Annotated in this window: 43 protein-coding genes and 2 pseudogenes (1 of these 45 only partly in view); 18 read left to right on the plus strand and 27 right to left on the minus strand. The window is 63.5% G+C overall.

Going from position 1 to position 57,671, the window contains the following annotated elements; translation table 11 throughout:
- The 6 genes from FB461_RS10510 to FB461_RS10535 all read right to left on the minus strand — a co-directional run.
- Positions 1-2,522, minus strand: partial view of a glycoside hydrolase family 2 TIM barrel-domain containing protein gene (locus FB461_RS10510; protein ID WP_211349905.1) — the 5' portion only. It extends 2,188 nt beyond the left edge of the window; the window shows 2,522 of its 4,710 coding nt (coding positions 1-2,522); its start codon is at positions 2,520-2,522; its stop codon lies off the left edge, out of view.
- A 205-nt stretch (positions 2,523-2,727) separates the two neighbouring features.
- A complete protein-coding gene (locus FB461_RS10515) occupies positions 2,728-7,098 on the minus strand; it encodes a GDSL-type esterase/lipase family protein (RefSeq protein WP_142121879.1) in 4,371 nt (1,456 codons plus the stop codon).
- Positions 7,099-7,152: 54 nt separating this feature from the next.
- Complete coding sequence (locus tag FB461_RS10520) at positions 7,153-11,451, minus strand: GDSL-type esterase/lipase family protein (RefSeq protein ID WP_170222718.1); 4,299 nt, start codon at positions 11,449-11,451, stop codon at positions 7,153-7,155.
- 135 nt (positions 11,452-11,586) lie between these two features.
- Positions 11,587-15,219 carry a hypothetical protein gene (locus tag FB461_RS10525; RefSeq protein WP_142121882.1) on the minus strand — a complete coding sequence of 1,211 codons (3,633 nt, stop codon included), beginning with the start codon at positions 15,217-15,219 and terminating at the stop codon, positions 11,587-11,589.
- A gap of 81 nt (positions 15,220-15,300) precedes the next feature.
- Positions 15,301-17,160: an Ig-like domain repeat protein gene (locus FB461_RS10530; RefSeq protein ID WP_142121885.1), complete on the minus strand. Its 1,860-nt coding sequence runs from the start codon at positions 17,158-17,160 to the stop codon at positions 15,301-15,303.
- A gap of 98 nt (positions 17,161-17,258) precedes the next feature.
- Positions 17,259-17,459, minus strand: a complete 201-nt coding sequence (locus FB461_RS10535) for a twin-arginine translocase TatA/TatE family subunit (RefSeq protein WP_142121887.1) — start codon at positions 17,457-17,459, stop codon at positions 17,259-17,261.
- Positions 17,460-17,853: 394 nt separating this feature from the next.
- Here FB461_RS10535 and FB461_RS10540 point away from each other — a divergent pair, with 394 nt between their 5' ends.
- The 3 genes from FB461_RS10540 (at position 17,854) to FB461_RS10550 (ending at position 25,654) form a co-directional block, all read left to right on the plus strand.
- Entirely contained in the window at positions 17,854-21,657 is a 3,804-nt protein-coding gene (locus FB461_RS10540) for a glycoside hydrolase family 97 N-terminal domain-containing protein (RefSeq protein ID WP_142121889.1), read from the plus strand.
- Positions 21,658-21,945: 288 nt separating this feature from the next.
- Complete coding sequence (locus FB461_RS10545) at positions 21,946-24,570, plus strand: sodium-translocating pyrophosphatase (RefSeq protein ID WP_211349906.1); 2,625 nt, start codon at positions 21,946-21,948, stop codon at positions 24,568-24,570.
- Complete coding sequence (locus FB461_RS10550) at positions 24,563-25,654, plus strand: glycosyltransferase family 1 protein (protein ID WP_246046209.1); 1,092 nt, start codon at positions 24,563-24,565, stop codon at positions 25,652-25,654. Before FB461_RS10545 ends, FB461_RS10550 begins: the two co-directional genes overlap by 8 nt.
- A 320-nt stretch (positions 25,655-25,974) precedes the next feature.
- Here the strand turns inward: FB461_RS10550 and FB461_RS10555 are convergent, their stop codons facing one another.
- The 7 genes from FB461_RS10555 to FB461_RS10585 all read right to left on the minus strand — a co-directional run bounded on the left by FB461_RS10555 (position 25,975) and on the right by FB461_RS10585 (position 34,316).
- Complete coding sequence (locus tag FB461_RS10555; protein ID WP_142121891.1) at positions 25,975-27,069, minus strand: glycoside hydrolase family 130 protein; 1,095 nt, start codon at positions 27,067-27,069, stop codon at positions 25,975-25,977.
- A 53-nt stretch (positions 27,070-27,122) separates the two neighbouring features.
- Entirely contained in the window at positions 27,123-28,046 is a 924-nt protein-coding gene (locus FB461_RS10560; RefSeq protein WP_246046211.1) for a carbohydrate ABC transporter permease, read from the minus strand.
- Complete coding sequence (locus FB461_RS10565; protein WP_142121893.1) at positions 28,043-28,960, minus strand: carbohydrate ABC transporter permease; 918 nt, start codon at positions 28,958-28,960, stop codon at positions 28,043-28,045. The genes FB461_RS10560 and FB461_RS10565 overlap by 4 nt, the downstream gene beginning before the upstream one ends.
- Before the next feature lie 137 nt (positions 28,961-29,097).
- A complete protein-coding gene (locus FB461_RS10570) occupies positions 29,098-30,450 on the minus strand; it encodes an ABC transporter substrate-binding protein (protein WP_142121895.1) in 1,353 nt (450 codons plus the stop codon).
- 166 nt (positions 30,451-30,616) lie between these two features.
- Positions 30,617-31,684, minus strand: coding sequence for a LacI family DNA-binding transcriptional regulator (locus FB461_RS10575; RefSeq protein ID WP_246046213.1), 1,068 nt, complete (start codon positions 31,682-31,684; stop codon positions 30,617-30,619).
- A 49-nt stretch (positions 31,685-31,733) separates the two neighbouring features.
- Complete coding sequence (manA, locus tag FB461_RS10580; RefSeq protein ID WP_170222720.1) at positions 31,734-32,939, minus strand: mannose-6-phosphate isomerase, class I; 1,206 nt, start codon at positions 32,937-32,939, stop codon at positions 31,734-31,736.
- Positions 32,940-33,059: 120 nt separating this feature from the next.
- On the minus strand, positions 33,060-34,316 hold the full coding sequence (locus tag FB461_RS10585; protein WP_142121899.1) for an ROK family transcriptional regulator: 1,257 nt from the start codon (positions 34,314-34,316) through the stop codon (positions 33,060-33,062).
- A gap of 297 nt (positions 34,317-34,613) precedes the next feature.
- Here FB461_RS10585 and FB461_RS10590 point away from each other — a divergent pair, with 297 nt between their 5' ends.
- Positions 34,614-35,735 (plus strand): iron-containing redox enzyme family protein, encoded by a 1,122-nt coding sequence (locus FB461_RS10590; RefSeq protein ID WP_142121901.1) that lies wholly within the window; start codon positions 34,614-34,616, stop codon positions 35,733-35,735.
- 52 nt (positions 35,736-35,787) lie between these two features.
- Positions 35,788-35,988, plus strand: coding sequence for a CDGSH iron-sulfur domain-containing protein (locus FB461_RS10595; protein ID WP_142121902.1), 201 nt, complete (start codon positions 35,788-35,790; stop codon positions 35,986-35,988).
- A 152-nt stretch (positions 35,989-36,140) separates the two neighbouring features.
- Here FB461_RS10595 and FB461_RS12535 read toward each other — a convergent pair whose 3' ends face one another.
- On the minus strand, positions 36,141-36,407 hold the full coding sequence (locus FB461_RS12535) for a galactosyltransferase-related protein (protein ID WP_425466922.1): 267 nt from the start codon (positions 36,405-36,407) through the stop codon (positions 36,141-36,143).
- Positions 36,408-36,633: 226 nt separating this feature from the next.
- On the opposite strand from FB461_RS12535, the gene FB461_RS10605 reads away from it, so the two are divergent.
- Positions 36,634-36,990 (plus strand): DUF7882 family protein, encoded by a 357-nt coding sequence (locus FB461_RS10605; RefSeq protein ID WP_142121904.1) that lies wholly within the window; start codon positions 36,634-36,636, stop codon positions 36,988-36,990.
- Positions 36,987-37,316, plus strand: a complete 330-nt coding sequence (locus FB461_RS12570; RefSeq protein WP_484335625.1) for a DUF7882 family protein — start codon at positions 36,987-36,989, stop codon at positions 37,314-37,316. Before FB461_RS10605 ends, FB461_RS12570 begins: the two co-directional genes overlap by 4 nt.
- On the opposite strand, the gene FB461_RS10615 is transcribed toward FB461_RS12570, so the two are convergent.
- Positions 37,301-37,618: a hypothetical protein gene (locus FB461_RS10615; protein WP_142121908.1), complete on the minus strand. Its 318-nt coding sequence runs from the start codon at positions 37,616-37,618 to the stop codon at positions 37,301-37,303. The genes FB461_RS12570 and FB461_RS10615 overlap by 16 nt on opposite strands.
- Before the next feature lie 238 nt (positions 37,619-37,856).
- On the opposite strand from FB461_RS10615, the gene FB461_RS10620 reads away from it, so the two are divergent.
- From FB461_RS10620 to FB461_RS10640, 5 genes are all read left to right on the plus strand, one after another.
- Complete coding sequence (locus tag FB461_RS10620; protein WP_142121910.1) at positions 37,857-39,080, plus strand: carboxylate-amine ligase; 1,224 nt, start codon at positions 37,857-37,859, stop codon at positions 39,078-39,080.
- Positions 39,081-39,664: 584 nt separating this feature from the next.
- Entirely contained in the window at positions 39,665-40,273 is a 609-nt protein-coding gene (locus FB461_RS12060; protein WP_281282084.1) for a tyrosine-type recombinase/integrase, read from the plus strand.
- A gap of 354 nt (positions 40,274-40,627) precedes the next feature.
- Positions 40,628-40,999, plus strand: a complete 372-nt coding sequence (locus FB461_RS10630; protein ID WP_142121914.1) for an ArsR/SmtB family transcription factor — start codon at positions 40,628-40,630, stop codon at positions 40,997-40,999.
- Complete coding sequence (locus FB461_RS10635; protein WP_142121916.1) at positions 40,999-42,240, plus strand: MFS transporter; 1,242 nt, start codon at positions 40,999-41,001, stop codon at positions 42,238-42,240. The genes FB461_RS10630 and FB461_RS10635 overlap by 1 nt, the downstream gene beginning before the upstream one ends.
- Positions 42,241-42,254: 14 nt before the next feature.
- Positions 42,255-42,995: a hypothetical protein gene (locus FB461_RS10640; RefSeq protein WP_142121918.1), complete on the plus strand. Its 741-nt coding sequence runs from the start codon at positions 42,255-42,257 to the stop codon at positions 42,993-42,995.
- A gap of 580 nt (positions 42,996-43,575) precedes the next feature.
- Here the strand turns inward: FB461_RS10640 and FB461_RS10650 are convergent.
- Together FB461_RS10650 and FB461_RS12065 are read right to left on the minus strand one after the other, a co-directional pair.
- Positions 43,576-44,589: a hypothetical protein gene (locus FB461_RS10650; protein WP_142121920.1), complete on the minus strand. Its 1,014-nt coding sequence runs from the start codon at positions 44,587-44,589 to the stop codon at positions 43,576-43,578.
- On the minus strand, positions 44,582-44,728 hold the full coding sequence (locus FB461_RS12065) for a hypothetical protein (RefSeq protein ID WP_170222722.1): 147 nt from the start codon (positions 44,726-44,728) through the stop codon (positions 44,582-44,584). Before FB461_RS12065 ends, FB461_RS10650 begins: the two co-directional genes overlap by 8 nt.
- Before the next feature lie 433 nt (positions 44,729-45,161).
- Between FB461_RS12065 and FB461_RS12180 the strand changes: the two genes are divergently transcribed.
- The gene (locus FB461_RS12180) at positions 45,162-45,500 is read left to right on the plus strand and encodes a hypothetical protein (RefSeq protein ID WP_211349907.1); all 339 of its coding nucleotides are present in this window, start codon (positions 45,162-45,164) and stop codon (positions 45,498-45,500) included.
- Between the two features lie 19 nt (positions 45,501-45,519).
- Here FB461_RS12180 and FB461_RS10660 read toward each other — a convergent pair whose 3' ends face one another.
- The 8 genes and pseudogenes from FB461_RS10660 to FB461_RS10690 all read right to left on the minus strand — a co-directional run bounded on the left by FB461_RS10660 (position 45,520) and on the right by FB461_RS10690 (position 50,976).
- The gene (locus tag FB461_RS10660) at positions 45,520-45,750 is read right to left on the minus strand and encodes a hypothetical protein (RefSeq protein WP_142121922.1); all 231 of its coding nucleotides are present in this window, start codon (positions 45,748-45,750) and stop codon (positions 45,520-45,522) included.
- On the minus strand, positions 45,750-46,337 hold the full coding sequence (locus FB461_RS10665) for a recombinase family protein (protein ID WP_142121924.1): 588 nt from the start codon (positions 46,335-46,337) through the stop codon (positions 45,750-45,752). The genes FB461_RS10660 and FB461_RS10665 overlap by 1 nt, the downstream gene beginning before the upstream one ends.
- A gap of 123 nt (positions 46,338-46,460) precedes the next feature.
- Positions 46,461-47,270, minus strand: coding sequence for an AAA family ATPase (locus tag FB461_RS10670; protein ID WP_142121927.1), 810 nt, complete (start codon positions 47,268-47,270; stop codon positions 46,461-46,463).
- Entirely contained in the window at positions 47,267-48,337 is a 1,071-nt protein-coding gene (locus FB461_RS10675; protein WP_425466923.1) for a Mu transposase C-terminal domain-containing protein, read from the minus strand. The genes FB461_RS10670 and FB461_RS10675 overlap by 4 nt, the downstream gene beginning before the upstream one ends.
- A 168-nt stretch (positions 48,338-48,505) precedes the next feature.
- Positions 48,506-48,652, minus strand: a pseudogene (locus FB461_RS12540) (helix-turn-helix domain-containing protein); the annotation flags it as partial.
- Between the two features lie 7 nt (positions 48,653-48,659).
- Complete coding sequence (locus FB461_RS10680) at positions 48,660-49,256, minus strand: recombinase family protein (RefSeq protein ID WP_044657638.1); 597 nt, start codon at positions 49,254-49,256, stop codon at positions 48,660-48,662.
- 342 nt (positions 49,257-49,598) lie between these two features.
- A complete protein-coding gene (locus tag FB461_RS10685) occupies positions 49,599-50,138 on the minus strand; it encodes a DUF2231 domain-containing protein (protein ID WP_142121929.1) in 540 nt (179 codons plus the stop codon).
- Positions 50,139-50,241: 103 nt separating this feature from the next.
- Positions 50,242-50,976, minus strand: a complete 735-nt coding sequence (locus tag FB461_RS10690; protein ID WP_142121931.1) for a VIT1/CCC1 transporter family protein — start codon at positions 50,974-50,976, stop codon at positions 50,242-50,244.
- 139 nt (positions 50,977-51,115) lie between these two features.
- Between FB461_RS10690 and FB461_RS10695 the strand changes: the two genes are divergently transcribed.
- Genes FB461_RS10695 through FB461_RS10715 form a run of 5 tightly spaced genes read left to right on the plus strand, consistent with a single transcriptional unit; the run spans position 51,116 to position 55,758 of the window.
- Positions 51,116-52,540: a ferredoxin reductase family protein gene (locus FB461_RS10695; RefSeq protein WP_142121933.1), complete on the plus strand. Its 1,425-nt coding sequence runs from the start codon at positions 51,116-51,118 to the stop codon at positions 52,538-52,540.
- Positions 52,537-53,043 carry an FMN-binding protein gene (locus FB461_RS10700; protein ID WP_142121935.1) on the plus strand — a complete coding sequence of 169 codons (507 nt, stop codon included), beginning with the start codon at positions 52,537-52,539 and terminating at the stop codon, positions 53,041-53,043. Before FB461_RS10695 ends, FB461_RS10700 begins: the two co-directional genes overlap by 4 nt.
- Before the next feature lie 35 nt (positions 53,044-53,078).
- Positions 53,079-53,804 carry an FAD:protein FMN transferase gene (locus FB461_RS10705; protein WP_246046217.1) on the plus strand — a complete coding sequence of 242 codons (726 nt, stop codon included), beginning with the start codon at positions 53,079-53,081 and terminating at the stop codon, positions 53,802-53,804.
- 35 nt (positions 53,805-53,839) lie between these two features.
- Complete coding sequence (locus tag FB461_RS10710) at positions 53,840-54,508, plus strand: response regulator transcription factor (RefSeq protein ID WP_019289542.1); 669 nt, start codon at positions 53,840-53,842, stop codon at positions 54,506-54,508.
- Entirely contained in the window at positions 54,505-55,758 is a 1,254-nt protein-coding gene (locus FB461_RS10715) for a sensor histidine kinase (protein ID WP_142121937.1), read from the plus strand. Before FB461_RS10710 ends, FB461_RS10715 begins: the two co-directional genes overlap by 4 nt.
- Positions 55,759-56,202: 444 nt before the next feature.
- On the opposite strand, the pseudogene FB461_RS10720 reads toward FB461_RS10715, so the two are convergent.
- Positions 56,203-56,973 (minus strand): annotated as a pseudogene (locus FB461_RS10720) (cation diffusion facilitator family transporter); the annotation flags it as partial.
- Positions 56,974-57,086: 113 nt separating this feature from the next.
- Positions 57,087-57,452: an ArsR/SmtB family transcription factor gene (locus tag FB461_RS10725; RefSeq protein ID WP_055345763.1), complete on the minus strand. Its 366-nt coding sequence runs from the start codon at positions 57,450-57,452 to the stop codon at positions 57,087-57,089.
- Positions 57,453-57,671 lie beyond the last annotated feature (219 nt).

Below are 57,671 nucleotides of genomic sequence, written 5' to 3' on the forward strand. Positions count from 1 at the left end.
AAGTTGCCATCGTTCGGGTTGTCGCCCCAGTCGCCGCCGTACGCGAGGTAGGTTGCCCCCGCTGGCGGCTGCGTGGTCACCACGTTCGCCGACGCCGCATTGAATCCAGCGACCAATCCGCTGTCAGAGGCCGGCGAGGTTGCCGAAATCTCAGTTGAGGTCAAAGCGCGGTCGTAGACCCGCGCGATACGTATCGGGCCATCGAACATACGGGACGAGGACGAGGCATCGATTCCAACGCCGATGTTCGCCGAGGAACGCGCCGGACGGGTAGTGGCGCTGGCGGCCGCGAGTTGCGCGCCGTCGACGTACACACGCACCTGATTCGTTGAAGCGTCGTACAAGCCGACGACATGGTGTTCGCTCCCCACCCAGTTTCCGGGGAGAGCCGCGCGTGCGGAATGCCAGTCGCCTCCGTAGTAGACGAAGAACTCGATCTCGCCGTTTGCCCCGCGGTCATTGGTCTTAAGCGCCCACTCGTTGTCGCCCTTGCCGATGATGACCTGGTGATCGTTTCCGCCGCTATGGGGGGTCACCCATGCCTCGGCGGTGAACGATCCGGAGAAGTTCGTCGCGGCGGACTGCTTGAGCGACAGTGAACCGACCAGGCCCGTTCCAGTGACGGTCGCACCAGTCGACAACTGCCCTGTGAGTCCTGCCGAGCCTGCCATATCGACCGATTTCGTCGCGGGGACCGGCTCATGGAGTGCCTGGTCGACGAAATCCCAGATATAGCCGCCCTGCGCGAGGGGGTAGTTCCGGACGTTTTCCCAGTAGTCGACCAGGTTGCCGAGGGAATTACCCATGGCATGCCCGAATTCGACGAGGATGTAGGGGCGCGCCCCAGATTCCTGAGATTTGCTGCGGGCCGTTTGGACGCTCGGATACATCTCCGAGCGCATGTCCGAGTACTGAGGGCCCGAGTTGCCCTCGTAATGGACCAGCCGGGACGGGTCGAACGACTTGATCCAGTCGTGCTGCGAGACGAAGTTGGGGCCGTCGCCCGCCTCGTTGCCCAATGACCAGATGATCACCGACGCGTGGTTCTTGTCGCGGTGGACCATCCGCTTGGTCCGGTCCATGACGGCAGCCAGCCAGTTGGGCTTGTAGCCGGGGAAACCGTCGCCTCGGATGCCGTGCGTTTCAAGGTTCGTCTCGTCCATGACGTAGAACCCGTACTCGTCCGCCAGTTCGTAGAAACTGGGATCGTTCGGGTAGTGGGAAGTGCGAATCGCATTGATGTTGGACTTCTTCATCAATTGCATGTCACGTTCCGTGACCGAGCGCGAGATGACCATTCCCGTGTCAGCCGACATCTCGTGGCGGTTGACACCGTTGATCTGGATCCGCTTGCCATTGATCTTCATCAGGCCGTCGCTCATAGCGAAATCCCGGAGGCCCACGCGCGAGGAGAGCCGTTCAGTCACGTTCCCCGCTGGATCCTTGAGCTCCATCACTGCCGTGTACAGGTACGGCTTCTCAGCGGACCACAACTTCGGGTTGGGTACCGTCTTGCCGATGTTCGCAGTGACGTCGTTCCCGACCGCGACGCTGGCAAGGTTGTGGTTCGTCACGAGCGGGGTGCCCCAGACCGGCTGGTTGTCGGCGTCATAGAGTTGAGTCGATACCGTATAGGTTCCTGTGACCGGAACACCGTAGTTGCGCACCGAGGACGCGACGTTGACCGAGGCCTGCGTGAAGTTCGAGGTCACGGGGGTGGTGATGAAGAAATCTCGCAGATGCACTTGTGGGGTGGAGAACAAGTAGACCGACCGGAAGATGCCAGCCAGGCGGAGCATGTCCTGATCTTCCAACCACGCACCATCGGAATACTTGTACACTTCGACGGCAACAGTGTTCTCACCGGATTGCAGAAAGTCGGTGATGTCGAACTCCGAGGCATCGTGTGACGACTCGCGGTAACCGACCTTCTGACCGTTCACCCACACATAGAACGCCGATCGGACACCTTCGAAGTGCAAGAAGGTGCGTCGGCCGTTCCAGCCGCTTGGCACGGTGAACGTACGCCTGTACTGGCCGACAGGGTTGACCTTGGTCGGCGCATACGGCGGCTGGGCGTTCTCTGCACCCGTTCCGTCATCGCCGTTGGCGTCCCACCACGGGTAGTACCAGTTGTTGTACTGCGGGCGGCTGTAGCGCGTGCCCTGCGGGTTCGACGAGGGCAGTTCCCAGTTCGAGGGAACGTGAATGTCGTCCCACGAGGTCGAACTCACTGCAGGGTTGAAGAAGTCCAGGCTTCGCTGAGCCGGCTGGTTCGCGAACAGGAACTTCCACGTACCGTCCAAGTCCTGCCGGAACACGGAATCGGTACGATCCCCCACCAGGGCCTTATCGAGCGACTCGTATGGCATGAGCGTTGCGTGCGGGGCCTGCGAATTCACATCGAAGATACCGATGTTGTTATTCCATTCGGGATACCCGTTTGTCGGATCTGTCCACGCCTGCGCGCTCGTCGCCGTGGGCACGGCGATACCTACACCGATGAGCGCTGCGATGGTCAACCGCGCAATGCCCCTAAGCGACCTATTCTTCACCATCACAAAGCCTCTCGTCATTGAGTTAAGCCGTCACATCCCACACAATCGCGCAGGATAGAACATCGTCATTTCGCGAAACCGAGGTAACAAGCAACCTGCCTCGGATTTCGCCAATGGCCCTGGCGCAACGGCGGATTCGAACCGCCGCGCCAGGGCCATTGCGCCATCACTACTTCAGACGGATAGTCCGCTTTCCGGATGCCGCCGCAGTGGTCGAAGAACCAGCGAACTTCACAGTCACCGTGTGCTTGCCTTTGCGCAGCTTTTTGATGGTCAGCGACTTCTTCCACGAACCTCCACGCGGTGTCAGAGTTCGCTTCGCCACGACCTTCTTGCCGCGCTTGACGACGACCTTAACCTTGCCCGACAGTGCGGTACCGGTCTGGGTGTTCAACGCCACTTTCACCTTGAGCTTCTTCTTCGCCTTGCCGGTCTTTTGCACCTTCTTGCCCGTCACCTTTACCTTGACCGGTGACTTGGCGACGGCGAGTGCAAGCGGCGCCTCGCCCGGACGTACTGCGCCATCTCCCAGGTAGTTGACGGTGAGACGATGCGAACCGACCTGAAGGTTCTGCGGCAATTTGATCGTCGTCTCGCCGCCGCTCAGGGTGCCGCGTGCCAATACGGTGGCGCCACTTCGTACCTCCACGCTGCCCGTCGGAATCTTGCCCTCGGCAGTGGCCGCCACCTTGACGCTCGCAGCCTGTCCGTACAGCGCGCGGCTAACGATGCTTCCGGTCAACGTCGATGCCGCACGGGAATCACCGCCCGGATCGGTACCAGGGTCCGTACCGGGATCAGTACCGGGATCGACCGCGCTCACGCTCAATGACTGGACGTCCGACACGTTGCCCGCGACATCTGTTGCCCGGAATTCCACGACGACCGCCGCGTCTCCCACGGCCACAGGAGCCGAGTACGTTTCCCAGGCCGAATCACCAGCGGTGCGGTACTCGATCTGACCGACACCCGACGTGCCGTCGGTAGCCGATATCGAAACATTGCGCGTTCCGGAAACCAGTACGGCGGACGCCTCAGGCTTGACCGTGTCGCGCTTGATCGTGACCTCGTTCACGGCGGACGATACGGACCAACGGTCAGTGCTGCGTCCAGCGACCTCGTGAACGCCCTCGTCAATTACGACGGGCTGAGCGTATTCAGTCCACGCACCGTTGTCGTGACTCACCTCGGTGTAAAGCGATCCATCTCCACCGCTGCCACTCACGGCAACCGTGACAGGGCCGGTGAACCAACCACTTGCCTGAGGCGATGCGGGGGACGTCGTGATCGTCGTCTGCGGCGTCGAATACGGCCAGGCCCCACACGATAGCGTCGGGGCGCCCCACGCGGCGTGATCCGAATTCGCGCCATCGCCCGCGTCTGTGGCCTTCAGTACCAGGGTCGTGGCACCAGTGATGTCAATGACAACATTTGTGGCAGGCGACGACGCCTTAATGGGCGATGCATTCGTTCCAACTGTTCGCACCGACTGACCGTCGACCAGGAAGTCGAAAGTTACCGAACCGGCTGTCGATCCCGTCGCTCCCGGGTCGACACCGACCGTTGTCGAGAAGGACGTGCAGGCACCGGCCTGCAGGCTGAATGTCATCTGCGCCGCAGCATTCGCCACGAAGCCGCGCGGATACACGGTTCCAGCGATATCGATCGTGTCACCGTTCATGTCCTCGTCGATGTGCAGCGTCCCGTAACCAACGCTGCTCTGCGTCATGGTCACGTCAGCCAGATTCACACTTCCGGAAAGCGGGCGTTCCAGAATCTGCACGTTTGTTGCATCGGAGGCAGGCAGTCCATCCACGAAGCCCGAAACGAGCACGCTGGCCTGACGTTGGGCGTTCGCAGGGAGTTGAACGCGCCACGAGGATGTCACAGTCTGACCCGCGGTAACCGAACCCCTATCGACACTCAGCGGGCTCAGCGCCGTCCAGCCTTCGGGCAGGCGCAACGTCAGTTTCGCGGAACCAGCCTTCGCCGCCGTGAAGTCGCCCTGGATCGTGACCTGGCCACCACCCGGAACCGAGGCAGGAACTGTCAGCTGGGCAGTGCCCGGCGATTCGAAATCGAACAGCTGCGCCATCTGGAAGGCGTTTGCCATGGCCTCGAAGCCCGCGTCGGATGGGTGTACCCCGTCACCTGAATCGTAGGCTGGCAGCAACCGCTCCAGGTCATCGGGGTTGCGGGTGACCGCGTCAAAGTCAACCACCGCGTCGTAGATTCCGGACATGCGAATCCACGTGTTGACCGACTGCCGGTTCGCCTCACGTGCCGGTGTGTACAGGCTAGAGCCCGACTTCCACGGCAGAATCGTTCCGCCGACCACTCGAAGTCCCGCCGCGTGAGCAGACTGGACGATGGCACGCAGGCCCGCCTTGATCCGCTCCGGGTCAGTCTCATTGCCGATCTGTGAATCGTTCACACCCTCGAACATCACCAGCGTCTTGGCGTTCGGCACGTTGAGCACATCGCGCTGGAAGCGGTTGATGGCCGATGGGCCACCCGTCGCATCGCGCGCCGAACTGCGCAGAATCTGGTTCCCGCCGATGCCGGCGTTCGCGATTCCCACTTGCTTCGCAATAGGCAGTTCCGTAATGCGCCGGGACAACTCGTCAGACCAACGCGAATTTGTACCGAACGACGAACCGCTACCGTCCGTGATCGAATCGCCCATGACCACCAGGCTGCCTGCGATGTCCTCATTGAGGACATCGACTCGCGTGACCACGTATGTGGATTCGTCCTTGCCATTGCTGAATGGCGATGCGCTCGCCGTCGCCGTCTGGTCACCCTGACCGCTGGAACGATAGGTCCAGTGGTGTGACGACGCGTGACGATCGAAGTACTGCGTGCCCGGCAGATAGGTCGAAACCTGCAGGTCAGCGTCGCCGGTCACATCAATCGCAACCGGGTCGGACAAGGCCGTCCCGCCCGCAGGCACGACCACCCCGGTCTGCCCATTGAACGTTAGTGGACGAATGGAGCCGGGAATGGCGTCAGCCGATCCGGGTGAAACGGGCAGCGACACGGTCGCGCTCTGGACCGTGAGCGGCTTGAGCCCCATCGTGTTGGACACGACGACGCGCACGCCAGTTCCGCCCTGGCTGAGGTGGGCGACGTTGCGGATGGTGCAGTCCGTGCAGCTTCCGAACGTCGAATCGCCGTGCGCCGAGGACGACTGCCAAGCGCCGACCCAGTTGCCATCGTTGCGGGTCGTGCCCGCAAGGTCGTTCAGGTTGATAGCGAGGGCCATCGCGTGGTGGCCCAGCGTGCTCGGGTGGATGTGGTCGCCGGAGTCGTACGCCGACAGCAGCTTCGTCGGATCGCTTGGGTCCCGCAGCGCCGCATCGAAGTCGATGAACGTGTCGTACGTTCCGGTCTGAACGGCGGTCGTGCGGATCCAGGTGTTGACCGCGGTGCGAACTGCCTCACGCTGCGTGGTGTACGCGTTGTTGAAGTTGTTCCACGGCATGATGGTGCCGCCAACGACTCGAATGCCCTGGGCGCGTGCCGCGTTGGCCATCTGGGTCAGACCATCGATGATGGCCTGTGGGTCCGTCTGGTTCGGCGTCTGCTGAATGTCGTTAATGCCCATAAACAGGACGACTGCCTTAACGCCCGCGCGATCCAGGACGTCCCGCTGGAAACGGTCGATACCGGCCGGGCCGAACGTCGCGTCTGAGTTCGACAGCAGGATGCGATTACCGCTAATGCCCGCGTTCACGATGCCCCATTGTTCGCTCGGTGCCATCGATTGGTACCGCAGGCTCAGCTTGTCCAGCCAGCGGTTATTCGCGTTGTCCGAAGACGATCCGTTACCGTCCGTGATGGAATCTCCGAACATCACGATTGATCCCGGCGAAGCGGCGCTTTCTACGTCGACCCCACTGACGGTCATGTTCGTTCCTGTGCTCTTGGGGAACGTGACGCCGGGGAACTCAGTGTTCGTAGTGAATGCAGTCTGGTCACCACCCGGATACAGGTAGGTGGAGTGGAGCCCGTTGGAATGGCGTGTGTATTTGGGCACAGAACCGGGCGTGTAGACGCTCACGTGAATGTCCTCGCCCGAATACACGGAGAACGCCACGGGGTCGCTCGTCACCTCTTGGCCGGCAGGGATCGTCACCGACGCGTTGCCGTCGAAGGTCACATTCATCACCGACCCGGCGACAGAACTCACGCCGTTGACGGACACGGGACGCGAAACCGTGGTGTGCCCCACTGTCATGGGCACGTCACCAAATGCGTTCGACAGTTTCACGCGAATGCGGTCACCACCGAGGCTGATCCTGGCGGTGTTGCGAATAGTGCAGTTGGTGTTGCAGTCGCCGTAGTTTGAGCCGTAACCCATTGCCGTGCCCCACGCGGCGACCCAATCATCGCCGGCGGCCTGCTGCACTGGGGCGGCAGGTTGGGCGGCCGCCACCGCTACCGGGCCTGCTACCGCCCCGGCCAGCGCACACGCCCCGGCAACGGTAATCGCTAGGCCACGCCGCAGCGCACCCCGCAGTTTCCTAACGCTCTTCATCTTTGTCTCCTTGCGTCATTGCAAATGAAAATTCTTCGAGATTTGCCCGCGGACTTAGCGAAGTCGCCACTGCTTGACCGCCGACTTTGGTGCCACTGTCTGCGAGCCGAGGTACTTCGTCGTGACCTTGTACCGACCCGCACGGGGCAACTTGAGCGTGACAGCCTTGCTGTTCTTCTTCGCCGTCGCTTTGAACTTCTTCGTGACGACCTTCTTCTTACCCAAGTGAACTGTCACCCGGACGGTTCCCTGCGGGCGCACACCATTGCCAGCCGTCACCTTTGTGGTGATCCGCACGCGCTTCGATGCTTTCGATCCGACGTGCGCGATCTTCACCTTCACCTTCGCTTTGGCGCGTGCCACTGCGACGTTGGCGGTCGTTGTGGCGGGCAAGACCTTGGCGTCGCCCGAATACCGAATAACCAGCGCGTGGCGACCAACCTTCAGCGTCTTCGGCAGGACCAGGCGGGAGCGTCCACCGGAAACCGCAGCCGTGGCAAGAGTCTTACCTCCGGCGATAACACTCACGGTGCCCGTTGGCACGACCGATGCGGCATGGACGCGAACCTCGAAGCTAGCCGACTTCCCGTACTTTGCACTGGCCTTGGCCGGCGTCACGCTGAGGGCCGGGGTCACCCGGTCGGTCCCGGGATCAGTCCCGCCACCGCTGACTGTGACCGTCGCAACGGCTGAGGTGTTGCCTGCGACATCGGTCGCGCGGAACGCGACGCTACGCGTCGATTCGGCAAGGGGCGCAGGTCCGGCATAGGCAGTCCATGCGCCAGTGCCGTCGGGGCGGTATTCGATGGTCGCCACACCGGACGTGTCGTCGTGTGCGACGAGCGTGAGGGTCGCGTCCGCAACCGTCGCTGACACGGTCGGTGCAACACTGTCGCGGCGCACCGTCAGCGAGGCAACCTCGGACACAGTCCCCCATCGATCCGTGGCCCGGGCCGCGTAGTGGTGGATACCCTGGGGTACTCCCACCGGGGTTAGGTATTCGGCCCACGCCCCTGCCGACTCGATTTCGGTGTACAGGTCACCGTCGCCACCCGTGCCGCTCGCGCTCACGATGACATCCCCTGTGTACCAGCCGGATAATCCGGGCGTCGCAGGAAAAACACTGAGCGCAGCGTGTGTTGCGGGCAATTGTTCCTCGCCGCAGGTCAATACCGGGTTGCCCCATGCGGCGTGGTCGGAGTTAGCGCCGTTACCGGCGTCGGTCGCGCGTAGCGTGAGTTCCGCGGCACCTGCGACGCTGAAACTGACCGGGGTGCCGGGGGAACTGGCCGTGATGGGCGCAGCGTTGGTGCCAACAGTTTGGACGACGTTGCCGTCCAGCAAGAAGACGAAAGTGACGCTGCCTTCGGTCGATCCGTTGTGGTTCGGGTCGACACCCACGGTTGTGGCGAACGTTGTGCACGCGCCGGTGGTGAGGGAAATCTTGATCTCGGCGGCGGCATTTGCCACGAGGCCCTTGGCGAAAGTCTGGCCACCGATGTCTATCGGGCCACCGTCCATGTCCTCGTCGCGGTGCAGCGATCCCCACCCAACTGTCGTGGAAGTGAAGGTCAAGTCCGACACGTTGACCGTCCCCGCGAGCGGCCGCGAACTGATGGTCACTGTCTTGGCCGCGGACGCAACGCGTCCGTCAACGCTGGCGCTCACGACGATCTGCTCTTGTGATTCCGAGGTCTGCGGCACGTTGATACGCCAACGCGCAGTCAGGGATCCGCCGGGGGTGACAGGGCCTAAGTCCACGGTCTGTGTGCCGTTTGTGGTCCACCCCGCGGGTAGTTTGAGGACGAGTTTCCCGTCGCCTGCCGCCGCGGGCCAAAAGCGCGCGGTGACGGTTGCCGACCCACCCGAGGGCGGGTTCGAAGCGAAGGAGACATCGAGTGCGCCCGGGGATTCATAAAGTCCCAGTTGCGCGAGGTCGACGGCCGAGGCCATGGCGCGATAGCCCGCCGCAGATGGGTGGATGGCATCGCCCGAATCGTAGGCGCGGTAGAACCTTGCCGGTTCGCCGACGTTGCCGGTAGCAGCGTCGAAGTCGACGACAGCATCAAAGGCGCCCGAACTGCGGATCCAGGAGTTGACTTGCTGGCGTGTGTTCTCGCGATCGTTGTTGTATCCGGGTGCTCCCCGCCATGGTGTGAGCGTGGCCCCTACAACACGCACGCCTTGGGCGCGTGCCGCGGTGATCAGGGCGCGCAGGCCAGCGGAGATTCGTCCGGCATCGAGAACGTTCGATCCCTGGATGTCGTTGATTCCCACCATGATGACGACGGTCTTTACGTTGGGCACATTCAGCACGTCGCGTTGGAAGCGCTTGATCGCGGATTGACCTCCGATGGAGCCTTGGTCGTTGTCAACAAGGATGCGGTTGTACCCGATGCCGGTGTTGACGATGCCAGCCCGGTATTCGGGCGCGAGTTCATTCAGGCGTTCGGCGAGCCTGTCGGGCCAGCGTTCGTTGAGTTGCCTGTTGGCGCCGACACCGTCGGTAATCGAATCGCCGAATGCGACGATTGATCCGGCAGCAGTGGGGTTGAGGACATCGACGCGCGTGACCAGGAACGTGGCACCGTCGGACCCTGCCTGGAATGCGCTTCCGGCAGTGGCGGCCGACTGGTCCCCCTGACCGCTTGATCGATAGGTCGGGTATTTAGCCTCGGCGTGCCGGTCGAAACTCGGGCTGCCTGGCGCATAGGAGCTGACGAGAAGGTCTTGATCGGTAGTCACCGCCAGGTCTGCCGGGTCAGAAACAACTTGTTCACCGACCGGTATGGTGACGGATTGGCTTCCGCCAAACGTCACGGGCACGATGGACCCTGCTTGTGCGCTCGGTGATCCGGGCGCGGTGGCATGAGCCACCGTCGTTCTTTGCACTGTGAGTGGCTGCTGCCCAAAGACGTTGGACAGAACGACCCGCACGCCGTTGCCCGCAACGCTAAGGTGCATGGGCGTGCGTACCGTGCAGTCGGTGCAATTGTTATACGTGCTGGTTTCCGCAGGTGGCGCACCCCAGGCACCCACCCAGTCCCCGTCGTCGTGCGGGTTGGTGCCGAGCAGAGCTTCGAGATCGATAGACGATGCCATGGCTGAGAATCCGAGCGGACCTGGGTGAAGGTCGTCGCCAGAATCGTAGGCGTCAACGATCTTGGTGGGGTCCGCAGCGTCGCGCAACGCCTCGTCGAAATCGACGATGGCGTCGAAAGTTCCCGACGTGACAGCTTGGCCGCGTACCCAGGTGTTGAATGCGACACGAGTCGCTTCACGCTGGGTCGTGTAGGTTCCCCACCCGCGCCAGGGTGTGATGGTTCCGCCCACGACTCGAATGCCACGCGAGTGCGCCTCGTCGGCTATTGACTTCAGGCCAGCAGCGATTTGGTTCGCGTCAAGCTGGCTGGGGTCCTGCTGTATGTCATTGATGCCCATGAAGAGGATGAGCACCTTGACGTTGGGCTTGTTGAAAACATCCCAAGCGGCGCGGTCCACCGCGCGTTCACCGGCTCCGCTTGAGTTGCTGATGAGGACTCGATTGGCGCTGATTCCAGCGTTGACGACGCCATACTTGGGGCCGCCGGTCAGCGACTGGAGGCGGTAGGCCAACCGGTCGGTCCAGCGGTCGTTCTTCTTGTGACTGGAGCCGATGCCGTCCGTGATGGAATCGCCCAGCGCGACGATTGTCCCTGTCGCTTCACTGTTCATAACGTCAACGCCGGAAACGAGGTAGTTACTGCCGTTGTTGGCAGTGAAGGATGCACCGGTGGTCACGCCAGCCTTGTCACCGCCCGACGCACGGAACGTGTCGTGGTTCGCGCTGGGGTGACGAGTGAACTTAGGCACAGCGCCAGGGGTGTACACGCTGACGTGCAGATCCTGGCCCGCCACCACGGAGTAGCTGAGCGCGTCGCTAACGAGTTCCTGTCCAGCGGGAATCACCGCAGTGAGCGAACCGCTGAATTTGATGTCTGCTACCGATCCGACAACTGCGCTCGCGTAACCCGCGCCGGTTGGCTTCGACACTGTCGCATGTCCCACCGTGAGTGGCTGCGTCCCATAGCGATTGCTGATGGTCACCCGCACCTGGGTTCCGGCGATACTCATCGTCGCGGTATTCCGGATGGTGCAATCGTTGGTGCAATCGCCCAGAGCTTCGCCGTCGGTCATGGCAGTGCCCCACGCTCCCACCCAGCCGTCAATCACGGACGATTTCTGCGTCAGTGCGGTTGGGGTGAACTCGCTCGCCACTACGGCCGGTGCAGATGCAACGCTGCCGACGATGAGGGAGGCAATCGCTAGGAGCGATGATGCTGCGAGGCGTGTTCCTCGGAACATATTCTTCATCAGTGAGTCTTTCTTGCTAGCCACGCTGTGGAAATCGTGCGGCTCATTCCACATACAACGAACACGGAGGTTCGCGAGGTAAGAAGCGGCCTGCGTAAACAAGAGTTCTCGCAGGCCGCTTGCACTACGTCAGATTCACGGCACCGTGATTGTGATGTCTGTCGCAATCTTGTCGTCGTACACCGATTCGACTCGGATGTGCGCCGTTCCGCGGCCGATTGCGGAGATACGTCCATCCGGATCGAGTGTCACAATGGCGCGGCTTGGGGCATCAACGATGGACCAAACCAGGTCCGACAAGCTTGCATACTGAGCCACGAAGTCGCGCAGCTGCACCACGGGGGTGACGGACGCCCACAGTGGAACGGTGATCTGTTCGTCCACCTCGATGTACGGTTCGGCGATCATGACAATCGAGTCGGTCGCCAGTAGGTAGCCGGTCGCTGCGCTCGCCTTACCAGTGACTTCGTACCGCAGTGTGACCGGACCGGCCGCAGCCACGTTAATGACGCCCTCGTCGATTTCGGCGTACTGATAAGTTCCGAGATTGGTCGGCAGGAATTGATCTGTAATTCCGCCGACTTGGGAACCGTTGTACAGCAGTTTGTACTGCCCGCGCTGGGCATGGCGCTTGATCGTCGTTTGCACGCGATAGCGACCCGCTGCGGGCACATTGACTGTGTACTCTACCCAGTTCCCCGCCTGCGACGCGTTCAGTTTGTGCCAGGTGCCGGAGTTGGCAGGCGTTGCAACGGGATCGCTGACGTTCTCGACTCCCGTGCCAGCCGATGCCGCCGAATACGCTGCCTCGGCCTCGAAGCGCTGCCACGTCTTGCGGACCGACGGCGTGAGCTTGATGTAGTCGACACCAATCTCTCGCTTCGAACCGGACGTGCCAGCACAAACGAACCGGAACTTGTGCTCACCAGCCGAGATCTGCTTCAGCCCATGGCTTCGTTCGCGGAATTCTTGCCCTGGGTAACGTCCGATCGTGTAGTAGTGGTTGTAAGTCTCACCGAGTTGAGTGCCATCAAGCAGGAGCGCGCTCTTGCCACGGCTCTCGTTCGACTTGTAGTGAACATCGACCCGATAAAAACCGGATTCGGGTACGTTCGTGGTGAACTCCATCCACTGACCGTCAGCCGTGAACGTTGCCAACACCCAAGCGCCACCAGACGCGTAGCCCTCGTCCACCTTGCGCCATTCTTGCGCAGCCGAGTCAATGGCAAAGCCAGCAGATTCCGCCTCAATCATCGTCGGGTTGACGAAGCGCGACCGGGATACCACGGGCGGGAAGAGAGCCGAAGCGAGGACGGTCGCGAAGCCACGCCCGTTCGAGTTGAGCGCGACACTGACCGGCTTACCGATATTGCGGATGGGGTCCACAACCATCACTGTGACCGACTTGTTCGGCACACCAACAACATTGACGACCGCACTCTGACGCGTCGCTTTGACCTCAACCGACGTGATGAACTCGTCCTCGTATGCAACCTGGAGATTGCGGCCCTCGACCCGGCGAACCCAGAAGGCCTTGCCCCGCGTCGTGTTCTCATCCAGGTCGATGGGCAGACCGGGCGCACGCAACGCATTAGCCGCGAAGGTCCCGCGATACGCGTACGTGTGTTCCCCAGTGTCGTCAATGGTGACGTCGGAGACCATGTAGTTGTGGTCCGCGTCGAGCCATCGCAGATCGGCAGATACACCCCGGCGATAGCCCATCTTGCCGGTGGCGATAACCAGCGCTTCCTTGCGGTCGTCGTCCGTGTACATCCAGATGTACGGTCCGGCCATAATGTCCCAGTCGGAGCGAGTGTCCCAACCCTCGCCGTAGAAAACGGGGCGCAGGATTTCGCTCGTGAGGGCGTGTACGCGCGGGCTGCGACGCCACTGGTTGAACACACCCATCAGCTCGATGTGAGCTTGCGGCCAGTTGTTCGGGTTCGATGGGTCCTCTGCGAACTTCGTGTTCCGGGCATACATGTAGGAGTAGTAGTCCTCCATGCGGCCGGTCATCTTCCCGGAGTTAATGTACGTTGCCTCGACTGGCAGATGGCCGAACAGGACAATAGCCGTGCGGATACTCAGGTCCTCACCCGTGACGCCACATCCGGCCGTGTTCCACCCATTGTGGGGGATGTGAATCAGAGAGGTGCTGCGGTCAGTCTGGCTGGGGAAGATATCCAACTCGGAGGTGATCTTGGGACGGTACTGTGGGTATTCGTCCGAAATCTCATTCAGCATGTTCCGCGACAAAACTGCCTTGCGGTACACGTTGTCGCTGGGGTGCGAATAACTGGTAACGGAGGAGTTTTGCCAGTATTCGGTGAGGTCGATCATGTGGTGAGCAAGATCGTGTTCCTCGATGAGTTCCTTAATCTGGGCCTTCTTGAAGGCGATGTTGGCCGGGTCAGCCAAGTCACGGCCCTGATTATGGTTTCCACCACACAGACTGAACCAGAGCCCGAAGAGCAACCCCTTGCCTCGCAGCGTGGTGGTGAACTGGTCAAAACTTCCGATGGCCGGGACACGGCCCGGGGACAGTTCGAGGGTGTCCCGATCCTTGTTCCAGTGGTCGTCCATCATGACCATTTCGAATCCGGCTTGTTCGGCCTTCGGAATGGCGTCAGTGTAGTAGAAGTTTTCTACGCCGTAGATGATGTCGTTGGGGTTGTCGTAGTTGTTATAGCCAGCGCGGTCGCGGTGATCCCAGTCGTTGGTGTTGAAGATCGCAGCAGTGTCGTGATAGCGGAAGCGCTTGCGGAAGTGCATCTGGTCTGCGAATTTTCCATCAACCAGGTCGCCCTTGAACACGGTGATGTTCACGGCAATATAGTCGAAGGTCTCCCCCGGGAACAGCACGAGTTGCAGCGATTCCGGGTTGGTCTTGAGGTGGATGTATTGCATCCCGCTCCACGCGTTAATGGAGGCCCACGGTGGGAGCATGCTCTGGTTCGCGCTGTTGAACTCACCCTTACCCTTTTGGGTCTTCCAGTTAAGTTCAGGGCTGAAGGACCAGCCGTCGCCACTGTCGTATACGCAAATGACCTTCTTGGGGACCTCTGCCGCCCGGCCTGGGTGGGAGGTGTCCTCGGGCGCAGGAGACAGCGCGCCACGCGTCGACTTCCACCACGAGTTTGGCGGGTAGTGCAGCGTGTGCGCGGCGTTCGCGAAGCCCATCGCCATGACCACCGAGTTCACGATGGTGAGCTTGGCCGACGGCGCATTGTTCTTCAGACGCGTCAGAAAGCGAATGCCCGTTTCGCCCTCGTACACCTCAAACACCGCAGTCACGGTGAGCGGAATTGCGGCATTCGTCCGCGTAAGGTCCACCTCGATCGCCCGGCCTATAGGCTGTATGCCGGAATGAAGTGTCATATTCAACGGAACGAATCGATACTGGCCGATGGACCATCCACCATCGTCCGCACGGACCGTCGACGACGTTTGCGATTCCGGCCGGACTTCGTATTCGAAAAGCGTTCGGCCATTCGCGACGGTCTGGTATTCAGTTCCCGCGAGCTTGTTGTACAGGCTCGTGATGGTGATGGATCCCGATGCTGTGGAGACCTGCACCCTAATGGAATCGTTCTCCAAGACCCAACCGTTACTAATGGGGGTGATGAGTTCTGCCAACGGATCTGACGTGCTAAGGATGGCGCGGCTGTCCTTGCCAGAGGCGTATCCCTGACCTGCGGCTCCTGCAATAGCCCCCACAGCGGCTGTGCCAACGGCGGCTCCGAGGAAGCCCCTCCTGCTGAATTTCACCTGAGTGTCCTTTCTGAACCGGGTCGGCAGGCAACACTGCGCGCCCACCCGGCCTCGACCGACGCTTGAAGCGTCTGGTGCTTACCGCTTTACCTTGATCGTGATTGTCTTGACGGCCTTCTTAGCGCCACGTGATCCCTTGAACGTAACCTTCGCCTTCACCTTGCCTGGGTTGCGTGTCACCTTGGCAGGCAGTTTGATCGTCTTTGCCTTGCCCGACTTGACTTTGACGGTCTTTACGACCTTCTTGCCCACCCGCACCTGAATCTTGCCGGCCGCCGTGCCAGCGGATTTGGCAACAACGCGCAGCTTGATGCGAGATCCAACCTTTGCGTTCTTCTTCGCCTTCACAGTCAGTTTGGTCTTGGCCTTCACGACCGACAGTGTCACCTGACCGGTACCGGGTCGCACGGTTGCTGTCCCCAGGAACGTAACCGTCAGTGTCAGCGACTGCGGTCGCGCCGTCACCGAAGCCGGAAGCCGAACTGTTGCCGTACCGCCACTGAGCGTGGCAGAGGCCAGCCAAGTCGATCCGGATTTGATCTCAACCGTTCCGCCGGACACCGCACGTCCTTTCGCGGTCACTGCGACGCTCACGATGGCAGTTGATCCGACCGCGACCTTCTTTGCACTGGTCGCCTTGACCGTTGCCTGCGGCAGTCCGCCCCCGTCACCCACAGTGACGTTCGCAGACGGTGATGCCGAAGGCGCTAGTGCCGGGTTGCCGAGATAGTGCGCGGTCAGCGAGTACTGCCCGGAGGGCAGACCCTGAGCGACAGTGAGGTCTGCGATTCCCCCAACGAGGCCTGCCGTGACAAGTACCTGCGTGCCGTTGCGCAATTCAACCTGGCCGGTCGCAGTGGCACCAGAAGCGGCAACACTGGCGGAAAGGGTGAAGGATGTGCCACTCCCAACCTGGAGCGCAGTTGGTTGCAGCGAGGTCGTCGTCGCGTTGCGGGCCTGTTCGCCAACCGCCGCATAACTGGTACCAGATCCGGCCGCTACACCCACATAGCGGGTGCCATCAGCCAGCGGAGGAAGTGACGTGGAACCATCGGTGTCCTGCCCAAACGCGACGGCAGTCCCATCGGAGCGCAGAGCGACGGAGTGCTCGTCCCCCGCCGCGATCGCCGTGTAGGTGACGCCAGACTCGAGAGCGGGCACATCAATCTGCCCCTCGACATCGCGTCCGAAGCCACTAATTTGACCATCGCTACGAAGCGCCAGCGAATGCGCACCCCCGGCCGCGATCGCCGTGTAGGTGACGCCCGCGGGCAACGCGGGAACTTCGGTCTGCCCCTCGTCGCCGCGTCCGAAGCCAGTAATTTGACCATCGCTACGAAGCGCCAGCGAGTGGAAGCCACCTGCGGCGATCGCCGTGTAGGTGACGCCCGCGGGCAACGCGGGAACTTCGGTCTGCCCAGAGGCGTTGTCGCCCCAGGCAAGTACCTTGCCCTGCGAAGTGAGCGCTAGCGAATGCGCGGCTCCGGCCGCCACGCTCACAAAGCCCTCACCTGAGGGCGCGTTGGGGATGCTGGTCTGACTGTACGTATCGTCACCTGCACCCACGACGACGCCGTCATCGCGAACGAAGAGGCTGTGCCAGTCACCCGCAGCGATCCCGACGTAGCTCCTGCCCTGCGGGAGCACGGGGACATCTCGCTGTTCAAGGCTGTCATCGCCTACTCCATCGACCTGGCCATCCGACCGCAATGCCAGGGCATGGGCACCGCCAGCATCGACCATCACGAATGAACCGCCGGCGGGGGGTCGGAAGCCATTGGCCTGCTCATAATCGTTGACGCCAACTGCGACAACCTCACCGACATCGCCACTACCGGACGAACCAACTGCCTGAGAGACGGCGACCGTCACTCCCGCAGCCAGAACAATCGCAGATGACAACGCTGTCAATCGGGCGGGTTTTCCCCACTTACGCATAGCAATTCCAATCGTGTAGTCCGCTTTTGCCTCACCGCAGAGGCTCAAACGCGCTGCTAGGTTGACTCGCGAGGGCAGACCGAGGTCTCCACGTTCAACTACTTAGGGTTTTGCGCCGTCTGCGTCTCGTCAGACTCCGCAGGTGAAGCGTCAAGGCTCAGTTCGCGGACCTCCTTGCGGAAGATCTTGAGCGATTGGCCGACGTTCTTCGCGAGCATTGGCAAGCGCGCAGCACCGAAAACAACAACCAGCACCGCAACGAGAATAATCACGTGCGAAGGATTGCGAAACAGATTCATCCTTGAATTCCCATCGAGCCGGGCCCACCGTCCTTGGTACGCCTCGTTCTCGGAACTTTATACGGGCATCGCGCGATTAGCAAGACTACGTCAGCGGCCCCCACTCATACCGCGCGCACTTGAGATTGCCGCGTTTCTGGGCGGATCATCCGGCAAATCTGCCAGCCGGGAACCCCTCGCGAAATCAAGAAATATCGCCGTATCAAGCCAGAAAAAACGTTTCGGAAATGTCGATTAATTTACGGCGCGCACATTGCGTCGAAGGCAGGGATGTGTTGCCACATTGGCGCCAGTCAAAGTAGTCTGCATTTGGGCCTGTCATCGTTGTCAGTCCTATCCGCCGTGCGAAGGCGCACGACAAACGCGGTCACAATCAGAACGAAAAGAGGCCTCAATGTTGAGGGAATATCGTCCGAGAACTTCTGCCGTGAGGCGGAGGCTACCCCGACTTGCGGCCGTGGCGGTCGCTGCGACTATCGCACTCCCCCTCCTGCCTACTGTTGCGAACGCAGCGGAAACAGAGTGGACAGTCCGTTCGCCCGATAACTCCGTCAGCGCCGATATTTCGCTTGCAAGCGGTTCACTGACGTTGGAGGTCCGTAAGGGATCCTCAAGCGTTCTGACCGTCACCAAACTTGGTGTTGTGACATCCGCCGCGAACCTCTCCCAGGGGATCAGCATCACAAGCACTAGCACTAACTCGATCACAGAGAGTTATTCGATGCTCGCCGGCAAGCAGCATCACCGGTCCGCCGTGCACAACGAACTCGTCCTCAACGCGACAGCGAATGGCCACAACTTCGTGACACGCGTCCGTGCGTCTGACGACGGAATCGCCTACTCGTACGACCTCCCCGCCTCTCTCGGTGCGAGCTACACCGTAACTTCCGAACCAGCACGATTCCAGCTGAACCCAACGGCCCCCGCCTGGTTGCAGTCCTTCGCCCCGTGGTACGAGAACGAACACCAGGTCACGACTGTGGGAGGCGCTGGCACCGGCACCTTCGGCTACCCAGCGACGTTCCGTCCGACGAGTGACACCTACGTGTTGCTGTCCGATTCCGGAGTGTCCGGCAAGTACATCGGCGCTCATCTGACGCACTCATCCGGGGCTAGCGACTTTGGGCTGGAGTTTTACCAGAACGCCGCCGTCAACGCGAGCGGGGCGCTATCGACGCCATGGCGTGTTGCGATTGTCGGGACTGCCGCGGACCTGGTCAGCTCGACTCTCATCGACGATTTGGCACCCGACCAGCGGGTTGAGGACACTTCCTGGATTAAGACAGGGGTGTCCGCCTGGGCCTGGAACACCAACCGAGATGGCGCAGCGATGTCGAGCCTCGCCGTGCAGAAGCGGTTCGTAGACATGGCCTATAAGCACGGCTGGACCCAGTACGTCATCGACGAGGGCTGGCAGGAATCGTGGGTCCCCGAACTCATCCAATACGCAAATGCCCGCGGCGTCGAGATCAACGTGTGGTTCCACTCCAACCGCCTCTGGACAAAGGACCAACGCATCGAATGGTTCTCAAAATTGAAACAGTGGGGTGCCAATGGCATCAAGGTCGACTTCATGGAGTCGGACAGTCAGGCAACCTTCCAGTGGTATGACGACATCCTTAAAGAGACAGCCGAGTACCATCTGACAGTCAACTTCCACGGTTCCACCATCCCGCGCGGCTGGCAACGCACCTGGCCGCAGATCATGAGCTACGAAGGTGTCCGCGGTGAAGAAAACGGACGCAGCGCCGTTCGCGACACGATCCTCCCGTTCACACGCAACGTGGTTGGCTCGATGGACTTCACCCCCACGGTTTTCTCCAACAACACAAACACCTCCAAAGCCCACGAAGTCGGTGAGGCAATCGTTTTCGAATCGGGCGTGCAGCACCTCGCAGATGACACCTCGAGTTACGCCAACGAACCAATCGCTACTAAGTTCCTGGAACAGCTCGAAGTGTCCTGGGATGAGACCCGCCTGGTGCAGGGAACCCCGGGAACGGACGCAGTACTCGCACGACGCAATGGCGACCGCTGGTTCATCGGTGGCGTGTGGGCAGCGAGCCCCAACAGCACCCGCACCGTTCCCCTGGACTTCCTGGGTGCGGGCAACTGGATCGTCGACCTCGTGACGGATTCTGGTTCCTCTCTCGCCGCGCAGACTTTGACCGCAACGTCGGCCTCGTCGCTGTCCGTCAACTCGATTAATAACGGCGGATTCGCGGCTCTCGCGTGTCCAGAGACGCCGGGCCGCACGTCTTGCTTGTCCGCCCCGGGTCCGATCGTCCCCGCCTCCATGCTGACGACGGCCTCAAAGACTGAGGTCGCCCCTGGCGAGATCGTGACCGTATCCAGCACATTCACGGCTGGCCCAGGCGGACCCGTGACTAACGTCAAGGTCTCCCCCAACACGCCCGCCAACTGGACCCTAATCTCAGGCAACAAGCAAAGTGTGGTCTCACTTGCCTCGGGTGAGTCGATCAATTCGACGTGGCGATTCCGCGTTGGAAACTCGAGCAACAAAGAGACCGTTAACCTCGGCATCGCAGGGGAATACACCAGCCCCTCTGGGCGCATCGCAACGGCGATTGGACTCAGCCCAATCGTCGTGGCCCCAACCATCAAGCCCCCGCAGGGAACGGCATATATCTCCGATTTGCCGTTCACCTTCACCAAGACTGGGTACGGATCGGTCATGCGGGACAAAGACATGAACGGCAACCCGATCAACATCGGTCCCGACCCGACAACCTACGAGAAGGGCATCACCGTGCACGCCATCGGTGAAGTCCGCGTTTACCTCGGTGGGGCATGCACGACCTTCAGTACGACGGTCGGCCTCGAGCCTGGCGGTTCGACAGCATCCGAAGGCTCAGTCACCTTTGAAATCAAGGGTGATGGGGTGTCCTTGGCAACGGCTGGAAGCAACGCGAGCCCATTCCGGGAAAACACGCCCGGCCAGGCCATCACGATCTCGGTAGCGGGAGTCCAGGAGCTTTCGCTCAACGTTGCTGACGGCGGGAACTACATCAACAACGACCACGGGGCATTCGGCAACGCCGTTCTGCACTGCCAGCCAGGACCTGCACCAGACACCACGGCACCGACCGTGGAGCTGTCCACCGCACCTGCCGCCCCGGGCCCGTCAGGTTGGTTCACCTCCCCTGTCGTCGCAACGGTAACCGCTACTGATGACGGCGATGAGGCTCCGTTTGTCAGCATCAAGGTGGGCAACAACGGCTGGGATGAGTACTCGGCACCTGTGACGATTAACGACGGCGTCCACGCCGTCGCGGCAGAGGCAGTCGACATTGCTGGAAACGCAACCACGCTCCCGGACCGGACGATCAAGGTTGACACGGTCGCGCCAGTCGTGACCGTCGCACCAGACGATTCCGCCGGCACCCTGACGATCGCAGCGACTGACGAGACGTCGGGGATTGCTTCGATCGAGTACAAGGTCGGCAACGGTTCCTGGCAGCAATACACGCAAACCACGGTGGTGCCCCGCGGTGTCATTGTCCGCACTCGGGCGACTGACAACGCTGGCAACGTGGCACTTGGCGACGTCATTGCACTTTCAGGCGGCTCAGGTGGCGGCGGTGACAACGGCACTTCTGGCACATCGACCGCGGCTATCGTCGCTCCGGGTTCGGGCGTCTACGGCGTCGCTCAGAGCATCGCCGTGCGCGTCTCGTCCAACTCAGCGTCGCCTAGCGGGACCGTACGAGCGACCCTCGGCGGGAAGGTAATTGCCGTCGCGCAGCTCAAGAGCGGGCGCGCGACCGTCAAGCTCCCGTCCTCGCTGGCAGTGGGGAGGCACCAGATTGCCGTTTCCTTCGTGGGTACTGCAGCGCTTCGTCAGTCGTCCGACGTAGTCGCTGTGGCGGTGGCGAAGGCGAAAGTTACGTCCATCAAGGTGTCGGGCAAGAAATACACCAGGGGTAAGGCACCGCGGGTGACGGTAACGGTGGGCAAGCTGACCAACGGAACCTATGCGACGGGCAAGTTGCGCGTCACGGTCGGCAAGAAGACTGTCCGCACGGTGACGCTGACCGCCAAGAAGCGCGGGAAGGTGAACGTCAAACTCCCCGTAGCCAAGAAGCGTTCCATCAAGGTTCGCGTCCAGTTCGTTGCGAGCAACACCAGACAAGTTACTGGCGTGAAGTCGAAGACGCTCAAGCTCAAGGCCCGCTGAGGCCACCGCTTGAACCTTGCACAACCCTGACGGGGGCGCAGTTCTCATCTTCGGATGGGAACCGCGCCCCCTCTCAGTTTATTTAGGCATCAGGCCGGTAGCCGAGGCCCCGTCCGCACCGCTGGGTTGATCACAACCTACGGAATGGACGAGTCCTCCGTAACTCCCGGCGTCATCGAGTCGCCCTCGAGGCGGCGATGACACCCAGCAGGGACGAACGGCCCGGGATTGTGACCCAGGCCACGCATAGCGTCGAGAGGTAAAGGCAACGCTGCCGAGCACACAGAGGTGATTCCCTTGCACAACTCCAAACGATCAGGGACCGATCAACGGTCCAAGTTCAGGCGCGGAGGGCTCGTCCTCGCCGCGGCCCTGCTCACCCCTCTTTGGGCCGCCGCCCCCGCCCACGCTGCAGAACTCGGAGGCGAGGCGAACCTGCAACTACCCAATCTCGGTGACATCAAGGTCGCCGGCATCGGCGGCCACACGCTGCTCGGCATCGCGTTCGGCATCTGCCTGCTGGGCCTGGTCTTCGGCGTCGTCGCCTACTCGCAACTGCAGAAGCTGCCCGTTCACAAATCCATGCGGGAGATCTCCGAACTGATCTACTCGACCTGCAAGGAGTACCTAATCAAGCAGGGCAAGTTCCTGCTGGTGCTGTGGGCGTTCATCGCAGCCGTCATCCTGCTCTACTTCAAGGTGCTGGTCGGGTTCTCCTGGGGCAAGGTCGCGATCATCCTCGCGTTCTCGCTGATCGGCATGGGCGGATCCTTCGCGGTCGCCTGGTACGGCATCCGGCTCAACACGTTCGCCAATTCCCGCGCCGCCTTCGCGTCGCTGGACGGCAAGCCGCTGGCGCAGCACCGCATCCCCATGAAGTCCGGCATGTCGATCGGGATGGTCCTGATCAGCGTCGAACTGATCATCATGCTGTCGATCATGCTGTTCCTACCAGGTGACATCGCGGGCTCCTGCTTCATCGGATTCGCCATCGGTGAGTCGCTCGGCGCGGCCGCGCTGCGCATCGCGGGCGGCATCTTCACCAAGATCGCGGACATCGGCGCCGACCTGATGAAGATCGTCTTCAAGATCAAGGAGGACGACCCCCGCAACCCCGGAGTCATCGCGGACTGCACCGGCGACAACGCGGGCGACTCGGTCGGCCCCAGCGCGGACGGCTTCGAGACCTACGGCGTGACTGGCGTCGCGCTCGTAACCTTCATCCTGCTCGGTGTCCACGACCCAGCGATTCAGGGCACGCTGCTCATCTGGCTGTTCTTCGTTCGCGCGATCATGCTCGTCGCCTCCGGCATCTCGTACTTCAGCAACGACGCTTTCACCAAGGCCAAGTACGCCAGCGCGATCCGCATGAACTTCGAGGCGCCGCTGACGGTACTGGTGTGGCTCACCTCCGCGGTCTCGATCGCGCTCACCTTCCTGACGTCATACATCCTGCTCAACGGACTCGAAGCCGCGCCGGGACTGTGGTGGCGGCTATCGACGATCATCACCTGCGGCACGCTCGCAGGGGCGCTGATCCCGGAACTGGTGAAGGTGTTCACCTCGACCAAGGCGCGCCACACGCAGGAGGTCGTCAAGAGCTCGCGTGAGGGCGGGCCGTCGCTCAACATCCTCTCCGGCCTGGTCGCGGGCAACTTCTCCGCCTACTGGCTGGGCATGGCGATCGTCGGCCTCATGGCCGTGGCCCTGCTGTTCGCCAACCAGGGGCTGGACGAGATCATGCTCGCCCCCGCGGTCTTCGCGTTCGGGCTCGTCGCGTTCGGATTCCTCGGCATGGGTCCGGTCACGATCGCTGTCGACTCATATGGCCCGGTGACGGACAACGCCCAGAGCGTCTACGAGCTCTCACAGATCGAGGAGATCGAGAACATCGACGAGGAGCTGCGCACCGAATTCGGCATCGAACCCAAGTGGCACGAGGCCAAGCGCATGCTGGAGGAGAACGACGGCGCGGGCAACACGTTCAAGGCGACCGCCAAGCCGGTGCTGATCGGAACGGCCGTCGTGGGTGCCACGACCATGATCTTCTCGATCATCATGACGCTCACGTCCGGGCTGACGGTCGGCCTGTCGAACCTGTCGCTGCTCCATCCGCCGTTCCTGCTCGGGCTCATCTCGGGTGGCGCCATCATCTACTGGTTCACCGGCGCCTCGACGCAGGCCGTGACCACCGGCGCTTACCGAGCCGTGGAGTTCATCAAGGACACCATCAAGCTCGACGAGAACACGCCCAAGCGGGCGTCCGTGTCTGACTCGCGCAAGGTCGTGGCGATCTGCACGCAGTACGCGCAACAGGGCATGCTGACGATCTTCCTGGCGGTGTTCTTCACGACCCTGTCGTTCGCGTTCATCGAGCCGTTCTTCTTCATCGGCTACCTCGTGTCGATCGCCGTGTTCGGGCTCTACCAGGCGATCTTCATGGCCAATGCGGGCGGCGCGTGGGACAACGCGAAGAAGATCGTCGAGGTGGACCTGCACGCCAAGGGCACCGCGCTGCACGATGCCTCCGTCGTGGGTGACACGGTCGGCGATCCGTTCAAGGACACCTCCTCGGTGGCCCTGAATCCGGTCATCAAGTTCACGACCCTGTTTGGCCTGCTTGCGGTCGAACTCGGGGTGTCCATGACCGACAAGGGCCAGAGCGGACTGGTGCACGTGCTGGCCGCGGTGTTCTTCGTGATCTCCGCCTGCTTCGTCTACCGGTCGTTCTATGGCATGCGGATCAACACCTCACTCGATCAGGGCGACGACCTTCGGATACCGGAAGACCCATCCCGGCCTGATGGCAGTGAGTTCAAGGACGAGTCCTCCGTCCCCACTGCGGACGTGACCGGCCCAGAGGATGTCATGCGAGCCGACGAGGCACTCGTCGGCAAGGAAGCGGGTGAATGACGTGAGAGTCGCGATCAAGTACGACAACGTATTCGTCGATGCCGACGGCAACATCGCCGGGCACGAGACGGGAGACACGCTGGTGCGCCGCCTTCTGCGGCTGTTCCCGAACTCGATCGTCATCGGGGCGGGGCCACGCAAGGGCAATGGCTTCGACGTCCTGCCGCTGGAGTTCATCGGCGGCGAGGACGTGATCGTCATCAACATGGACGTGATCGATTCGGTCGAGGTCTGGCGCACATTGCACCAGAACTCGGAATCGCCCAAGGTGATGAACTTCCTTTGGTGGCCCGTCGCGCGCTTCAAGTCGCACATCGAGAAGGCGGCGCTCGCCCTCTCGGTGGCGCTGTTCCCGACGTTCGCGAACTCCGAGCGGACGGCCGGGGAGGCGCGTGAGATCGTGTCCAAGTGGGACGCTCAGCCGCTCGCGGAACGGGCGATCATCGCGTGGGTCAACCTCGGATTCAGGCACGAGCACGTTCAGCCGCGCCGCGAGGCGACCGCCCCGGTCGTGCTTTACCCGGCGATCTACGTCACGGCGCCCAAGCGCCCCCAGATGTTCTTCGACATCGTGGAGCGGGTGCACGAGCACACGGACATCCAGGTGGAGGTGCGCCTCACCGAATCGCAGCTCGTCTCAGAGATCGCGATGCGCTATTCGCGGCGCGACTGGATCTGGATCGGGCCGCTGACCGCTGGGCGCGACTCGTACTGGGAGGCGCTCAGCCGCACCACGGCGTTCCTGGCCACCGCGGAGCAGGAATCGTACGGGCTCATGTACGTCGAGGCGCTCGCTGCTGGCGCTATCGGGATATTCCCGAATCTGCCGTGGGCGCACGCGCTCGTGCCGGACCGGTATCCGTTCTTCTACGACACCCCACAGCAGGCGGAGGAACTCCTGCGCCGCGCGGTCACGCAGCCGGAAGAGTGCCTCGGCGAGATGGACGCGGCGGCCGGGACCGGCTTCCAGCGCTGGTTGCGGTCGCGTCACGACGATGACATCTTCGAGCGGGTCATTCTGGCTCGCGTGAACCAGTGGTTCGACGCGACATTCGACCTGCCCAAGTCGCTGAGCGAAGTCTAGGCTGCCGAGACCACCGAGCGGCGAGCCCAAGGGCCGTTGCGCTCCCCATCGGGGGAGCGCAACGGCCCTTCGACTACCCCGCGAACTCAATGGCCTCTTGGCAGTCCCCGGCAGCATGAGGGCTATAGGGGTGATCGGCTCGCACCGGGGGTGCCGACCTGTTCGCGCCACGCCGATACCGTTCACCGGTAGGTGTTCCCCGGAAGGTGTTCAGCGGCAGGCAGGGCATATCCCGGACGCTGCTGACGCGACCGCATGAGGGAACGTGAAAGGGCGGCCCCGACCGTGAGGCCGGGGCCGCCCGAAGCGACCGCGCAGAGTCAGACGCGGTCCAGGCGGGCCACGCCGATCTTGGAGTCTGCCATACCGTAGAACACGTAGTACTCGTCCTCGATCTTCTCGATCGCGGTCGGGAACACCACGTTGGAGACGGTCCCTGAGGTCTCCTCTTCGGTGGCCGGCTCGAGCAGTGGCTCAGCCGTACGCGCGACGACCTTCGAGGGGTCGTCTGCGTCGAGGATAAGTGCCCCAGCGACGTAGCGGACGTTCTGCTGCGGCGTGAATCCGCCAGCCTCGATGTGCCCCGTGACGCCGTGGTGCAGCACGAGCCAGCCCTCGGGAACTCGCAACGGAGCGGGGCCGCCTCCGACCTTCAGCGCCTCCCAGTCGTAGACCGAACCGGCCACGAAACGGTGGTTCGACAGCCTCGTGAGCGCGGACAGATCCTTCTTCACCTCGTCGGCGTCGATGTACGAGATCCAGATGGCAGCGCGGTCGTCGGTGGTACCCGCGGGCAACGGCGCCGGCTCGCCGGGGCGGACGAAGGAGAAGTCCCACATCGGCCGGTGCAGCACGGCGTAGCTCGGCGCGCCGTCGGGTCCCGGGACCACCTCGGGGAAGTACACGACGTCCTTGTTCGGGAAGAGGTTGAGATCGGTGTCGAGGTCATCCGAGTACTCGAACAGCAGCGGTCCGAGGCGGTCCCAGGTGATCCCGTCCTTCGACACGGCCAGCGCGGGACGAGGCCCGAGCGGTCCGTAGGCGACGTAGGTCATCACGTGGGTGTCCAGGGAGGGAACCCAGGTGATACGCGGGTCCTCGACCCCACCGTGGTCACTGCCGTGCTCCCAGCCGCGGTCTGGCTCCAGGACGACGCCCTGGCGCTCGACTCCCACCGGAGCACCGTTCTCCACGACGACGCGGGCACGCCCGACGCGAGACACGTTACCGTCCGCGACCAGTCGCGGGTAGAGGTACAGTTCGCCGTCCTGGCCCCAGGCGGTGCCGGGGTTCAGCACGCCCTCGACCTCAAGTTCATTGCCCGCTTCGGGGGCCATGATGACGCCGAGCCGGCTCAGAACGTAAGGGACCGCGTGGACGGCCGAACCGGCACGAGTGTCCGAAAGGGAAGTCATTGTTGCTCCTGCTAATCAGTAGATGTAGGAAAGTGAGAATTGTGAGATCTGGCTTAGCCCTTGACGGCTCCCACGACGCCGTTCACCAGGTACTTCTGGATGAACACGTAGCCGACGATCAACGGGGCTGCCACGATCAGCGTTGCGGCCGCGAGCAGCGTCCAGTTGTTCGAGTACGCGCCCTTGAAGGCGTTGAGTCCGGTCGCGATCGGCCACTTGGACGAATCGAAGAACAGCACCGTGGCGAGAATGACCTCGTTCCAGATCCACACCGCCTGGAGGATGAAGATCGTGGCCAACGCGGGCCGTGCCAGCGGGAAGATGAAGGTGAACAGGTACCGCCAATATCCGATCCCGTCGATCGCGGCGGCCTCGTCCAACTCCGTCGGAATCGACTTGGCGAATCCGCTGAACAACAGCGGACCGATGCCGACTCCGACCCCAACCATCAGGATGTAGCCGATGCGGTTGTCGTACAGGCCGATGTTGCGCAGCAGGTGGAACTGGGTAACGAGCGCATTTGGCAGGAACAGCACGAAGACGAACAGCGCGTTCCACAGCTTCCCGCCCTTGATGTACCCGCGGGAGACCGGGAAACCCATGACGAGTGCGATGAACGTGCCGATCGCGGCGCCGGCAAGCGTGTACAGCACCGTGTTCGCGATGTAGTCGCCGAAGTCGCCGGTATTCCAGGCCGCGGAGAAGTTGGACCACTGCGGCGAGGTGACGATTCCCACGGGGTTGGTGATGAACTCCTGGCTGCTCTTGAGTGCCGTGTTGGCGAGGTACAGCAGCGGGAAGAGGAAGATCAGCAGCAGGAAACCGACGGCGACATAGGCGCCGATGGGACGGTGCTTGCGCCGCAGCTTCTTCGTAGCGAAGTCGCCATTCTTCTCGATGGGCGTCAGTCCCGAGCTGTTGGCCGTGGGGCGTTCAGTAACGGACGTGCTGGCGTGCCGGGGGGTTGAATCACTCACAGCTTTGCCTCCCTACGGCGCAAGTACCACAGCGTCCCGAATGCGATGACGCCGACGATGACGAACTGGATCATCGAGATGGCCGCCGCGTAGCCCTGGGTGGCACCGGGCATTTGCTTGCCCTGTGCGCTTCCGAATGCCTGCTCGTAAACCTGGAGCGAGAGCAACTGCGTCGCCCTGTTGCTCTGGCCCGTCAGGACGTAGGTCAACTGGTAGGACTGCATCGCGTTGACGATGCCGAGCAGCACGTTCGCGGTGATGGAGGGCGCGAGCATCGGCAGGGTGACGAAGCGGAATTTCTGCCACGCGTTTGCGCCATCGATGGACGAGACCTCGTACAGGTCCGCGGGAATCGCCTGCAGGCCGGACAGGAAGATGATCACTGTCACGCCGAGGTTCATCCACACCTGGCAGAAGATGACCAGGTACAGCGCGATGCTGCTGTCGCCGAAGAATGCCGAGTCGGTGCCGAATGCGTTGAGGATCCCCTGAATCGGACCACCCGATGTATTGAACATCAGGCTCCAGATGAGTGCAGTCACCGTCACGCCGAGCACGGTCGGCATGAACACGACCGAGCGGTAGAAGTTGCGACCCTTGAGCGGGCGGTTCAGCAGAATCGCGACCGCTAGTCCGATGCCGATCTGGAAGATCGTCGCCAACGCGGCGAACACGAGCGTGTTCTGCAGCGCGTTCATGTTGTCGGGACGCCGGGCGGGGCTGAAGTACCGCAGGTAGTTGTCGATCCCGATCCACTCAACCGGCAGGTTGGGAATGCCCTTCAGGTTGGTGAATGACACAACCACGATGGCTATTGCCGGGACGAATGCGAAGAGGATGAGGGTGGTGGCACCGATGGAGAAGGACGTCCTGACGGGCGACCGGCGCGGGAACGGGAATGATGATGTGGCCATCGCTAACACTTTCCTTTGTGTTGAGGGCTTGCGCCCGGCATGCGCTCGGGCGCAAGCCCTCAACACTGGTTCCATCCGAGGCGGCGGCTACCGGGCGTATCGCCCACTGCGGTGGACCGCCACCCCTGGGATGCGGATCAGAATGCTGCGGTCCAAGCGGAGTTCGCAGCGGCTGCGGCAGCAGCAGCGTCGTCGGAACCGAGCGGCTTCAGAGCCGGGTAGTTGAACGGGTACGCGGCGGCGTCACCGGCGTTCGCGTTCGCGATCCAGATCGACTCCCACACCGGCTCGAACTGCGAGGTGATGTCGGTGATCGAGTTGAGGAACTCGCTCTGCTCGATGTCGGGCTGCGCCGAGCTGAAGCCGGAGGTGGCAACGAACTTGGTGTAGACGTCCTTGCTCGAGAACAGGTCGAGGAAGGCCAGCGCCGCGTCCTTGTTCTTCGTGGCGGCGCTGACGCCGAGCTGCAGCTCGATCTTTCCGTTCAGGTACTTGTTGTCGGCTGCGTTGTCCGATGCGGGGAACGGGATATAGCCGTACTCGAAGGCTCCAGCCACGGCCGTGTCGATGGTCGGCTGGTTCCACGTGCCGTCAGGCAGGATCGCGAAGTCGCCGTTGGCGAAGGCGGCCGGCATGTCGTCGTAGCCAGCACCCGAGAAGTTCTTCTGTGCGTGGTCGAAGACCCACTGGGTCTTCTGCAGCACCTCGAGCGGCACGCCCGAGTCGAGCGAGGCCGACTGGTCCCACAGGCTGTCAGTGAGGGCCTGCTTGTCGGCAGCTGTCGGGTAGAGCCCGCCCACGACGCCGTTCATGACCAGACCTGCCGGCCACGTGTCCTTGCCGCCGATGCCGAATGCGGTGACGCCTGCGCCCTCGAGGGTGGAGACGGCCGACTGGAGTTCAGTCCACGTCGTGGGTGCCTCAATGCCGTTGTCCGCGAAGATCTTCTTGTTGTAGTACAGGCCGGTCACGTAGGAGTTTCCGGTGGGGACCGCGAACTGGCGGCCACCGATCGCCTGTGAGTCGAGGACGGACGGCGTGTAGTTCTTCATGAACGCCTCGTCCGTGAGGTCGAGCAAGCCGCCCGACTGGGCGAGCTGGACGTCCTCGGAAGTGGAGTCCACCGCGTAGTCGGGCATCTCGCGGAAGGTCTTGACGACGAAGATGTCAACCTTGCCAGCGGTGAGCTGCGCGGACTTCGTGGTGGGGTACGTGTCGTTGGGGACCGAGTTGAGGGTCGCCTTCGCGTTCGGGTACTTGGCGTTGAACGCGTCAACGACCTCGCCGAACGCCTTGTCCGATGCATCTGCGCTGGACACGAGGATGTTCAGTTCGCCGGAGATGTCCGAGGCCGTGGGGCTGTCGGTGGTGGGGTTGGAGGAGGTGCTGTCGCTACCGCAGGCGGCGAGCCCAGCTACCAGTCCAAGGGTCGCAGTTGCTGCGACGACGCGTCCGAGCATTGCCGAACGACGCAACTTCTTCGTTGCCATGATGACTCCTGGTGTATCTTTTGGGCCGAAACGTTTCGGTGAATAGGACTCTAGCACTGGATGAACGTCGAGTGCGCATTCTCGGCACTCTTTGTTACCAATTCGTTACTAGCGCGATTTTGGCTTGTACGTTGACTTCAAACCGATTCAGAAGAAGGGACGAATCTCAGGCCACTGGGCCGGTGGAGGTTCCCACGACGAGTTCACCCGCCGGAAGGTCGACGTGACGCAGGGCGTTGGCCTCAGGATCGTCGATCAAATCGAGCAGTAGTTCGGCGGCGGCGGCACCGACTCGGCGGGGCGAGGCCTGGACGGTCGTGAGTGTTGGTCGCACGTACGTGCCCAGCGCGATGCCGTCGTAGCCGCAGATCGAGAGGTCGCCAGGCACGGACCAGCCCAGTTCCTGCGCCCGGATCATCAGGCCCACCGCCGAGAGGTCGTTCGCGCAGACCACGGCCGATGGGCGCTCGGCCATCGCCGCGATTTCATCGGCCGCGGCTCGCCCGCCGTCGTAAGTGAAGTCGCCGGGAATGAGCGCTCCGGTCGCGAGCCCGGCCTCCTCAAGCGCACCGCGCCAGGCATCGATCCGCTCCTGCGAGTGCACGAAACCGGGTGGCCCTGCGACGTGCGCGATGTTCCGGTGCCCCAGCTCCACGAGATGGCGCACGAGCGCGCGGACCCCGGCGGCACTACCCTGCCGCACGCACGGCAGCGGAAACGAGTCGATGGGCGGCACGATACCCACTGCGGGCAAACCGATCTCCTGCACCAGATCGATGCGGGAGTCATCGATGCGAAGTTCATTGAGTAGCACGCCGTCGACGCGGCGGTTGGCGGCGAGTTCGCGATAGCGCCCCTCGGCCTCCTCCAGCGTGGACCCCACCTGCAACACCAAGGCGTAACCTCGCGGCGAGATGGCCTGCTCGATTCCCCCGATGAATGCCCCGAAGAAGGGGTCCGCCTCGAGGACCTCGAGGGATCGATGCAGCACGAAGCCGATGGAGAACGCCCGTTGCGTGGAGAGGCTCCTGCCCCGCAGCGAGGGCACGTATCCGAGTTCGCGCGCCGCCTCCTGAACTCGTTCGCGAGTGGCCTGTGAAACCCCCGAACGGCCGTTGAGCGCGCTTGAGGCGGAGCTGATGGCCACCCCGGCGCGCGCGGCAACATCTACGATTGTGACTCGTCGCCCATTCAAGGCATTTCCTCCAGCCTGCTGCGACGCCGGGCTCGCCACGCGCCGATCGTTGCCGATCGAGCGATGGCGCCAGCCGACGCCGCTCGTACTACGGCACCCGTACGATCGCGACCGTTCCAGTGCCCTGCAATCGAAGTAACTCGCCATCTCCCGCGAAGGCCGCGTCGCCCGCGCCAAGGATGACGCGTCCTTGGTCCGACTCGATCGTACTCGCGCCGTCAAGACCGAGCAGAATCCGCGGCCCCTTCGCCTCGGTCTCCGCGTAGGGTCCCGTGCCGTCAAGTTCGTAGACCGTGACAGCGTACTCGGCGAAATGCGGAGGGTAGGCGCGAACCTTCGCACCGGCGGCCGCGTGCACGGGCGGGTCGTCGATTAGGGCGGGCGCGGGTTCGAAATTGAGAATTCGGACGAGTTCTGCGACGTCCACCCGCTTGGACGTGAGCCCGGCGCGCAGCACGTTGTCGGAGTTCGCCATGACCTCCAGGCCCAGACCGGACAGGTAGCAGTGGACTATCCCGGCCCCGACGCTCAGCGCCTGACCGGGGGCGAGCGCGACGGCATTGAGGAAGATCGTGGCGAGGACACCGACGTCGCCGGGGTAGGCGATGAGGATCTCCTGCGCCACGGCGATCGCATCCTGCCCCCACGACTGCCCGTCGCTCACGGCGACGGCGAGCGCGTCCAGCGCGGGTTGCACGTCAGCTGCGGGGAGTTGCAGGAGTCGCGTGAATGCGTCACGCAGCGTTCCCGCACGCAGGAGATGGGCGATGGGTTCGAGCTGAGGGCTACCGATCCGATCCAGATCCGCCGCGATCGCCGCGGGCCGACGGAATCCGGCGAGAGCACGCGTCGGTGCGAGGGCGAACAGGGATTCGGGCTTGTGGCTCGAGTCGGCGTAGTTCGCCTGGTCACGCGGCGTGCCGGCGTCCTGCTCGGCCCGGTATCCGGCAATCGCCTGCGCCATGTCGGGGTGGGCCTGCAGCGACAGAGGTCGCCCGGCTGCGAGTAACTTGACGAGGAAGGGCAGCGCCTCGCGACCGGCGCCCAGGGCTGCGTCGTGGTTCCGAGCGATCCATTCGTCCAATGGCTGCGGCGCCGAGGCAGCGACGGAGGACTCGTCCGCAAGCGCGGGCACCCACGGCTGCGCGCTACTCACGAGGGCGGGGGCGCCGGGGTGCGCTCCGAACCAGATCTCCGCCCACGGCTTGCCGTCCTGCGGCAGGTGGACGAGCTCTGGGATCGCGGAAAGCGATCCCCAGTCGTAGTGCTGGATTCGACCTTGGAGTCTGAGCACGGATTTTCCTCGCATCGCTGGAGTCGTAGGCCGCCCGGTGGCGGAAAGGAACCGGATTTAAACCGGTTCGAATAACCTAGCCCGCGCCCCAGGCGTCGTCAATTTCCTGCACACATCGTACTATTCGTGCGAAATCGCGGGAATCGCCCTCTCCACCGCCAGCATGACAGCGCCGACGATCTCGCTGCGCTCTCCGAGCGCGCTGTGGACGATCTCCAGATCCTCCACGACACCGGGCTGGGCGAACCGGCTGATGGACTGTTCGACGCCGCGCAGGAACGTGTCCGAGTGCGCCCCCAATGAACCACCGAGGACAACAACCTGCGGGTTAATGCAGTTGCAGAGATCGGACAGATGCCGACCGAGGCTCCAGCCCGCCTCCGAGAGGATGCGCACGCCCGCCACGTCCTTGATCTCGCGGAAATCGAACGTATCGGCGTCGTAGTCGCGCCCCGCGGAAAGTCCCAGCTGCCGGCGGATCGTATCGGCCGAGACGATCGACTCGAGGCATCCGCGGTTACCGCACCGGCAAAGTTCGGAGGTGCCCTGGATTGTCGTGTGGCCGATCTCCCCGGCGAGTCCGGACGCCCCGACGAAGCGCTGGCCGTTGACGATCATGGCCGCGCCGACACCGCCCGAGACCTTCACGTAGAGCACATGCTGCAGGCCGCGGCCCGCACCGCGCAACTGCTCACCATAAGCGCCGAGCGTGGCGTCATGCGCGAGGGAGACGGGGACGTTGAAGTGCCGCTCCAGCAGATCGAGGGGGCGGACGTTGATCCAGCCGGCGAGCACTGTGGGCGCATGGAGCGAGCCCGTGCGCTCGTTGATTGGACCGGGGACGCCGACCACGACGTGGTGCACGCGGCTGGCCCCCACCTCGGCGAAGAGTTTGTCGTAAAGGCGCCGGGCGAGTTGGGCTGCGCCCTCGGGGTCGTGGTCGACGTCGCACGATTCGCTGGCCTCGGCCCTGATCTCCCCGCTGAGGGTCGCGAGCGCCACGGTGACATGCCCGTGGCCGAGATCCACCCCCGCGACGAGCCCGCCGCTGCCGCGGTAGTTGAGGAAGGTGGAGGGGCGTCCGCGCTTGCCGCGGCTGTCCTGCGCCTCCTGCTGCGGCTCAATAATCCCCTCTTCGATCAGCGCCGACACGAGGTGATTAACCCCGCTGCGCGATAATCCGAGTTCGCGCATGAGGTCGCTACGGGAACAGCCGCCCGTCTGCCGGATATAGTTCAGTGCCAATTGGCGGTTGCGTAGGCGAGAGCCCATCACACCAGCGTTCATCGTATTCATCTCCACCTTGACCAGCAGGGATCGCGGTCGGCGATCCGCGAGCGCCATCGCCCCGGAGGAACTGCCGTTGACCCATTGCATCGATCACCGGGGGTTCCGGCCGACCGCTTCAATTATGGCTGCCTTAGCCGTAATCGACTGCACTAGGCAGGGTATCAAAGTATAAAATTGTTCATTTTAAGACTTGAACGGGAGATGCGTGAGCGGCCACAAAATCCTAGCCACCGGGATAGGTCCGACACGCCGATTGCGACCTGAACGGGCATTCTCGCGCTCTCCCCGCTGCCGGTCAAGGCACCCGGCTGCCCGGGCGAATACGACCCGGCGAGCGTAGGCTTCTCGGACTGCCGGAACCGCTGTTCGAGGGGGAGCACCACCATGCATGATAGCGATCGCGCTACGCAGACCACACCGAATCGAGTGACGGCGCTCGCGAACAGTCGGCTGTCCGTGGCGGTGCAGCCGCGCGGGCCGCTGAGCGAGTTGCTGTCCTTCACGATCGGATTGGGCGCGGCGCCGTCTCAGGTGGAGCGCGGCCTGGCCGGCGTGCAAGAGGCGGCCGATCGAGCAGTCGCCTTGTCGCCTGGGCTGGTTGTCGATGAGGATATTCAGTTGTCGCTCTTCCTTCTCTATGGCTTGCACTACGGATCAATTCCCAATCTCGAAGCGAGCCTGGAGTGGCACCCGAGCCTGATCGCGGCCCGCCTCAGCCTCGAGGCAGCGTTCGAGCACGAGGTTCGTTCACTGGTGGATGTTCACGAACCTCCCGCTCCCCGCCGAAAAGAAGTCGCCGCCTGGTTGTTCCGAGCGACCGCTCCTCAGGGACCACCCCGGTTGCCACTCTTCATCGCGAGATCGGCGACCCTCGAACAGGTCAGGGAACTCCTGATCCAGCGCAGTATCTACACGCTGCGGGAGGCCGACCCGCATTCGTGGGCGATTCCCCGGCTGACGGGCACGGCCAAGGCCGCCCTGGTGGAGATCCAATCGGACGAGTACGGGGGTGGCGATCCCAAGCGAGTACACGCGACCATCTTCGCCCAGACGATGCGCGGGGCGGGATTGGATGACACCTACGGCGCCTATCTCGATCAGGTGCCCGCGATTACTCTCGCCTCGCAGAACATGATGTCCATGTTCGGACTGAACCGCCGGCTGCTGGGAGCGATCGTCGGCCACCTGGCAGCGTTCGAGATGACCTCGTCCATCCCCAGCAAGCTGTACGGCGACGGTTTCCGCCGTCTCGGTTTCGCCAAGGACGTCACGTGGTACTTCGACGAGCACGTCGAGGCCGACGCCGTTCACGAGCAGATAGCCGGTCATGACCTCGCTGGCTCCCTCGCGCAGGACCGTCCCGAATTACTCGCCGACATTCTGTTCGGCGCCCTCGCCTGCCTGGCTCTCGACGATATGGCCGGGGAGCACCTGCTTGGCGCCTGGCAACGGGGCGAGAGCTCGCTGCGGCGCCCTGCCACGGCACTGGTAGCTGATCGCCGTTGACGCTCCTGCGCGCCGTCGACTACCACGCACGACATACCAATAGGAGTGGAACATGAACGCCGATCAGCCCACCACGATCACCGCATATCCGAACGGCCCGCTCATCGTCCGGGGACCCGTCGAACTGCTGGATGAATCCGGTGAACCCATCGTCCAGCCGCGCCGGGCCGTGGCTATCTGCCGCTGCGGGGCCTCCGCCATAAAGCCGTGGTGCGACGGGAGTCACAAGCTATCCGGCTTCGCAAGCGAGTGATCCGCCATAAGCCTGCCGTGGTCAGTTCGAGACGTCCCCTACCGGGTGCACCAAGGACGAATCCACCCGACCGTTGAACCCCAGTGGCAAGAAGTGGACGGCGATAAATCGCCGATGAGTGTCTCGGCGAGGAAAATCATGACCGCCAACCCTCACAACATCGCACTAGAGGCCACAGCACAGGAATTCGTCGAGGCGAAGTCCGTGTCTTCACCACCGTACCCGCAGTACCCCTCATCGAATCCGCCTATCCGCTGCCACGTCGCACTGGAGAGCGCGAAGGTCAGCGACCAGAACAGGTCATAGGAGCCGCCCGCGACGATCTCCCCGGGAGCGGGGGCAGGGCGCGCCGGATGTGGGGATAGTCGTAGGCGGCGAGTGCCGCGATGTCGTACCCCGGGCCGTGGGAGGGGGAAGATAGGTGACCGGCCCGCTCAGAAGGGACGTTCTCCAGCGCATCACCGCTGTGGCACTCGCGAACGCCTCGACCAGTCCGGGACGTGGCATCACATGGGAACGAGGACGGACGTTCCGCCCACGCTCAGGCGTGTGGTCTGTGCTACGTTGCTTCAGGCGTAATCCCGTCTTCCCATGCGCGATCGTTTCGGCGGCAGGGAGATAACACGAATGCGGGGCGGTGTGACGATGGGTTATTTCGTATACGGCATGGTGGCCGAGTACGAGTTTGAGGATCGGATGCTGGCTCACCTCAAGGTGGCCATCGGACTCAAGCTCAGGCATCACGAGAGCTTCTTCGTCAGTTGGTCGAACCCGGTCGAGAAGGGTAGCGGGCGAATCTCCCTGTGGGTCTCCCCCAGCATTCCCCTGATCTTCAGGTTCGCGGGAAGCCGACCGCCCGAGATCAATGCGACGTGGGTCAACGTCCTGCGGGACCTGTCCCAGTCCTCGCGGGGACTCGTGGTGATCTCCGAGCAGGAGGCAGAGGCGTACGCCCGCCAACAGGCGAAGAGTGAGAGCAATCTTCCTTCCGGAACGGCGTGAAGCGGAATGTCTACTGTTGCAAACGAGGAAGGGGAACCACGTTGGGTCTGCTCCACTATGGCCTGAATCAGTCATACGAGTTCGACGACAGGACACTCAATCACCTCCGTAGCGTGATCACCGGCAAACTTCTGCGGCAGGAAAGGTTTGTTCTCACTTGGCTCGACGGTGGCCACCAAAAGAGCATCTGGCTGCATCCCGGCGCCCATCTGGCCTTCGAGTTCGACGCGGCGGTGGTGCCCGAACTGGATCGGGCCTGGTTGACATCGCTGATGAATCAAGCGAACAGTCCGGCGGGGTTACGCCTCGCTCAGGCGAACCAGTAGTCGCGGCCGCCGTCAGCATCCAGGGCGGCGACTACAGAGCGTCCGCCATCGCAGCAGGCGGTCGCCGCCGCGCTGCATGTGCACAGCGCGAACATCTTGCGCGTGCGAGATGGCGCCGCGTCAGCCGTCTCTTCGCGGATCCTGAAGTCCGGTGAGCACTCGGACGGGGGCCCCGGCAACGAGTGGGGAGTCTGCCTGCCGCGCTCGTCAGCTGGGGAGACGACCTGGTACGCGCAGACGACGCGGGCGGTGGCTAGCGATGTCGGTGCGGACTCCGCGAGATCACTGAAAGACGTTTGCATCGTTGACCTCCTCTCGAGCGTGCCTGAGCGAGTCGAGCCTAGTGCCTCGTTCGCGAATGCGCATGTACGCATTGATGAAGGCGCTACGCGCGCGGCGCAATCAGTCTCAAACGCCCGAAATAGCCGCATTTAGGCCGGTAAGCACAATCTGCCTTTCCTGTCAACCCCCTCCTGCCGAGTCGTTGGCGCCTTGCCCCGCGGGCATCATCCTGAGGAAGCCATATGCCAATCGAGGGGGATGACTGCCGTGGTCGATCAGGTTCGCGCAAACCAGCGGAGTTTCGGTGTCGAAGAGGAATACCAGCTGCTCAACACCTGGACTGGCCGACCTGAGAACCGAGCGGCCGAGATCATCACGGCCCTCCCGGAACTGAACGGTCGAGCGGAGCGCGAGTTCCTCGCTAGTGAGCTGGAGACGGCCACTCCCGTCTGCCACTTCGCCGAGCAGGCCGAATCGTCGCTGGAAGATTTTCGCCGCCGGGTTGCTCTGGCCGCTGCGGACCAGGATGTGGTCCTGGCTGGCACCGGCCTTCCGCCGGTGGGTGGCGACACCGTAGCCAGCGTGACGCCGAAGGCGCGCTACCAGGCCATAGACGAGGCGATGCGGAGCGCCGCCGCCCATCAGTACTCCACCGGGACGCACGTGCACGTCGAAGTGCCGAGTCGAGATGTCGGGATCGAAGTTCTGGCGAGGCTCGCGCCATGGACGCCAGCCCTGCTCGCATTGAGTGCGAACTCGCCCGTATGGAACGGTGAACCCAGCGGATTCGCGAGTTGGCGTCACATCATGGGGCTGTCGTGGCCGACATCGGGCTACCCACCGGCATTCCACGATGCCAGCGAGTACGAGCGCGTCATCGCCCAGCTCGTCGATAGCGGCATCCTGCTCGACTCGGCGATGTTGACCTGGACCTGCCGGCTCTCGGAGCGCTATCCCACCGTGGAGTTGCGGATAGCGGACGCCCAACTCACGGCCCAAGACTCGGTAGCCTTCGCCGTGATCGTTCGAGCTCTGGTCGAGCGTTGCGTTCGCGAGTGGGAGCAGGGGGTTGCTCGTCCGCAGATCCACCCAGCGCTACTGTCCGGCTCGACGTGGCTCGCCGCGCGCGACGGCCTACAGGCCGAACTGCCGGACCCGCTGGACGGTAGGCCGCGCTCAGCGTTCAGTGTCGCCGAGCGGATGGCCAACTTCGTGGAACTCGAACTGACTCGTTTCGGTGACAGCCAGCGCGTCGATCGCTATCTCGATCGACTCGGCGAGACCGGCGGCCCCGCGCAGGTGCAACTCGACCACTTCGCCGATGCCGGGGTTCACGGCCTGCTAGATCTTTACGAGCGGGGCGCGGCTGAGACCTTGCAAGACGAGGAGCCGGCAGTCATCGGGACGCTGCCGGAAATTCACGAATCTGGCACGGCCGAAACACTTCCACAGCCGCCGCGGCCGGAGATGAGCGCGGGATAGTGGCGCGGCAGCTACAAGGCGGGGCACGCGACCGCGCGAATTGCCCCGAACATGCAAAAACCTCGCCCGGGTATTCCGGCGGACGAGGTTCGCGCGTGCGCCCGGAGGGATTCGAACCCCCAACCTTCTGATCCGTATTCCGATGCGACTCAGGATTGGGCAGCTCGGCAGGACACTCTTCCGTTCGCATCTTGACTGGTCAGAGCACGTTTTAGGCTCATGGCGTTTCTTCCGCATGTCTCAGGGGGTGACTGTGGACGATGGGCCCCATGCGACAAACTCCCCCTCGACACCCACACCTACGTCTTGTCACTTCCGACGACACGCTTTTCTTCCTGCTCGATGAGTGGAACACCTGGATGCAGGCCCAATCCTTCTCCCCCAGGACCCGCGTGGAACGCCGACGCATCATTACAAAGCTCGCTAGAGACGCCGGCATAATACCAACTGAGTTGAGCCCACAGTCGATCTCCAATTGGTTGGCACATCACGCACAACCCTCAACTCAAGAGACGTACTACTCGGCCATCCGCGCCTGGTCAAAATGGCTCGTAGTATCAAATCGTCGTGTTGATGATCCGACGATGCATGTCCCCCGCCCGCGGGTACCAAGACGTGAACCTCGCCCGGTCGACACAAAGCACATCGAAACTCTTCTCGCCTCGGACATCCACTTGGACACCAAGACGAAAATTCTGCTGATGGCCTACGCGGGATGGAGAGTCAGTGAGGTTGCCCGCGCTCATGGGAAACAATTCGACCTCATCGCCAACCGCTTCACGCTCAAAGGTAAGGGCGCAGTTGAAGTGACCTTGCCGCTGCACCCGATTCTTGCCGAGGAAGCCCGCTTGCGGCCACGTCGTGGCCTATGGTTCCCCTCCCCCGTTGACCCACACCGTTCCGTGCGCGGGGATTCCGTGTCAACGCTCATCGCCAACGCCTTTGCGCGATGCGGAATTGATGCGACGGCTCACCAGCTCAGACATTGGTTCGCTTCCGAATTACTCGCACGAGGCGTTGACGTTCGCGTCGTTCAGGTACTTATGAGACACGCTTCACTGGCAACAACACAGGTCTACACCGCCGTACCGGATGAGATGCGGCGCGCTGCCATCAGCAAATTACCTAACCTGAACAGCGACACATGGCTTCAATTCGCAATTCAGTCATCGACTGGTTTGCACGACGAATAAAGCGCCGCCATGGTCAGGATGCCGAGACAACTGCGAGTTCGTCGAAAGCATCGAGCAGGAATGGCTCTACCCCGGAGCTCGAGCCGGACAGCACATGGCCCCCTCCACCCTCAACCAACGGCTCCGAGACCTCGGCATCCCGCCTCGGCTCGCCCGGGCAGGCGCCCTAATCGCGCTCACCCAACAACTCCCGCCCGTGGTGCTCAGCCGCCTCACCGGTCTGGAGATCAACTCGGCGATCGCTTGGTCCGCCGCCATCGCCGCGAACAACGCCGCCTACGCGGCGACCGTCATTGACCGCGTCAGCATCCCCTCCCGCACCTCACACCCTCCCAGCTATGAAATAATCTGCGTATGTACGCAGATACGAAGTGTTCCCTGTCGGCGGAGAGCGAGTATGTCGAGCTCGCAGTCGAGGTGTTCTCGATGCTCGCCGACGCGACCCGCATCCGGATCATCCTCGCGCTGCGCGACCAGGAACTGTCGGTGAACCACCTCGCGGACATCGTCGACAAGTCCGCCCCCGCGGTCTCGCAGCATCTGGCGAAGCTGCGCCTAGCACGGATCGTGTCGACGCGGCAGGAGGGCACGAAGGTGTTCTACCGGCTGACGAATGAGCACGCCCGGCAGTTGGTCGCGGATGCGATCTTCCAGGCCCAGCACACCCTCAGCAACGACCCGGCGCACCACCGCGGCGAGCACCCTGCACCTGGGGAGGTCCGCTGATGCTGCAGGTCCTGCGCAACCCGACATATGCGAAGCTGTTGTCCGCGCAGGTGATCGCCCTGCTCGGCACGGGCCTGCTCACCGTCGCCCTGGGCCTGCTCGCGTTCGACATCGCCGGCGCTGCCGCAGGGTCGGTGCTGGGCACGGCGTTGACGATCAAGATGGTCGCCTACGTCGGCGTCGCCCCATTGATCGCCGCGGTCGTAGACCGGCTGCCGAAGAAGGCGGTCCTGATCACCGCGGACTTGATCCGTCTGGGGATCGCGCTGATGCTGCCGTTCGTGACCGAGGCCTGGCAGATCTACGTGCTCGTGTTCGTGCTGCAGTCCGCCTCGGCCACGTTCACGCCCGCGTTCCAGTCCCTGATCCCCTCGGTCCTCCCTGAGCCGGACGACTACACCAAGGCGCTGTCGCTGTCCCGCCTCGCTTACGACCTCGAGGCACTGTTGAGCCCGACGATCGCCGCGGCCCTGCTGACCGTGATCAGTTACAACAACCTGTTCGTCGGCACCGCGATCGGCTTCACCTGCTCCGCATTGCTGGTGCTGTTCTCGAAGCTGCCGGCGCACCCCGATGATGGGCCGGCGCTGCCGTTCTGGCAGCGGCTGCCGCTGGGCGCGAAGGTGTTCGCCCGCACACCGACGCTGCGGTTCCTGATGCTCACCAACGTCGTCGTCGCCGCTGGCACCGCGATCGTCCTGGTGAACTCCGTCGTCTATGCCCGCGGCGTGTTCGGGCTCGGCGACCAGGCCCTCGCCTTGGCGTTGGCTTGCTACGGCATCGGCTCCCTGGTCGTCGCGCTGAACATCCCCTGGCTGGTCGGCAAGCTCGGCGTGATCCGCACCATGATCACCGGCGCGACCGTCATCGTCGTCGGGCTCGTGGTCGCCGTCGCAGTCACCGCCGTCGCGACGAGCACCGGGGCAGGGTGGTTCGTGCTGCTGGGCACCTGGGTGCTGCTGGGCATGGGCACCTCGCTGGTGAACACTCCCTCGTCCCGGCTGCTCGCGGACGCCTCCACGCCGGCGAACCGGAACCTCGTCTACACCGCCCAGTTCGCCCTCTCCCACGCCTGCTTCCTCGTCACCTACCCGATCGCCGGTTGGCTGGGCGCGGCGAACCTCACCGGCGCAGCGATCGCGCTGCTCATCATCGGCGCAGTCGCGGGAACGATCGCGTACGACTACACACGAACGCGCCTGCTGGGAGCAGGCCGCGCCTCGACAGTGTCTGCGACCTGATCCATCATGGGATCATGACCGATCTCGATGCCCTTGTCCCGCCGCACGAGCCCGCAGAAGACGCGCTCGCGTTCGCGGGGAAAGTCGCCCTGACGATGGTCCCCGTCGTCGGGTCGCTCGCAGCCGAGACTCTCGCGCATGCGCTCGAGAGCCGGCAGGCGCAACGACAGCACGAGTTCAACGTCGCGATCGCCCGCGCCATCACGACCACGCTCGAGCAGTTCGACGAGACCGCCACGATTGAAGACATCGTCGGCTCGGATGAGTTCATCGCCGCCGTCACCCGCGCGCAACGCGCCGCGGCCGAGACCGCGAGCCAGCAAAAGCGGGAGCGGCTCGCGGCCGCGGTCGCGAACGGCGGCAGCTGGGCACCGTTCGCCGCGACCGAGCGGGAGCAGTTCACCCGCCTGGTCGAGGAGTTCGACGCCCTGCACATCTGGATGCTGCACTACTTCACAGACCCGGCCGGTTGGCTCCAAGCGCGGGATCTCTACCAACAGCACGCGAACATCATGATGGGCGGCATCGATGGCCCCCTCGGGTCCGCGTTCAACGTCCACCCGGGCGTCTGGGACGGCCCGGTCAAGCAGGCCGCCGCCGATCTCGATCGCAATGGCCTGGCGTCGATCCCACTCACGACCATTATGAGCGCCCAGGGCATCTTCGCCCCACGCACCTCGAGCAAAGGGCAACGGTTCCTCGCCTTCATCAACGAGACCGATTCAATCGCCGCTGATGCCCCCACCGAGCTCTGAACATGACCGCCGAGCTGCCTCCACGGATCCAAGCGATCGCAGACCGCCTCGCTGAAGTTGGGGCGAGACGCTCGACGCCGGCCCCGGCTGGTTCGACCTCATCACGGACCTAGACGCGCGGCTCACGCGACTCTCACCCGACTACGTCCTCGAGCAATGCAAAACGAAATACGGCGGCCTGCGCTACAACGCGCGCCACGGACGGCCGTCCGCGTCGGTTGACGGGGACGGCTGTTCGTGGCGCACGCAGGCTTGGCCTATATTGCGGGTGCCAGGTCCGGCGGAGACGTGCCAACCGTCGGGTTTTGACTGGCGGCATTGGACTGGACTTGCGTTGCTGCTGCGCGGGCCAATTCCATGATCTTATCTGGGCGGAACCCTGACCAGTGATCAATGATCGTGCCGTCACTTTCCCGCACGATTGTGACAGGGGCCTGCCGATGCCCCAGGTCGATCGCGAGTTGCAGTGCAGCAGAGTCTTGCGACATGTCACGTCGTTTGTCAGGGCGGATTCCCCTCCTCGCCATGCCACGCTCAGAGGCGTCGCATTGTGCACAGGCAGGCTTACTTAGGTATTCGATCATCGGGACACCTCCTCGTGCTGAGGGCTGGTGGGCGCGCCTGGTCCGGATGGTTGGGCCTTCTGAGCACCCTGCAACTCGCTGATGAGCGTGGCCACACTCCTAGGAGGAATGCCTACTGCTACGGAATGTCCGATGAGCATCCCGAGCTTGGTGTCGGGTGCCTGGCCGAGGAAATGCTGGACTTGCTGCGAGGTCATGTCGCCGTTGGCGAATCCGAACATTGCGGCCGTGGCCACGACGTCTCCGGCGATCTGTTCTGGTGCGTGTAGTGCTGCCTGTTTGATCCCTTGTTGGAGGATTGGGTCCTCGCGCACATCGCAGATGATCGCGTCTCTCACGGCCGTGTTGGTAGCCATGACGGCCGCGATTTGGACGATGCTGGTCTCCCGGATCGCATGGGGCGATGCGTCGTCGACAATGCGTGCCAGGTGGATCCGGGCCGCTGCGAGAATCTGATGCAAGGGGCGGCTGTGGTGGAGGCGGTCAGCATCCTGAATCGCGGCATCGATCATGGACCAAGGAACTTGGGCGGGAGTCCGGTCCCATGCTGCGAGGTGAGCGGCGTAGGAGGGTGCTGGCGTCGCCGCTGCAAGGGATGCTTCCTCTGGCGCAATGGGGACCGGGGTGGGGAGGCCGGCATGAGGGTAGATCCGTGTGATGAAGCCGTCCGCAACGTGGCCATGCACAAATTTGCGGCCCTGAAAGCTCTCTAGAGTGCTGACTGCCAACGTTTCATGGCCTGGGAAGTCACCCCAGGTCAGCAGGACAAACTGGTCGATATCGCGTTCGCTAAACACGGTAGTCGCGACCGCTTCGTGAAAGCCAGCACGAACCGATTCTTCGGGAAAAGACCCAACATCCGGAAGATGGACAGCAGGACCGACCATTCTCGTTCCAGCGAAGCCCAGAATGGTCGCTGACCCAGCTTCAGGGGTGTGACCCACTAAATACGGCACAACCGCCGCCAGTGTTGCGATGCCACCGACTTTAACCTTCCGAGGTTCAGACATAACCGACCTCCCCCGAATCCGAGTACTCCAGCGCGATGCTTGGCGGGAGGAACGCGACCATGGCAGCCGGGTTCCACCGTGGTCGACCACGGGTCTCCCTGGCGATCTGCGCGGCAACCGCAGCTTCAACTCGAGACATCACAAGGTCCTTTCAAGAGACAATTCCGTCACTTGAACCATGTAGATCCCAGTCGAGGTCGGCCCGCATTGATACGGCGTCATCACTTGAAGAGGGTCTGATGTAGGAACAGTTGACATCGAACGTGGCTAGCCGAAAGGGCTCGCCTGGAAGGATGTCATCATGCCCAAGCCGTTTCCCAAGGAGTTCCGCGACGACGTGATCCGCGTCGCGCAGAACCGCAATCCCGACGTCACGCTCGCGCAGATCGGATAAGACTTCGGTGTATATGTCGGCACTCTCGACAAGTGGATGCGGCAAGCCCGCATCGAGGCCGGCGATCAGCCGGGTGAGACGAAGTCTGAGTCGGCGGAGTTGCGTGAGCTGCGTAAACGCAAACGGCTCCTCGACCAAGAGGTCGAGGTGTTGCGTCGCGCGGGCGAAGATCGCTGAGTTGGCCAGTGAGTTGGCTGAACAGCCCGTCACTAGGCGTGAGCTCGAGGAGGTGTATCGCGCGAAGGCGCTGTTCGACGCTCACCGGGACGACCCCGAGTTCGGGTATCGGCTTCTCGCTGACGAGGCCCGTGGGGTTGGTGAGGCGATGTCGGATCGGACGGCCTGGCGGATCGCGTCCGCGAACGGCTGGTGGAGTGCGTTCAGGAAGAAACGGAGCAAGAACGACATGAAGCCTGACCCTGCTGTTCATGACGATCTTTGTGCCGTCATCGACGAGCACGGTCGTGAGCGTCACCAATTCGTCGCTTCTCGGGCGAACCAGCGCCTACTTACCTAGCGCCGACAGTGACCGGCACTTACTCGCCGTACTCCCGCTCGCGGTCAAGCCGGTCCTGCTCACGCAGGTGCGCGAACGGGTCCACCACGCTGTGGATCCCGTGCTGCGGGCAGACCCACATGATCCTGATGCCCATGCCGTCAGCCCCGCTCGGCTCAGGGATGCAATCACCGCCGCACTCCGAGCAGGTGCGGTAGCCCTCGTCCGGGTCGTGGGAGGCCCCTTCCGGGCCGATGCTGAGCCTTCCCACTACGAGGCCGCCTCCGCGTATCGGCCAGTCCCGCTCAGGGCCGTGTAGAGCGTCTGGCGACTGACGCCTAGCTCGCGCGCCAATACAGCCTTGGGGACGCCACTATCAACCTTCTGACGGGCGTCCTCGATCTGCTCGGCCGTGAGCTTCACACTCTTGTCGTACTTACCGGCAGCCTTGGCCAGCGCGATGCCTTCCAACTGGCGCTCCCGGATCACCGACCGCTCCAGCTCAGCAACCGCTCCCAGGATCGTCAGCATGAACGCCCCTTGCGGCGTATCAGTGTTCAGCGCCGGGTTGTCCAGGAACTCCACCGCGACGCCACGCCCCTTCAACTCCTCCACCATGGCCAGCAGGTCGCGCGTCGACCGAGCCAGTCGGTCCGGCGACGTCACCCGAAGGGTGTCGCCCTCCCGGACGTAGCGCAGCATCTCCTGAAGCTGCTCACGATCTGTGCTCTTGCCGCTGACCTTGTCCGAGAACACCCGGTCGCAGCCATCCAGCGCTTTGAGCTGCCGCCCGAGGTTCTGATCCGCCGCGCTGACCCGCGCGTAGCCGATCACCTGGCACTTGCCCTGTCCAGTCATCCCTAGACCTCCTTACGCCTGTGTCCAACAAGGTCTAATTCTACCTTTCATTGGACACTCTTCGCCGGAGAAAAGTGTGGAGTTTGGCGCTTTTTGGCGGTGTTCTGTGATCGTTTCGTGTCGCTAGTTGCCGATGACGAGGATGCTGGCGGCGGCCTCGATGACGTCGTCCGTGATGGTGTCCAGTTGGTTGATCTTGAGGACCCGGTTGATCTGAGGGAATAGTCGTTCGAGGAGGCGGAAGTTGCCCCGTGTGATGCGTTCGATGGCGGCGATGGCTTGCGCGTCGGTGAAGTCGTCAGGGTCGAGAGTCCTGCCGAGTCGCTTCCAATGGCGGTCGAGGACGAAGAGGAGTTCTTCGCGTCCGAGGGCCCGGTATTGGTGTGAGAACCCGAGCCGACTGTAGAGCTGGGGGTAGTGGCGGAATCGTTCGTCGATGCCCGGCATCCCGATCAGTATCATCGCGAGGCTGGTTCGGTCGTGCCTGTCACGAAGCAGCTCGAGTGCGGTCGGGGTGAGTCGTTCGGCTTCGTCGATGATGAGCAGCTCAACGTGGCTGGTCATATTTCCCATCTTTCGTGGGGTCGGTTCGTTGGCGTGGATGTGCTCGTCGGCGCAGATGCCGACTTTGATCTGCCAGTAGTCGATGTCATGCATGAGGTCTTTGGGCCGACAGAGGACTTCGGGCGTGTAAAAGACGGTTCGGGATCGGTTCGCGAGGGCGTAGAACTTTGCATCGTGGTCCCCGCGGGGTCCCCATTCGGTGATGTAGGGCTCGAGGGCGTCCCAGTTTGCGTAGCGGCGAGCGGAGTTGGTTTTCCCGACGCCCGCGGCGCCGTGGCAAATCCCGATCGTCTTCTCCTTGCGGACAGCGTTGGCGAACTCGGTGAATCGCCGGTGTTCCTTGGTCACGATGAATGCTTGGTTCCTCACTCGTCCTCTTCGTAGGTGCGCAGCTTCGGCCGCCGCTTCGTCGGTTCGGGGATGCGAGGTTCCTCGCGAGTGGCAACGGTCGGGATGCGGTCGTTGATGGCTCGCCGCAGCTGCTTGCGGCGGGCGCGGCGGGCCGTTTCGATGTCGCGAAGGCTGAGGCGCAGGTTGGGGTGGGCTTCATCGATAGCGGTGCAGATGAACGTGTCCCGGTCATAGACGCGGATCTCGGAAAGGTCGCGGGGGTCGTACCGGATCGTGATGGTGTGGCCGACGAACGGGGCCAGGGTTGGGGCGAGGTAGCGCTGGCCTTGGAAGTGGATGCCGTCGCGTTGCACAACCCGGTTCTTCGGAACAGTAAGGAGCAGACCGTCGAGTTCTTGAAGGCTGTCCGGCATCCGCGGCAACCACCCGTCCGCGACCCAGGCGTCACGCGGCGAGATCCCCAGCTCACTATGAGACCGGTCGTTGTAGGTACCGATGAATCCGCCGATCGCACGGTCGAGTCCGGCAAGGTCGAGGACCGGAGTTGGCGTCCGGCTGCCGGGTCCGAGGTGGCCGGGGAGGGTGGCCAGAAGTTCGGTGTTGATGGTGCCGAAGAACCGCTCGATCTTGCCGCGCCCCTGTGGTCGGCCGACGGTCGAGTGGATGATCCTGATGTGCAGAGCGATCGAAGTTCGCTCAAGGTGGTGGCTGATGAAGTCGGAGCCGTGGTCGACGTGCAGGATGTCGGGAATGCCGCACATCGCCCACGCCGGGTCGGTCTTTCGCCAGATCGCCTGCCGGAGGGCGAGGGCGGTGTTGAGAGCTGATGGGGCGCCGGTGAAGACCATGTATCCGCAGATCGCACGGGAGTAGTCGTCCATCACGGTCGTCAGCCACGGTCGGTCAGGTTTCCCGTCAGCGCCGAGAACGAGGATGTCGAGTTCAGTGTGGTCGGACTGCCAGGTCTGGTTCGGGTGTTCCGCGCGGCGCCGAAAGACGAGCTCGTGCTTGTCTCGGTACGAGACCGGCCCCTCCAGCGCCAAAGTGACAAGAGCCGGATCGAGTGCCCGGACGATTTGCCGCACAGTTGCATAGCTCGGAGCCCGCAGCTCACGCGCCCGCGCATCAGCGACGGCGAGACGATGCAGCGTGGCGAGACTAGGGCGCGGCCGACTGAGTGCCAGTTGTTCGATGAACGCGACCGTCTCTGCTGAGGTTCGTCGGACACCTTTGTCTATACGCGCATGAGGGTCGAGGGATGCGACGCCGCCCGCCCGGTAGAGCTGGTTCCAACGCTGCAGAGTCCGAGCGGAAATCCCCGTCTCCCGAGCGAGAACCGCGAGCGGGATCTGGTCTTCGACATGAAGCCGAAGAACACGCCACCGCTCGGCCGCATCCACAAGTCACCTACACCTTGGTGCTCTCGCGGGCCGCAAGGGCCTTCTGATGCCGGTACAAAGTGGCTCGACTCCATCCGACGAGTTTCGCCGCATCCTCCGCCGTGCGGCCCTTCGCCCGGGCCTCAGTTACGAGCTTGAGTTTGTCGGCTACGACCGTGGGATCGGACAAGGGCCGACCAAACTTGGTGCCGCCGTTTCGGGCAGCTGTGATCCCTGCGTTCACCCGCTCGGTGATCAGTTCGCGTTCGTATTCGGCCAGGGTGGCGAGCATGTTCAGCATCAGCCGGCCCGACGTCGTCGACGGGTCGATCCCATCCGAGATGCTCTTCACCTGTATGTCACGCTCCCGGAGCAGCTTCACCGTGTTCAGCACATCGATCAGGGACCGGCCGAGTCGATCGACCCGCCACACCACGACGGTGTCACCGGGCTGGGCGTGCTCGAGGAGCTTTTTCATTCCGGGGCGGGAGATCGCGGTCCGGCTGCCAGAGGTGACGTCGGTGAAAATGTCCCGTTCCTGCACACCTGACTTCACCAGAGCGTCAACCTGCAACTTCGCGTCTTGGCTTCTGGTGCTGACCCGTGTGTACCCGAGATGTCTCACACCGCCATTCTGCCTCAATAACTGCTAGCAGAGGCAGAGCAAAGACACTTTGCGGTAAGACATGTTTCCGAGACAGATTGGGTGCTGGGAATCCGCGACTTCTTCTCGCGGCTCGGGGGCCGTTTGGGGTGTCTCGAAAAGCTTTTGGTTTTCGAGACACCTTTAGACAGAGCTCTTCCCTCGCGGAGGAGGGTGCTTTTTCGAGTCGCTACGCCTTGGGCGTGGAGACACCGCTGGTACTTACGTCAGCATCACCGACGAGTATCGCTGATCTTTATTGCGCGCGGGCAATCTAGACTCGCGCCTGCCAGATTGTAGCGGTATGGGCGTTCGCACGGCCCATCAGTCTGTGTCTCCGTCCCCGGACAGTGCTGGCGCGCCCATGTCTTCGGTCCATACTGCCGTGGCGCCGCTGTGACCGATGAGGATGGCTTGCACGGTGGTTCCTGTCGACACCACGAGAGCCAGCAGAATCAGCATGATTGGTACCCACCGCGAACCAGGACGCGCCGCGACCGGCAATTCCGACTCTCTGGACGCTGCGATTCGTGCGCGCTTCTCGCGGATGTTCCACCACAGCAGCGCGCCCGCTACGACGACGAGACCGATGACCCAGGGTAAGAGTCCGTCGGCCAGGGTGGCGTGAGTTTCGATGAGATCGTTCTCACCGACACGGGCCTCGAGTCGCTCGCCCGATTGTGTTGAGAGGGGAACGAGAACGAGCGCGACCAGTGAGGCGCCGAGCGGCAGATATCCCGCCCACCGACGGCATCGGGGCCAGACTGCCGTCAAGACGACGAGGACCGCCGCCAGCGGAACGATCACCTCTGTCGCGTGCACGATGAACGGATGCAGGGGGAGCCCAAAGAATGTGTCGAACATGGTTCAAGGTTAGGCAGGAATTCTTCCAGGATTCTTTGAAGCGGCCATGAGCCGCGGAAGGGGCTTATTTGTCACGCCCCGTTCGCACCACATGGCCGAAAGGTCAGACGACGCCGGATGCTCCTAGGAGCACCCCCACCCCGTAGGTCGCCGCGAGTGCCAGCGCTCCGCCGATGACGACTCGCAGCGTGGCCCGCAGCCGTGAGCTGCCGCCGATCGTTGCCGACAGCGTGCCGGTGACCGCGAGAGCCATGAGAACGGCGACGAAGGTAACGGGGATGCGCCAGTCCGCTGGGGGAAGCAGGATGGCGAGCATTGGCAGGATTGCCCCGATGGTGAAAGCCGCCGCCGACGACGCCGCCGCATGCCAGGGGCTCACGACATCGTCTTGATCGATGTTGAGTTCGATCGAGAGGTGCGCCGCTAGGGCGTCGTGCTCGGTGAGCTCAATGGCCACCTGGGTAGCGGTGCTCTCGCTCAGGCCCTTGGCTCGGTACAGGGCGGTGAGTTCGTCGAGCTCCTCGGCGGGCATGTCGCGCAGTTCGGCGCGCTCTTTCGCGATGAGGGCCTTCTCGCTGTCGCTCTGGCTGCTGACTGACACATACTCCCCGAGCGCCATCGAGATCGCGCCGCCGACCAGGCCCGCCACGCCCGCGGTGAGGATGGGACCAGTCGAGCTCGTGGCTCCGGCGACGCCCACGACGATCGCCGCCACCGAGACGATGCCGTCGTTGGCCCCCAGTACGCCGGCGCGCAGCCAGTTGAGGCGCTGCGCGATGCCTCCCCGGTGGGGTTCGTTGGCGTGTAGCGGGGGTGCGGTGTATCCATCGGTCGACATGCGCTCATTCAAGCACCGATGTCCCGGCACTTCAACGTTGGTGAGGCTAAGCGACCCGGGGAATTTCGGCTAAGAATTCTGGAAGAATTCGGGACGATTGTAGGGAGGGTAGAAGACACTCACCCGAATCGAGAACACGATGACTCTCAGAACTGCACCCACCGTCCCTGTGCGGACCCGCCGCATGGTCGACCCGGTCGACCGTACCCGGCGCATCCGGGGCCGACGTCGGAGGCGCACGGCCGACGCGATGATCGCCCTCGTCTGGGCATCGGTCGCCGCCGCCATGACCTTGTGGCTCGCCTACGGCGGTCTGAACACCGTCAGCGGCCTCGCTACCGCACTGACCGCCGCGGGCATCGTGACCGGCCTGGTCGGCACTGACCTCATCCTGGTGATGCTCGTGCTCGCCGCTCGCATCCCGGCGGTCGACCGGGTGGTCGGGCAGGACACGGCGATGGCGTTCCATCGGCAGCTCGGTAAGCCCGCGCTGTATCTGATCCTTGCCCACGGTGCGCTGCTCACCGTCGGCTACGCGATGGCCGACGGGTCGAACGTCGTCACCGAGACCATCAGCCTGTTCCAGGGCCCAGATATGGCGCTCGCCTACCTCGGGCTGGGCCTGCTCATCGCCGTCGTGGTCACCTCGGTCGTCGCGGTGCGGCGGCGCTTCGCATACGAGGCCTGGCACCTCATCCACCTGCTGAGCTACGCGGCCGTGCTCGTGGCGCTGCCGCATCAGCTGAGCGCAGGCGGTGTGCTCGCCGACGGCACCGTGCAGCGGGTCTACTGGATTGCGCTGTACGTGCTCGCCTTCGGCGCCATTGCCGTGTTCCGTTTCGCGGTGCCCGCGCTGCGCAGCGCCCGACATGGTATCCGGGTCGCTGGCGTCGAGCAGGTCGCCCCCGGGGTCGTCTCGATCCACCTCGCCGGGCGGGACCTCGACCGCCTGCAGACCGCGGGCGGGCAGTACGCGATCTGGCGGTTCTGGACCGGCGCCACCTGGTGGCATGCCCATCCGATCTCCTTCTCGGCGGTTCCTACGGCGTCGTCGGCGCGCCTGACGGTGCGCGACCTCGGCACCGGCAGTGCGGCGATCTCCCGTGTGCGCCCCGGCACCCGGGTGTCGATCGAGGGCCCCTACGGCGTGTTCACCGAGGCGCACCGGGTGGCCCCGAAGCTGGCCGTGGTCGCGGCGGGTATCGGCATCACGCCGATCCGCTCGATGCTCGAGCACTCGACGCTACGCCCCGGCGAGGCCACCGTGCTGCTGCGCGGCAGCGATCCCTCGCAGAGCTACCTGTGGGACGAGGTCGGCGCCCTCCGCAGCATGCGCGGCAATGCGGTCTTCTCGATGATGGGCCCGCGACCGCAGGGGCTCGCCACCTGGATGTCGGTCGAGGCACTTGCCCACGGTGTCACGATCGGCACGGTTTTCCCCGATCTGCTGAACTCCGATTTCTACGTGTGCGGGCCGCAGTCGTGGATCGATCTGGTGATCCGCGACGCCCGGGCGGCCGGTCTGCCCGAGGACCAGATCCACGTCGAGAGGTTCGACTGGTGAGGGCGCGCGCACTGGCCCTCAGCATCTTGTCGTCGGTGGCCGTGCTGACCGTGGGGTGGCAGCTCGGCACGCAGGGCCAGACCCCGACTGTTCCGGATGCGACAGCCACCACCACGACCACGGCTCCCAACGGCGGGTCGATGTCCTCCGCAGCGGCCGCCCCGGCGCCCACTCCGACCGCCGCCGGCAGCAGCGCGAGTGCCACAGCCCCGGCGTCGGACAGCGCTTCGGGCACATTCACCGGTACCTCCGTGCAGACCCGCTTCGGCCCGGTGCAGGTGCAGATCACCGTCGCGAACGGCAGCATCACCGATGTCACCGCGCTGCAGCTCACCGACAAGGATCAGCGCTCGGTGTCGATCAGCAACCGGGCCGCGCCGGTACTGCGCCAAGAGGTTCTGGCGGCGCAGTCGGCGAACGTGCAGGGCGTCTCGGGTGCCACCTACACCAGCGACGGGTACCTCAGCTCGCTCCAGTCGGCGCTCGACCAGGCCGGGCTCTGACCATGGGCGTGCACGTGTTCGACACCATGGGCACCATGGTGAGTCTGCGCTTCGCCGGCTCCACCGCCCCCGCATCCGTTCTCGACGAGGTCGAAGAGGCGTTCCGAGTCTTCGACGAGCGGTTCAGTTTGTATCGGCCCGACTCCGAGATCAGCAGGATGGCTCGCGGGGAGCTGCCGCTGACCCGGGCTAGTGCGGAGCTTCGCGAGGCCTATGCCGACGCCTTCGACTGGTCACGGAGCACCGGCGGCACCTTCACACCCCACCGCCCCGACGGCGTGATCGACCTCTCGGGCACCGTCAAGGCCAAGGCGATGGAGGCGGCGGCGCGGGTGCTCGAGTCGTCCGGCGAAACCGACTGGATGCTCGTGGCCGGCGGGGACATCCTCACCCGGGGCGATCTCGGCGGCCCGCCGTGGCGCGCCGGCATCGTCGACCCGGACGACCGGGGCGCGCTGCTCTGCGCTGTCGAGCTCGTCGGCCGACACACTGCCCTGGCCACCTCGGGCACCGCCGAGCGGGGCGAGCACATCTGGCGCACCGGTGACCCCCGTTCGCCGCAACGCTACCGCCAGGTGACCGTGCTGGCCGACGACATCGTCACCGCGGATGTACTCGCCACCGCCCTCGTCGCGGGCGGGCCCGACCGCTGCCCGGAGTTGATCGACCGCTTCGACATCGAGGCGATCACCGTCGACTACGCGGGGCACCTCACCGCGACACCAGGGCTGCAGAGCGCCCGGGGGCTCACGCCGATATGAGCCTCGCCGCCCCCTGTTTCCCCTATACTTCGAGTATGTCGCAGCGCGCACGCATTCTGCTCGTCGAAGACGACGCGCGCCTGGCACAGATGCTCGAGCAGCTGCTCGCAGCCGAGGGCTACGACACCGTGCTCGCCCGAGACGGCCAACGTGCCCTGCACGAAGGCCTGACGCACGAGTTCGACGCCCTCGTGCTCGACCGGGGGCTGCCGGTGTTGGAGGGGCTGGACGTGCTGTCCCGTCTCCGGGGCCGCGGCATCCTGACCCCAGCCCTCGTGCTCTCGGCGCTCGGCAACCCGGCCGACCGCGTAGAGGGCCTCGATCGGGGCGCGGAGGACTACCTCGCCAAACCCTTCGACATCGACGAGCTGCTCGCCCGCATCCGCGCCCTACTCCGCCGACACAGCAGCACAGTGCCGGTGCTGGCACTAGTGAGCGGGTCGCTCGATACGGCGAGTCGTACCGTGACGACGGGAGAGGGCGAGAACGTGACCCTCTCCGAGCGCGAGTCGCAGCTGCTCGAACGGCTCGCCCGCCGGCCGAATCAGGTGTTCGAACGGAACGGCCTGCTCGCCAGCGTTTTCCCCGATGCCGACGACCCCGGCGTGGTCGACACCTACGTGCACTACCTGCGAAAGAAGCTCGGCCGCGACAGCGTCAAGACGGTTCGCGGTATCGGGTACCGGCTCGGACCGCTGCCGTGAGAGCGCTGCGCACGGGCGACGACCTGAGAGGCGCGTCGCTGCGGCTCACCGCACAATTCACCGCCCTCCTGTTATTCATCCTGGCGATCGTCGGCACGCTCGTCTATCTGATCGTCAGCACGAGCGTGACCGAATCGAACCAGCGGGCACTTGTCGCGGCCACCCGGCTCGACTCGCCCCAGGATGCGCCGAGCGGCACCTACCTCTCCCTGGTCGACGGGCGCACCGGCGACCAACTCATCTCCTCCGACGACCTACCCGAGGGATTGCTCGACACCACGGCCCTCCAGTCGGTAGCGGCCGGCGGCGCGGACGTGCAGGAGCAGCGCACCGTGGACGGGCGCGACTACCTCCTCCTCACCACCTCCGCCACCGGGGACCGCAGCCACGACCGATTCGTGCAGGTCGCGCTCGACCTGCACGAGAGCTCCGAAGAACTGGGCAGGCTCGCGACCGCGCTGATCGCCGGCGGACTCGTCGCGGCCGTGCTCGCCTTCGCCACCGCCTACCTGATGGCCCGCCGCGCCATCCGCCCCCTGGCCGAGGCGCTCGCCCTACAGCGCCGCTTCGTCGCCGACGCCAGCCACGAACTCCGCACACCACTGACCCTGCTGACCACCCGGGCGCAAATTCTGAAACGCCGAGGCGGCAATGACCTCCCCGCAGACGTCACCACCTCCGTCGATGAAATCGTCACCGATACCCGGACGCTCACCGAGATCCTCGAAGACCTCCTGATCGCCGCCGACCCGCGAACCGTGGTCGAGCCGACCCCGGTTGACCTCAGGGCTGTCGCGGACAATGCGGTCGGGCTTCTCCGTGACGACGCAGGTCGGCGCGGCATCTCCCTCGCCCGCGCGGGCGACCCGGAACCGATCATCATCCCCGGGTCGCGTGCCGCTCTGCTGCGCCTGGTGATCGCCCTGTCGACCAACGCGCTCGACCACGCCCGCACCGCGGTGACGGTCACCGTCTCGGCGTCGAACGGGAACGCAATCGTACGCGTGACGGACGACGGTCCGGGATTCTCACCCGAGGTCGCGTCCACAGCCTTCGACCGCTTCGTCAGCAGCCGGAACGTCGACAGCACCACACGCCACTACGGACTCGGATTGGCAATAGTCGCGGAAATCGTCCAGCGCCACCGCGGTACCGTCACTATCGAACAACCGACCACCGGCGCATCCGTAACGTGCATATTCCCGCTCGCACCGGCAAAGCTGCACTCCGCTATCCGGCAAGGAGAGTAAATCTGTTCAGACCTCCAGGACCGAAATCGGACCCGAGAACGCATACGGCCGGCATGACGGCCGACCATATTTCGCGCGGCTAAAGCGCAAAACCACCGGGGGCGACCGCCAGCCGACGAACCAGCCGCAGTCTGTCTGAGGCCAGGCGAAGCGCTTCAACGAGCGTGATCGACTCGCCCTGCCGACGAGTGAGCCATGCAACAATGCCAATCAATTCAAGCCACAGCAGCGGGATGCCGTCGGCTGCAGTGAGGGCTCTCGACCAAAACGGATCCACAAGGCTTACCTCGTGACCTCTGTTGTTGTCGATATGGTCATGTCATCCAGGTTCGGGAGTGTATGCGAGATCCCGTGCCTGATGTCATGCACGATCGTTTCGGCGGCTGAGATCGGCATATCAGCGACAGCTACCGTTGCGGCGCCCTGGAGTCGGTGGCCGACCTATCGCAGCTGCAGTGAAGGCACGGCGAGAACCCCCGGGGTGTGTTCGATCGCGTGCCGCGCTCGCTCGACGAGCTCGGGTTCGATGCCATCCATGAGGCGGCGCCCGATGCTGCGAACGGTTCCCCAGAGGAGCACGATGATGGCGGCTGAGATGAGCAGTCCGACGATGGGGTCGGCGAGCGGGAATCCGAGCATCACGCCGAATCCGCCGAGGACGACGGCGAGCGAGGTGAAGCCGTCGATGCGCGCGTGCACGCCGTCTGCGACGAGTGCGGCGGAACCGATCCTCTGGCCGACCCGGATTCGATAGATGGCGACGATTTCGTTGCCGATGAAGCCGATGAAGCCCGCGGCGATAACCCACCCTAGGTTGTGGAGAGGTTGCGGGTTGAAAAAGCGTTCGATCGATTGATAGGCGGCGACGACCGCTGACAACGCGACCACGGCGATGATGAACAGGCCTGAAAGGTCCTCCGCCCTTCCAAACCCGTAGGTGTAGTGCTTGGTCGCGGCGCGTCGGCCAAGCACGAACGCGACCCACAACGGGACCGCGGTCAGTGCGTCAGAGAAGTTATGGATGGTATCTGCGAGCAAGGCGACCGACCCACTGATGATGACGACGACGAACTGCAGCATCGTCGTTCCAAGCAGAACGAACAGACTTATCTTGAGCGCCCGCACGCCCTGAGTGCTGGCCTCGAGGGCATCGTCGATGGAGTCGGCGGCATCGTGGCTATGGGGCACGAACAGGCCGTAGAGAAAACCCTTGATGCCGGTCGGATGTGAATGCCCGTGGTCGTGATCGTGGGTGTGCGCGTGGCCGGGAGACTCGTGGTGTTCGTGCTGGGTCGGCTCGTCGTGTCCGTGGTGAGTGTGGGGCGTGCTCACCTCACGGGCTCGGTTCGCGTGTGGTGGTGCCGCGGTGTTCCACCGAGGGAGTGCTCGGCCTGGAATATCGCGTCCGAGACGAGCTGACTCGCGTGTTCGTTCTCCAACCGGTAGAACACACGCGTCCCTTCTTGCCGGGTCGCTACGAATCGTCCCAGCCGCAACTTGGCGAGGTGCTGCGAGACCGCGGCAGGCGACTTGTCGACAAAGACAGCAAGGTCATTCACGGAGCGCTCCCCCTCTCGAAGAGCGAGAATCAGACGCACCCGGGTCGCATCAGCGAGCATCGAAAAGACTTCCACCGCAAGTTCGACGAACTGGCTGCCAGGGTCGCGGCCACAAATCACACTATCTGCATGCATACGCAGATTATTGCACTTACCGGTCTCGAATGCGTAGGCAGGGCAATCGTTTGGGTGAGGCCGCCGCAGCGGATATGCACAACGTCGCGGCGACCTCGAACCCGACTCAACTACGGAAGTTCGGAGTGCTACTTCTGCATGCGGGCGATTAGCCATGGCCGCCTGAGGGTCGAGAAGTGTTCGGAAATCCTTGATAGCGCCAAATAGCGATCACAGAAC

Origin of the sequence: Rarobacter faecitabidus (assembly GCF_006716265.1) — a bacterium.
In the GTDB taxonomy this organism is placed as follows: Bacteria; Actinomycetota; Actinomycetes; order Actinomycetales; family Cellulomonadaceae; genus Rarobacter; species Rarobacter faecitabidus.

Coding starts and splice junctions, on each gene's coding strand:
- FB461_RS10515 (WP_142121879.1), bottom strand. CDS start 7,098: ATGAAGAGCGTTAGGAAACTGCGGGGTGCGCTGCGGCGTGGCCTAGCG.
- FB461_RS10520 (WP_170222718.1), bottom strand. CDS start 11,451: ATGAAGAATATGTTCCGAGGAACACGCCTCGCAGCATCATCGCTCCTA.
- FB461_RS10530 (WP_142121885.1), bottom strand. CDS start 17,160: ATGCGTAAGTGGGGAAAACCCGCCCGATTGACAGCGTTGTCATCTGCG.
- FB461_RS10535 (WP_142121887.1), bottom strand. CDS start 17,459: ATGAATCTGTTTCGCAATCCTTCGCACGTGATTATTCTCGTTGCGGTG.
- FB461_RS10540 (WP_142121889.1), top strand. CDS start 17,854: ATGTTGAGGGAATATCGTCCGAGAACTTCTGCCGTGAGGCGGAGGCTA.
- FB461_RS10555 (WP_142121891.1), bottom strand. CDS start 27,069: ATGACTTCCCTTTCGGACACTCGTGCCGGTTCGGCCGTCCACGCGGTC.
- FB461_RS10565 (WP_142121893.1), bottom strand. CDS start 28,960: ATGGCCACATCATCATTCCCGTTCCCGCGCCGGTCGCCCGTCAGGACG.
- FB461_RS10570 (WP_142121895.1), bottom strand. CDS start 30,450: ATGGCAACGAAGAAGTTGCGTCGTTCGGCAATGCTCGGACGCGTCGTC.
- FB461_RS10585 (WP_142121899.1), bottom strand. CDS start 34,316: ATGCAATGGGTCAACGGCAGTTCCTCCGGGGCGATGGCGCTCGCGGAT.
- FB461_RS10590 (WP_142121901.1), top strand. CDS start 34,614: ATGCATGATAGCGATCGCGCTACGCAGACCACACCGAATCGAGTGACG.
- FB461_RS10595 (WP_142121902.1), top strand. CDS start 35,788: ATGAACGCCGATCAGCCCACCACGATCACCGCATATCCGAACGGCCCG.
- FB461_RS10605 (WP_142121904.1), top strand. CDS start 36,634: ATGGGTTATTTCGTATACGGCATGGTGGCCGAGTACGAGTTTGAGGAT.
- FB461_RS10615 (WP_142121908.1), bottom strand. CDS start 37,618: ATGCAAACGTCTTTCAGTGATCTCGCGGAGTCCGCACCGACATCGCTA.
- FB461_RS10620 (WP_142121910.1), top strand. CDS start 37,857: ATGACTGCCGTGGTCGATCAGGTTCGCGCAAACCAGCGGAGTTTCGGT.
- FB461_RS12060 (WP_281282084.1), top strand. CDS start 39,665: ATGCATGTCCCCCGCCCGCGGGTACCAAGACGTGAACCTCGCCCGGTC.
- FB461_RS10630 (WP_142121914.1), top strand. CDS start 40,628: ATGTACGCAGATACGAAGTGTTCCCTGTCGGCGGAGAGCGAGTATGTC.
- FB461_RS10635 (WP_142121916.1), top strand. CDS start 40,999: ATGCTGCAGGTCCTGCGCAACCCGACATATGCGAAGCTGTTGTCCGCG.
- FB461_RS10640 (WP_142121918.1), top strand. CDS start 42,255: ATGACCGATCTCGATGCCCTTGTCCCGCCGCACGAGCCCGCAGAAGAC.
- FB461_RS10650 (WP_142121920.1), bottom strand. CDS start 44,589: ATGTCTGAACCTCGGAAGGTTAAAGTCGGTGGCATCGCAACACTGGCG.
- FB461_RS12065 (WP_170222722.1), bottom strand. CDS start 44,728: ATGTCTCGAGTTGAAGCTGCGGTTGCCGCGCAGATCGCCAGGGAGACC.
- FB461_RS10665 (WP_142121924.1), bottom strand. CDS start 46,337: ATGACTGGACAGGGCAAGTGCCAGGTGATCGGCTACGCGCGGGTCAGC.
- FB461_RS10685 (WP_142121929.1), bottom strand. CDS start 50,138: ATGTTCGACACATTCTTTGGGCTCCCCCTGCATCCGTTCATCGTGCAC.
- FB461_RS10690 (WP_142121931.1), bottom strand. CDS start 50,976: ATGTCGACCGATGGATACACCGCACCCCCGCTACACGCCAACGAACCC.
- FB461_RS10695 (WP_142121933.1), top strand. CDS start 51,116: ATGACTCTCAGAACTGCACCCACCGTCCCTGTGCGGACCCGCCGCATG.
- FB461_RS10705 (WP_246046217.1), top strand. CDS start 53,079: ATGGTGAGTCTGCGCTTCGCCGGCTCCACCGCCCCCGCATCCGTTCTC.
- FB461_RS10710 (WP_019289542.1), top strand. CDS start 53,840: ATGTCGCAGCGCGCACGCATTCTGCTCGTCGAAGACGACGCGCGCCTG.
- FB461_RS10725 (WP_055345763.1), bottom strand. CDS start 57,452: ATGCATGCAGATAGTGTGATTTGTGGCCGCGACCCTGGCAGCCAGTTC.